At 68.1% G+C, this 56,001-nt stretch carries 54 protein-coding genes (1 of these 54 only partly in view); 16 read left to right on the forward strand and 38 right to left on the reverse strand.

Annotation, left to right across the window (positions count from 1 at the left end; translation table 11 throughout):
• The first annotated feature begins 3 nt into the window (after nt 1-3).
• On the forward strand, nt 4-978 hold the full coding sequence (gene ybiB, locus GQ57_RS26705) for a DNA-binding protein YbiB (RefSeq protein ID WP_034199505.1): 975 nt from the start codon (nt 4-6) through the stop codon (nt 976-978).
• Nucleotides 979-1,348: 370 nt separating this feature from the next.
• On the forward strand, nt 1,349-2,995 hold the full coding sequence (gene leuA, locus GQ57_RS26710) for a 2-isopropylmalate synthase (protein WP_034199481.1): 1,647 nt from the start codon (nt 1,349-1,351) through the stop codon (nt 2,993-2,995).
• Between the two features lie 143 nt (nt 2,996-3,138).
• Here the strand turns inward: leuA and GQ57_RS26715 are convergent, their stop codons facing one another.
• Nucleotides 3,139-3,522 carry a nuclear transport factor 2 family protein gene (locus GQ57_RS26715; RefSeq protein WP_031401286.1) on the reverse strand — a complete coding sequence of 128 codons (384 nt, stop codon included), beginning with the start codon at nt 3,520-3,522 and terminating at the stop codon, nt 3,139-3,141.
• A 45-nt stretch (nt 3,523-3,567) separates the two neighbouring features.
• A complete protein-coding gene (locus tag GQ57_RS26720; RefSeq protein ID WP_034199482.1) occupies nt 3,568-4,137 on the reverse strand; it encodes an acyloxyacyl hydrolase in 570 nt (189 codons plus the stop codon).
• A 359-nt stretch (nt 4,138-4,496) separates the two neighbouring features.
• On the opposite strand from GQ57_RS26720, the gene rpoH reads away from it, so the two are divergent.
• The 6 genes from rpoH (at nt 4,497) to GQ57_RS26750 (ending at nt 12,015) form a co-directional block, all read left to right on the forward strand.
• Nucleotides 4,497-5,432 (forward strand): RNA polymerase sigma factor RpoH, encoded by a 936-nt coding sequence (gene rpoH, locus GQ57_RS26725; RefSeq protein ID WP_031401288.1) that lies wholly within the window; start codon nt 4,497-4,499, stop codon nt 5,430-5,432.
• Nucleotides 5,433-5,779: 347 nt separating this feature from the next.
• Nucleotides 5,780-6,064: a cytochrome oxidase putative small subunit CydP gene (cydP, locus tag GQ57_RS26730; protein WP_031401289.1), complete on the forward strand. Its 285-nt coding sequence runs from the start codon at nt 5,780-5,782 to the stop codon at nt 6,062-6,064.
• The gene (locus GQ57_RS26735) at nt 6,054-7,634 is read left to right on the forward strand and encodes a cytochrome ubiquinol oxidase subunit I (protein WP_031401290.1); all 1,581 of its coding nucleotides are present in this window, start codon (nt 6,054-6,056) and stop codon (nt 7,632-7,634) included. Before cydP ends, GQ57_RS26735 begins: the two co-directional genes overlap by 11 nt.
• Before the next feature lie 31 nt (nt 7,635-7,665).
• Nucleotides 7,666-8,802 (forward strand): cytochrome d ubiquinol oxidase subunit II, encoded by a 1,137-nt coding sequence (gene cydB, locus GQ57_RS26740; protein ID WP_031401291.1) that lies wholly within the window; start codon nt 7,666-7,668, stop codon nt 8,800-8,802.
• A 54-nt stretch (nt 8,803-8,856) separates the two neighbouring features.
• Nucleotides 8,857-8,973: a cytochrome bd-I oxidase subunit CydX gene (gene cydX, locus GQ57_RS38540; protein ID WP_031401292.1), complete on the forward strand. Its 117-nt coding sequence runs from the start codon at nt 8,857-8,859 to the stop codon at nt 8,971-8,973.
• A 549-nt stretch (nt 8,974-9,522) separates the two neighbouring features.
• Entirely contained in the window at nt 9,523-12,015 is a 2,493-nt protein-coding gene (locus GQ57_RS26750) for a family 20 glycosylhydrolase (RefSeq protein ID WP_034199484.1), read from the forward strand.
• Between the two features lie 156 nt (nt 12,016-12,171).
• Here GQ57_RS26750 and nagE read toward each other — a convergent pair whose 3' ends face one another.
• The 11 genes from nagE to GQ57_RS26805 all read right to left on the reverse strand — a co-directional run bounded on the left by nagE (nt 12,172) and on the right by GQ57_RS26805 (nt 28,276).
• On the reverse strand, nt 12,172-13,926 hold the full coding sequence (gene nagE / locus GQ57_RS26755; protein WP_034199485.1) for an N-acetylglucosamine-specific PTS transporter subunit IIBC: 1,755 nt from the start codon (nt 13,924-13,926) through the stop codon (nt 12,172-12,174).
• Between the two features lie 87 nt (nt 13,927-14,013).
• The gene (ptsP, locus tag GQ57_RS26760; RefSeq protein ID WP_034199486.1) at nt 14,014-16,611 is read right to left on the reverse strand and encodes a phosphoenolpyruvate--protein phosphotransferase; all 2,598 of its coding nucleotides are present in this window, start codon (nt 16,609-16,611) and stop codon (nt 14,014-14,016) included.
• A 15-nt stretch (nt 16,612-16,626) separates the two neighbouring features.
• Nucleotides 16,627-17,634 (reverse strand): SIS domain-containing protein, encoded by a 1,008-nt coding sequence (locus GQ57_RS26765; protein WP_031401296.1) that lies wholly within the window; start codon nt 17,632-17,634, stop codon nt 16,627-16,629.
• Nucleotides 17,627-18,730, reverse strand: coding sequence for an N-acetylglucosamine-6-phosphate deacetylase (gene nagA / locus GQ57_RS26770; protein WP_031401297.1), 1,104 nt, complete (start codon nt 18,728-18,730; stop codon nt 17,627-17,629). The genes GQ57_RS26765 and nagA overlap by 8 nt, the downstream gene beginning before the upstream one ends.
• Nucleotides 18,731-18,819: 89 nt before the next feature.
• Complete coding sequence (locus GQ57_RS26775; protein WP_034199487.1) at nt 18,820-19,554, reverse strand: GntR family transcriptional regulator; 735 nt, start codon at nt 19,552-19,554, stop codon at nt 18,820-18,822.
• A 313-nt stretch (nt 19,555-19,867) separates the two neighbouring features.
• Nucleotides 19,868-23,071: an error-prone DNA polymerase gene (locus GQ57_RS26780; RefSeq protein WP_034199488.1), complete on the reverse strand. Its 3,204-nt coding sequence runs from the start codon at nt 23,069-23,071 to the stop codon at nt 19,868-19,870.
• 6 nt (nt 23,072-23,077) lie between these two features.
• Nucleotides 23,078-24,589, reverse strand: coding sequence for a Y-family DNA polymerase (locus GQ57_RS26785; RefSeq protein ID WP_034199489.1), 1,512 nt, complete (start codon nt 24,587-24,589; stop codon nt 23,078-23,080).
• Nucleotides 24,522-25,229, reverse strand: coding sequence for a translesion DNA synthesis-associated protein ImuA (gene imuA / locus GQ57_RS26790; RefSeq protein ID WP_031401301.1), 708 nt, complete (start codon nt 25,227-25,229; stop codon nt 24,522-24,524). Before imuA ends, GQ57_RS26785 begins: the two co-directional genes overlap by 68 nt.
• 248 nt (nt 25,230-25,477) lie before the next feature.
• A complete protein-coding gene (locus GQ57_RS26795; protein WP_031401302.1) occupies nt 25,478-26,272 on the reverse strand; it encodes an ABC transporter ATP-binding protein in 795 nt (264 codons plus the stop codon).
• Between the two features lies 1 nt (nt 26,273).
• Nucleotides 26,274-27,170 (reverse strand): ABC transporter permease, encoded by an 897-nt coding sequence (locus tag GQ57_RS26800; protein WP_034199490.1) that lies wholly within the window; start codon nt 27,168-27,170, stop codon nt 26,274-26,276.
• Between the two features lie 140 nt (nt 27,171-27,310).
• A complete protein-coding gene (locus GQ57_RS26805; RefSeq protein ID WP_031401304.1) occupies nt 27,311-28,276 on the reverse strand; it encodes an ABC transporter substrate-binding protein in 966 nt (321 codons plus the stop codon).
• 333 nt (nt 28,277-28,609) lie between these two features.
• Between GQ57_RS26805 and GQ57_RS26810 the strand changes: the two genes are divergently transcribed.
• Nucleotides 28,610-28,918 (forward strand): VF_A0006 family four-cysteine protein, encoded by a 309-nt coding sequence (locus GQ57_RS26810; protein WP_031401305.1) that lies wholly within the window; start codon nt 28,610-28,612, stop codon nt 28,916-28,918.
• 110 nt (nt 28,919-29,028) lie between these two features.
• On the opposite strand, the gene GQ57_RS26815 is transcribed toward GQ57_RS26810, so the two are convergent.
• The gene (locus GQ57_RS26815) at nt 29,029-29,844 is read right to left on the reverse strand and encodes a MetQ/NlpA family ABC transporter substrate-binding protein (RefSeq protein ID WP_031401306.1); all 816 of its coding nucleotides are present in this window, start codon (nt 29,842-29,844) and stop codon (nt 29,029-29,031) included.
• Nucleotides 29,845-30,046: 202 nt separating this feature from the next.
• A complete protein-coding gene (locus GQ57_RS26820) occupies nt 30,047-31,684 on the reverse strand; it encodes a methyl-accepting chemotaxis protein (protein WP_031401307.1) in 1,638 nt (545 codons plus the stop codon).
• A gap of 261 nt (nt 31,685-31,945) precedes the next feature.
• On the opposite strand from GQ57_RS26820, the gene GQ57_RS26825 reads away from it, so the two are divergent.
• Complete coding sequence (locus tag GQ57_RS26825; RefSeq protein WP_031401308.1) at nt 31,946-32,236, forward strand: YciI family protein; 291 nt, start codon at nt 31,946-31,948, stop codon at nt 32,234-32,236.
• A gap of 140 nt (nt 32,237-32,376) precedes the next feature.
• Here GQ57_RS26825 and GQ57_RS26830 read toward each other — a convergent pair whose 3' ends face one another.
• The 5 genes from GQ57_RS26830 to GQ57_RS26850 are packed head-to-tail and all read right to left on the reverse strand — an operon-like array spanning nt 32,377 to nt 36,457.
• On the reverse strand, nt 32,377-32,994 hold the full coding sequence (locus GQ57_RS26830; protein WP_031401309.1) for an SCO family protein: 618 nt from the start codon (nt 32,992-32,994) through the stop codon (nt 32,377-32,379).
• A gap of 18 nt (nt 32,995-33,012) precedes the next feature.
• Nucleotides 33,013-33,915, reverse strand: a complete 903-nt coding sequence (cyoE, locus tag GQ57_RS26835; RefSeq protein ID WP_031401310.1) for a heme o synthase — start codon at nt 33,913-33,915, stop codon at nt 33,013-33,015.
• Between the two features lie 8 nt (nt 33,916-33,923).
• Complete coding sequence (locus tag GQ57_RS26840; RefSeq protein ID WP_034199491.1) at nt 33,924-35,036, reverse strand: COX15/CtaA family protein; 1,113 nt, start codon at nt 35,034-35,036, stop codon at nt 33,924-33,926.
• A gap of 23 nt (nt 35,037-35,059) precedes the next feature.
• On the reverse strand, nt 35,060-35,686 hold the full coding sequence (locus GQ57_RS26845; RefSeq protein ID WP_031401312.1) for an SCO family protein: 627 nt from the start codon (nt 35,684-35,686) through the stop codon (nt 35,060-35,062).
• 60 nt (nt 35,687-35,746) lie between these two features.
• The gene (locus GQ57_RS26850) at nt 35,747-36,457 is read right to left on the reverse strand and encodes an SURF1 family protein (protein ID WP_031401313.1); all 711 of its coding nucleotides are present in this window, start codon (nt 36,455-36,457) and stop codon (nt 35,747-35,749) included.
• 84 nt (nt 36,458-36,541) lie between these two features.
• Here GQ57_RS26850 and GQ57_RS26855 point away from each other — a divergent pair, with 84 nt between their 5' ends.
• Nucleotides 36,542-36,751, forward strand: a complete 210-nt coding sequence (locus GQ57_RS26855) for a twin transmembrane helix small protein (RefSeq protein ID WP_031401314.1) — start codon at nt 36,542-36,544, stop codon at nt 36,749-36,751.
• 185 nt (nt 36,752-36,936) lie between these two features.
• On the opposite strand, the gene GQ57_RS26860 is transcribed toward GQ57_RS26855, so the two are convergent.
• The 8 genes from GQ57_RS26860 to GQ57_RS26890 all read right to left on the reverse strand — a co-directional run bounded on the left by GQ57_RS26860 (nt 36,937) and on the right by GQ57_RS26890 (nt 43,989).
• Entirely contained in the window at nt 36,937-37,794 is an 858-nt protein-coding gene (locus tag GQ57_RS26860) for a cytochrome c oxidase subunit 3 (RefSeq protein WP_031401315.1), read from the reverse strand.
• A gap of 138 nt (nt 37,795-37,932) precedes the next feature.
• On the reverse strand, nt 37,933-38,133 hold the full coding sequence (locus GQ57_RS26865) for a DUF2970 domain-containing protein (RefSeq protein WP_031401316.1): 201 nt from the start codon (nt 38,131-38,133) through the stop codon (nt 37,933-37,935).
• Between the two features lie 16 nt (nt 38,134-38,149).
• A complete protein-coding gene (locus GQ57_RS26870) occupies nt 38,150-38,758 on the reverse strand; it encodes a cytochrome c oxidase assembly protein (RefSeq protein ID WP_031401317.1) in 609 nt (202 codons plus the stop codon).
• A 35-nt stretch (nt 38,759-38,793) separates the two neighbouring features.
• Nucleotides 38,794-38,934: a cytochrome oxidase small assembly protein gene (locus tag GQ57_RS43440; RefSeq protein WP_027789063.1), complete on the reverse strand. Its 141-nt coding sequence runs from the start codon at nt 38,932-38,934 to the stop codon at nt 38,794-38,796.
• Between the two features lie 72 nt (nt 38,935-39,006).
• Complete coding sequence (gene ctaD, locus GQ57_RS26875; RefSeq protein ID WP_031401318.1) at nt 39,007-40,614, reverse strand: cytochrome c oxidase subunit I; 1,608 nt, start codon at nt 40,612-40,614, stop codon at nt 39,007-39,009.
• Between the two features lie 43 nt (nt 40,615-40,657).
• A complete protein-coding gene (gene coxB, locus GQ57_RS26880; protein ID WP_031401319.1) occupies nt 40,658-42,244 on the reverse strand; it encodes a cytochrome c oxidase subunit II in 1,587 nt (528 codons plus the stop codon).
• A 59-nt stretch (nt 42,245-42,303) separates the two neighbouring features.
• The gene (locus tag GQ57_RS26885; protein ID WP_052001488.1) at nt 42,304-42,828 is read right to left on the reverse strand and encodes a DUF2244 domain-containing protein; all 525 of its coding nucleotides are present in this window, start codon (nt 42,826-42,828) and stop codon (nt 42,304-42,306) included.
• Between the two features lie 195 nt (nt 42,829-43,023).
• Nucleotides 43,024-43,989 (reverse strand): methyltransferase domain-containing protein, encoded by a 966-nt coding sequence (locus GQ57_RS26890; protein ID WP_031401321.1) that lies wholly within the window; start codon nt 43,987-43,989, stop codon nt 43,024-43,026.
• Nucleotides 43,990-44,070: 81 nt separating this feature from the next.
• Here GQ57_RS26890 and GQ57_RS26895 point away from each other — a divergent pair, with 81 nt between their 5' ends.
• Nucleotides 44,071-44,874, forward strand: a complete 804-nt coding sequence (locus GQ57_RS26895; protein ID WP_031401322.1) for a ComF family protein — start codon at nt 44,071-44,073, stop codon at nt 44,872-44,874.
• A 106-nt stretch (nt 44,875-44,980) separates the two neighbouring features.
• On the forward strand, nt 44,981-45,451 hold the full coding sequence (gene trmL / locus GQ57_RS26900) for a tRNA (uridine(34)/cytosine(34)/5-carboxymethylaminomethyluridine(34)-2'-O)-methyltransferase TrmL (protein WP_034199492.1): 471 nt from the start codon (nt 44,981-44,983) through the stop codon (nt 45,449-45,451).
• A 24-nt stretch (nt 45,452-45,475) separates the two neighbouring features.
• On the opposite strand, the gene GQ57_RS26905 is transcribed toward trmL, so the two are convergent.
• From GQ57_RS26905 to GQ57_RS26925, 5 genes are all read right to left on the reverse strand, one after another.
• Nucleotides 45,476-46,000: an O-acetyl-ADP-ribose deacetylase gene (locus GQ57_RS26905; RefSeq protein WP_034199493.1), complete on the reverse strand. Its 525-nt coding sequence runs from the start codon at nt 45,998-46,000 to the stop codon at nt 45,476-45,478.
• A 77-nt stretch (nt 46,001-46,077) separates the two neighbouring features.
• On the reverse strand, nt 46,078-47,076 hold the full coding sequence (locus GQ57_RS26910) for an NAD(P)H-dependent glycerol-3-phosphate dehydrogenase (RefSeq protein WP_034199494.1): 999 nt from the start codon (nt 47,074-47,076) through the stop codon (nt 46,078-46,080).
• 25 nt (nt 47,077-47,101) lie between these two features.
• On the reverse strand, nt 47,102-47,584 hold the full coding sequence (gene secB / locus GQ57_RS26915; protein WP_011353285.1) for a protein-export chaperone SecB: 483 nt from the start codon (nt 47,582-47,584) through the stop codon (nt 47,102-47,104).
• Between the two features lie 107 nt (nt 47,585-47,691).
• On the reverse strand, nt 47,692-47,952 hold the full coding sequence (gene grxC / locus GQ57_RS26920) for a glutaredoxin 3 (RefSeq protein WP_031401326.1): 261 nt from the start codon (nt 47,950-47,952) through the stop codon (nt 47,692-47,694).
• On the reverse strand, nt 47,949-48,371 hold the full coding sequence (locus GQ57_RS26925) for a rhodanese-like domain-containing protein (RefSeq protein ID WP_021164238.1): 423 nt from the start codon (nt 48,369-48,371) through the stop codon (nt 47,949-47,951). The genes grxC and GQ57_RS26925 overlap by 4 nt, the downstream gene beginning before the upstream one ends.
• 134 nt (nt 48,372-48,505) lie before the next feature.
• Between GQ57_RS26925 and gpmA the strand changes: the two genes are divergently transcribed.
• The 3 genes from gpmA (at nt 48,506) to GQ57_RS26940 (ending at nt 51,875) form a co-directional block, all read left to right on the forward strand.
• Entirely contained in the window at nt 48,506-49,252 is a 747-nt protein-coding gene (gene gpmA / locus GQ57_RS26930; protein ID WP_031401327.1) for a 2,3-diphosphoglycerate-dependent phosphoglycerate mutase, read from the forward strand.
• A gap of 217 nt (nt 49,253-49,469) precedes the next feature.
• A complete protein-coding gene (locus GQ57_RS26935) occupies nt 49,470-51,017 on the forward strand; it encodes a S41 family peptidase (RefSeq protein WP_031401328.1) in 1,548 nt (515 codons plus the stop codon).
• 105 nt (nt 51,018-51,122) lie between these two features.
• Nucleotides 51,123-51,875 carry a HesA/MoeB/ThiF family protein gene (locus tag GQ57_RS26940; RefSeq protein WP_034199495.1) on the forward strand — a complete coding sequence of 251 codons (753 nt, stop codon included), beginning with the start codon at nt 51,123-51,125 and terminating at the stop codon, nt 51,873-51,875.
• Nucleotides 51,876-51,934: 59 nt separating this feature from the next.
• Here the strand turns inward: GQ57_RS26940 and ptsP (GQ57_RS26945) are convergent, their stop codons facing one another.
• From ptsP (GQ57_RS26945) to gshA, 5 genes are all read right to left on the reverse strand, one after another.
• A complete protein-coding gene (ptsP, locus tag GQ57_RS26945) occupies nt 51,935-53,707 on the reverse strand; it encodes a phosphoenolpyruvate--protein phosphotransferase (protein ID WP_031401330.1) in 1,773 nt (590 codons plus the stop codon).
• A gap of 201 nt (nt 53,708-53,908) precedes the next feature.
• Entirely contained in the window at nt 53,909-54,178 is a 270-nt protein-coding gene (locus tag GQ57_RS26950) for an HPr family phosphocarrier protein (RefSeq protein ID WP_031401331.1), read from the reverse strand.
• Between the two features lie 73 nt (nt 54,179-54,251).
• A complete protein-coding gene (locus tag GQ57_RS26955; RefSeq protein ID WP_031401332.1) occupies nt 54,252-54,722 on the reverse strand; it encodes a PTS sugar transporter subunit IIA in 471 nt (156 codons plus the stop codon).
• Between the two features lie 231 nt (nt 54,723-54,953).
• Nucleotides 54,954-55,910, reverse strand: coding sequence for a glutathione synthase (gene gshB, locus GQ57_RS26960; protein WP_031401333.1), 957 nt, complete (start codon nt 55,908-55,910; stop codon nt 54,954-54,956).
• Between the two features lie 26 nt (nt 55,911-55,936).
• A protein-coding gene (gshA, locus tag GQ57_RS26965) for a glutamate--cysteine ligase (protein WP_031401334.1) crosses the window boundary here: on the reverse strand, nt 55,937-56,001 show its 3' end. 1,225 nt of this gene lie beyond the right edge of the window; 65 of the gene's 1,290 nt are visible here — the last part of the coding sequence; its start codon lies off the right edge, out of view; its stop codon occupies nt 55,937-55,939.

The following is a 56,001-nucleotide window of genomic DNA, read 5'->3' on the forward strand; positions in this document are numbered from 1 at the left end:
CCGATGACCGCCTCCCCCGCCCCCGCAGCCGTTCCGTTCCCGTGCGCCCGCTTCATCAAGGAAATCGGCCGCGGCCCGCACGGCGCGCGCGCGCTGTCCGCCGAGGATACCTACGCGCTCTATCGCGCGATGCTCGACGGACGCGTGTCGGACGTGGAACTCGGCGCGATCCTGATCGCCTATCGGTTGAAGGGCGAATCCGCCGACGAACTGGCAGCGATGCTGGCCGCCGCGCAAGCGTCGTTCGAGCCGGTGCACGTGCGGGACGCCGCGTTTCGTCCCGTGTCGATCCCGAGCTACAACGGCGCGCGCAAGCAACCCAACCTCGTGCCGCTGCTTGCGCTGCTGCTCGCGCGCGAAGGCGTGCCGGTGCTCGTGCACGGCGTCGAGCGCGATCCGGGCCGCGTGACCAGCGCCGAGATCTTCTCGGCGCTGTCGCTCGCGCCGTCGACGTCGCACGATGCGATCGAGGACACGCTCGCCGAGCGCCGCGTCGCCTTCGCACCGATCGAGGCGCTGGCGCCGCGCATCGCGCGCCTGCTGGCGATGCGCGGCGTGCTCGGCGTGCGCAACTCGACGCACACGCTCGTGAAGATCCTGCAGCCGTTCGCGCCGGCCGGCCTGCGGCTCGTCAACTACACGCATCCGCCGTACCGCGACAGCCTCGCGCAGCTGTTCCGCGATCATCCGGACGCCGCGCAGGGCGGCGCGTTGCTTGCGCGCGGCACCGAGGGCGAAGCCGTCGCCGACACGCGGCGCCAGGTGCAGGTCGACTGGCTGCACGACGGCGTGTGCGACACGCTGATCGAGGCCGAACGCTCGTCGGCCGATGCGCTGCCCGTCGCGCTGCCCGAATCGCGCGATGCGGCGACGACGGCGGCATGGACGGACGCCGTGCTGCGCGCAGAGGTGCCGGTGCCCGACACGGTTGCGCGACAGGTCGAGACGATCGTGCGGATCGCCCGCATCGCGCGTTGACGGCGCGCCGGGCTCGAGCGCCGGGCATTTGACAGGCGCCCGCATCCTGGCATAGAGTTGTCGCCATGCGTTCCTTTCCGAACACCCTCCGAATTACCTCCGGCCGCCTAGCGCGGCCGCTATCGCTACGACTAGCCTAAGGCTTTCGTAGCGCCGTGTGCTGTCCGCACGGTCCCTTCCAGCAGTTCCGCAGTTCCCCTCTCGCCGTTTTTACAACCCGAAGTCGTCAGCATTCGTCCGTCTATCCGTCGGTCGATTCGCGAAGATCATCCGTATCCGCAGCGCGATCGCGCGCCGCGGTGCGAGGCAGCGCCAACCGTCGCCCATGCCGCCCGTCTTCGCTCGCGACTTGAGACCCGAGGTCCAGAAGATGATGCGCAATCCGCAAGACAAGTACCGCCCGTTCGAGCCCGTCCGCCTCAATGGCCGCAAATGGCCGTCGCGCACCATCGAGCGCGCGCCCGTCTGGATGAGCACCGACCTGCGCGACGGCAACCAGTCGCTGATCGAGCCGATGAGCATCGAGCAGAAGCTCGCGTTCTTCGACATGCTGGTCGAGATCGGCTTCAAGGAGATCGAGGTCGGGTTTCCGTCGGCGTCGCAAACCGACTTCGATTTCGTCCGCAAGCTGATCGACGACAAGCGGATTCCCGACGACGTGACGATCGAGGTGCTCGTGCAATCGCGCGAGGACCTGATCGCCCGCACGTTCGACGCCCTCGAAGGCGTGCCGCGCGCGATCGTGCACCTGTACAACGCGGTCTGCCCGTCGTTCCGCCGCATCGTGTTCGGGATGTCGAAGGCCGACGTGAAGGCGCTCGCGGTCGACGGCACGCGCATCATCAAGGCGCACGCCGCCGCGCGCCCCGAGACGCACTGGACCTTCCAGTACTCGCCGGAAACCTTCAGCATGACCGAGCTGACGTTCGCGCGCGAGATCTGCGACGCGGTCGCGCAAACCTGGCGCCCGACCCGCGACCACAAGATGATCGTCAACCTGCCGGCCACCGTCGAAGCCGCCAGCCCGAACGTGTTCGCCGACCAGATCGAATGGATGGACCGCAACCTCGCGTACCGCGACAGCATCGTGCTGTCCGTCCATCCGCACAACGATCGCGGCACCGCGGTCGCCGCGGCCGAACTCGCGCTGCTCGCCGGCGCCGACCGTATCGAAGGCTGCCTGTTCGGCAACGGCGAGCGCACCGGCAACGTCGATCTCGTCACGCTCGCGCTGAATCTCTACACGCAGGGCATCGACCCGGGCCTCGATTTCTCCGACATCGACGCGGTGCGCCGCGTCGTCGAACGCTGCAACCAGATTCCCGTGCATCCGCGCCATCCGTACGCGGGCGACCTCGTCTTCACCGCGTTCTCGGGCTCGCACCAGGACGCGATCCGCAAGGGCTTCGCGCAGCAGCGCCCCGATTCCGCCTGGGAAGTGCCGTACCTGCCGATCGATCCGGCCGACGTCGGCCGCGGCTATGACGCGGTGATCCGCGTCAACAGCCAGTCCGGCAAGGGCGGCGCGACGTTCCTGCTCGAACGCGGGATGGGGTTCACGCCGACGCGCCGGGTGCAGATCGAATTCAGCCACGCGGTACAGACGCTCGCCGACGCGTCCGGCGAGGAAGTGACGGGCGACGCGATCTGCACGCTGTTCGCCCGGGAATTCTTCGAGACCGACGGGCCGGCCGCGCGTCACGGCGGCGGCGCGCGCTGGCGGAACCGCGAAATCGCGGCGGCGCCGGCGGCCGACGGGTCGCCCGAAGACGCCGTGCGACGTTTGGCCGCGGCATTCGCGGCGGCCGCCGGCGTCGCGATCGAGGTCGCCTCGTGCGAACACGCGCGCACGAAGGACGGGCGAAGCGCGGTATCGGTCGGGTGCCGGGTCGGCGATGCGCCGTCGCGGCACGGCGTCGGCCTGCATGCCGATGCATCGAGCGCGGCGCTCGACGCGGTCGTCAGCGCGATCAACCGCTCGGCCTGGCATTGCGCGGATCGCCGCGCGGCGGCCTGAGCGCCAGGCCCCGAATCAGGGTTCGAATATCAGCGAACGGAGCGCGACCGCCCGTGCGCCGCGCGATCCGCGCCGCACGAGGCAGCAAAAAGCGGCCCAGAAGGCCGCTTCGGTCGGGACATGAAAAGGGGCGCCATGCGCGCTCATGTCTCGGTCGCGCAGCGGGTCGCCTGCCAGGCGAGCAAGCACCAGCGGCCCTGCTCGTGAGTGTGGACGGACGTATAGGCAATCGGGAAGACCAGGCCGCCGTTGTTCGTTTCCATCTCGATCAGCGCACGCCCGGTGACGACGCAGGTCTCGCCGCCGACGGGCAGCAGATCCTGCGACTGGACCTCGATCTGGCGATAGCGGCGGCGTCCGGCGACGATGGCATCGATAAACTGCTGCTTGGTTTCGCGTTTGCCGTTGGTGTGCACGAAGAACACCTTGTCCGACAACAGCGCGTCGAGCGCTTCGCCGTCCCCGTCCACCATCGCCCGGAACCGATCGCGCTCGAGCGCGCGGATCGCATCGACCAGCTTCGCCATCGCCTGACTCCTCGGCAACGCGCCCGCCTTGCGCGGGCGGGCCGATCAGAAGTTGTACTGCACGTAGAACTGGTGGAAATTTACCCCAGGATTCGGCTCTTTGATACCCGCGTTAGACACATGTTGAAAACGGTAACCGACCTGATACTGTTGCCGTTCTCCGAACTGTGCGCCGACGCCGGCGGTGGGCGCGAACTGGAACGCGGTCGACAGCGAGAAGTGGTCCGAGATCGTCGGGTGCGTCAGCAGCCGGACGCCGCCGCCGGCCTCGATGAACGGGCGGATCGGCCCGGCGCTCTTGATGAAGCGGAACAACGGCGTCACGCCGAATTCGCCGATGTTGCCGTGGACGTTGCCGCCCGTGTGCCAGTAGCCGGCGTGCCCTTCCACCACGAAGGCGAAGTGCCAGCCGCCGATTTCCCACCAGTTCCAGCCCGGATCCCACACGACGCCGAGATCGGCCTTGTCGATTCCGTGGCGATCCGAAAAGCCGCCGCCCGCCTGAATTCCCCACCGATCCGCGAGTGCCGCACCCGATCCGCCGAGAAGGGACGCTGCCAGCATCGCATGCAGCGCAAGCCGGCTGCAGGGCCGGCGATTCTTCTTATTGTTCATCTGTCACTCCAACTTTGTGGGTTGAATGGAGCCTGCCGCTTCGGCCGGCTCGAGCGAACTGAATGGTATGGTAAAGGACTTTTCGGATCGGCATCACCAAGCGAAATGGCTTCCTTCCAAAACGACAAAAATCGAAATCGTCTACTGATTACCATCAGAAACAACGGCTTACGGAACTTCGGCTCACCCTCTCTGTCGCAAAGTAGACTATCGGCTCGACAATTCCAATAGAAAAACGGGAACTCCGATGTCCACGCCCGCTCTAAGGAATTAGCACTCGGATTGCGGGAGTGCTAAGATGGCCCACGGAATCTCATTCGAGACCGGGGGTTTGTCCCTGATTCCAAAGGAGTTTTTTAGTGAGCAACGCCCTGACCCTCCCGAACACCCTGAGCCCGACGCCGGCCAAGGCCGAATCGGCAGGCTCGCTGGCGCTCGCAGCACAATCGATGTTGCCCGGCCAGCTCGGCAACATCGACGCGTACATCCAGGCCGTCAATCGCATTCCGCTGCTGACGGCCGAAGAGGAACGCCAGTACGCGACCGAATTTCGCGAACACAACAACCTCGACTCGGCGCGCCGCCTCGTGCTGTCGCACCTGCGGCTCGTCGTGTCGATCGCGCGCAACTATCTCGGCTACGGGCTGCCGCACGGCGACCTGATCCAGGAAGGCAACATCGGCCTGATGAAGGCCGTGAAGCGTTTCGATCCGGCCCAGAACGTACGTCTCGTGTCGTACGCGATCCACTGGATCAAGGCCGAGATCCACGAGTACATCCTGCGCAACTGGCGCATGGTGAAGGTCGCGACGACGAAGGCGCAGCGCAAGCTGTTCTTCAACCTGCGCAGCCACAAGAAGGGCATGCAGGCGATGACGCCCGAGGAAATCGACGGCCTCGCGCAGGAGCTCAACGTCAAGCGCGAAGACGTGACCGAAATGGAAACGCGCCTGTCGGGCGGCGACATCGCGCTCGAAGGGCAGGTGGAAGATGGCGAGGAGTCGTACGCGCCGATCGCCTACCTGGCCGATTCGCACAACGAGCCGACTGCCGTGCTCGCCGCGCGTCAGCGCGACACGCTGCAGACCGACGGCATCGCGCAAGCGCTCGATGCGCTCGACGCACGCAGCCGCCGCATCATCGAGGCGCGCTGGCTGCATGTCGACGACGACGGCTCGGGCGGCTCGACGCTGCACGATCTCGCGGCCGAGTTCGGCGTGTCGGCGGAACGCATCCGCCAGATCGAAGCGAGCGCCATGAAGAAAATGCGCACCGCACTCGCCGAATACGCGTAAAGCCCGGCGATTTAGAGCGAATCATCGAAAACCGCTGCCCGACCGGCAGCGGTTTTTTTTCGGCCTTTTTTCGCGCTTTTCATTTCGCTCTCCGTTCATTGTCGGTCGATTAATTGACCTGATTCGTCAGGTAATACGCCATTTGCGGCCCCCTTCCGCATAACCTTGATCTGCCTCAAATCCGGGCCCGTGTTTCGCGACGGTCTGCCGCAGCGCAGCACTCGGCATCGGAAAGCACTCCTTTTAAAATTGGCATGTCAGGCGCAAAAGGATTAAAACAGCTTCACGGCCGTCATAAATCCAACGTAAAGTCGCCCCCCAAAACCGCCTTAAATCGATTCAGGATAATCGCCTTGATCTCGATCAATAAAGAGCCTGCGCCGCCTCCCGCGCGGCCGGCCGGCACGATCGGCTGGCGCGCGCGCATTGCCGCATGGGCACGCGGCCCGACCCTCGCCCGCGACATCACGCTGGTGCTGATCGTCAAGCTGATCCTCTTGATGTCGCTCAAATACGCATTCTTCAATCATCCGCAGGCTGAGCACATGTCGCTGCCGCCTGCCGCCGTCGCCGAGAAGCTGCTCTCGGTACCGGCGCCTGTATCTACCGAGGGAGACCACCATGATAAGTAGCGAAGTCGTCGATCTGTCGCGTCTGCAGTTCGGCATCACGGCGCTCTACCATTTCCTGTTCGTGCCGTTGACGCTCGGCCTGTCCTGGCTGCTCGTCATCATGGAAGCCGTCTACGTGATGACCGGCAAACAGGTGTACAAGGACATGACCCAGTTCTGGGGCAAGCTGTTCGGCATCAACTTTGCGATGGGCGTGACGACCGGCATCACGCTCGAATTCCAGTTCGGCACGAACTGGTCGTACTACTCGCACTATGTCGGCGACATCTTCGGCGTGCCGCTCGCGGTCGAAGGCCTGATGGCGTTCTTCCTCGAGTCGACGTTCGTCGGCCTGTTCTTCTTCGGCTGGAACCGGCTGTCGAAGGTCAAGCACCTGCTCGTCACGTTCCTCGTCGCGCTGGGCTCGAACCTGTCCGCGCTCTGGATCCTCGTCGCGAACGGCTGGATGAACAACCCGGTCGGCGCCGAGTTCAACTACCAGACGATGCGCATGGAGATGACGAGCCTGTTCGACGTGCTGTTCAACCCGGTCGCACAGGTGAAGTTCGTGCACACGGTGTCGGCCGGCTACGTGTCGGCGGCGATGTTCGTGCTCGGCGTGTCGTCGTGGTACCTGCTGAAGAAGCGCGACGTCGACTTCGCGCTGCGCTCGTTCGCGGTCGCGGCCGGCTTCGGCCTCGCGGCGACGCTCTGCGTGATCGTGCTCGGCGACGAGTCGGGCTATACGACCGGCGAAGTGCAGAAGATGAAGCTCGCCGCGATCGAATCCGAATGGGAAACGCAACCGGCGCCCGCCTCGTTCACGCTGATCGGCATTCCGAACCAGAAAGAACAGCGCACCGACTACGCGATCAAGATCCCGTATGCGCTCGGCCTGATCGCGACGCGCTCGATCGACGAACCGGTGATCGGCCTGCGCGATCTCGCGAAGCATAGCGAGGAGCACATCCAGAGCGGGATGATCGCGTACGGCGCGCTGCAGAAGATCAAGGAAGGCGATACCAGCGCGGCAACGCACGAACTGTTCGACCAGCACAAGCAGTATCTCGGCTACGGGCTGATGCTCAAGCAGTTCACGCCGAACGTGGTCGATGCGACGCCGGAGCAGATCAAGGCCGCCGCGAAGAAGACGATCCCGCCGGTCGCGCCCGTGTTCTTCTCGTTCCGGATCATGGTGGCCCTCGGCTTCCTGTTCGTCGCGACGTTCATTGCCGCGTTCTGGTTCTGCGCGCGCCGCGAACTGCTGCAGGACAACCGCCGCTGGTTCCTGCGCTACGCGGTGTGGGCGATCCCGCTGCCGTGGATCGCGATCGAATTCGGCTGGGTCGTCGCCGAGCTCGGCCGCCAGCCGTGGACGATCGCCGGCGTGCTGCCGACGCACCTGTCCGCGTCGAGCCTGACGCCGACCGACCTGTACCTGAGTCTTGCGGGCTTCATCCTGTTCTATACCGCACTGTTCGTCATCGAGATCAAGCTGATGTTCAAGTACGCGCGTCTCGGCCCGTCGTCGCTGCATACCGGCCGTTACCACCACGAACTCGCGGCCGCCAGCGAGCGCGCCCCGGCTTGAGCACGCAACCGAAACGGAACAAGGAATCGCTATGGACTATGCAACTCTCAAGCTGATCTGGTGGCTGCTCGTCGGCGTGCTGCTGATCGGCTTCGCCGTCACCGACGGCTTCGACATGGGGGCGACCGCGCTGCTGCCGTTCCTCGGCAAGACCGACGACGAGCGCCGCATCATCATCAACACCGTCGGCGCGACGTGGGAAGGCAACCAGGTGTGGCTGATCACGGCCGGCGGCGCGATGTTCGCCGCGTGGCCGCTCGTCTACGCCGCGTCGTTCTCCGGCTTCTACTTCGCGATGCTGCTCGTGCTGTTCGCGCTGTTCTTCCGGCCGGTGGGCTTCGACTACCGCAGCAAGCGGCCCGACCCGCGCTGGCGCGCGGGCTGGGACTGGGGCCTGTTCGTCGGCGGCTTCGTGCCGGCGCTCGTGTTCGGCGTCGCATTCGGCAACCTGCTGCAAGGCGTGCCGTTCCAGTACGACAGCGACCTGCGCGTCACCTACCACGGCAGCTTCTGGGCGCTCCTGAACCCGTTCGCGCTGCTGTGCGGGCTCGTCAGCCTGACGATGCTCGTCGCGCACGGCGCCGCGTTCATCCGGATGAAGACCGAAGGCGTGATCGCACGCCGCGCGTCGATCGCCCTGCGCGTGTCGTCGTTCCTCGCGGTCGTGCTGTTCGTGCTGGCAGGCGTGCTGGTCGCGTCGTATATCGGCGGCTTCCACATCACGCACGCCGCGCCGACCGACACCGTCGCGAATCCGCTGCTCAAGGACGTCGCCGCCGGCTCGGGCCTCTGGCTCGCGAACTACGGCGAGTTTCCGTGGATGATCGCGGCGCCCGTCGTCGCGATCGCGGGCGGCCTGCTCGCACTGCTGCTCGCCGGCTCGAAGCAGGAAAAGACGGCGTTCTTCTGCACGGGGCTGATGATCACCGGCGTGATCCTCACCGCGGGCTTCTCGATGTTCCCGTTCATCATGCCGTCGTCGCTCGACCCGCGCAGCAGCCTGACCGTGTGGGATTCGACGTCGAGCCACATGACGCTGCAGGTGATGCTGTTCGCGGTGATCGTGTTCCTGCCGCTCATCCTGCTCTATACGAGCTGGGTGTATCGCGTGATGCGCGGCAAGGTCACGCGCGAGGTGCTCGAAGAGAACAAGCATTCGATGTATTGAACCGGGCCGGGGCGCGCAGGCGCCCCCGTCCACCGTTTCGCAAGGAGTCGGATCATGTGGTATTTCAGCTGGATTCTCGGTATCGGCGTCGCGCTGTCGTTCGGCATCGTCAATGCGATGTGGCTCGAAGCGCGGCAGAAGACGCAGGAAGCACGCGCCGGCCGCGACTGACGCATGCGGCCGGTCACGCCGCGGCCGCCCGCAACGAACCTCGCCTCGCGCGAGGTTTTTTTTCGTCCCGGCCGGCCGGACAGGTCGCGCGAATCGATGCCAATTTAGCGCCAGATTGATACCACTTGAATACCAATAAAAGGTTTCATATGATCTTTTGACACGGCCGCAGACAGGCCGAATCCATCTGGGTGGGGGAGACATGCGCATCCCGTGTGAGGCGCGCGCCTGCGCGCCGTGTCGACGTCCGCGCGCGACGGCGCCCGCCGCCGCGATCGCGCGCGGCCGGCCGAATGCCGCCGCTTGCGACCGCCTCGCCGCCACGGCGCTTGCCGCGCGCAGCCGATGAGCACGCATCCGCCGCCCCGCCGATCCGATCGGCACGCCTGCCCGCCTCCCGTTCCGTAACGCACGCCCCCGCGTGCCGCCTGCGCGCGGTGCGGCCGCATCGCCCCGCACGCAGGCATCTCCCGCAGCTCCGTAGAAAGACCCGACCGCAGCGACGTCGTCCATCGACGCCGCCATGCCCACTTTTTTTAAGGAGTTCGAATGAAACGCACCTTGCCATGCCTTCTTGCCGGCCTGCTGATCGCGGCGGCGCCGCCCGCCTCGATCGGCGCCCAGCCGGCGTCGGCCGCGCCCGGCGCGACCGCTCGTGCCGCGCTGCCCGCCACACCGCCCGCAGCAGCCGCGAGTCTCGCGGCGCTGCTGTCGAACGGCCTCGCGTTGCGCGTCGCCGTCGACAACAACCACGCGGCCGCGGCGGGCGTACCGTGCGCCGACCTCGGCGCCGACGGCGCGGCCTGCGCGACGGGCCGCCTGATCCTGCAGAACCGCGGCCACCAGGCGATTGCCGACGGCGGCTGGAAGCTCTATCTGCACAGCATCCGCCGCCTGCTGCGGATCGACCGTCCGGGCTTCGCACTACGGCGGCTCACCGGCGACCTGTACGAACTGACGCCGCAGCCGGGCTCGGTGCGGCTGGCGCCCGGCGAGCGCATCGAGCTGCCGTTCGTCGCCGAATACTGGCTGCTGCGCTACAGCGACGTGATTCCGCGCCCGTACGTGGTCGTCGACGGCGCGCCGCCCGCCGTGCTCCGCTACAACGACACCGACGACGAGCTGCGCTACGTCGAATCGCTGCCGGCCGACGCGCAGAACAACTCGACCGGCAATGCGCCGCCCGTGGCCGCGCGGCCCGATGCGAGCCGCACGCTGCCGAGCGCGAAGCGCCAGCAGGCGCTGCCCGGCACGCTCGACCTGCGCGGCGTCGAACTCGCGCTGCCGGACCTGCCCGACGCGCAGGTCGCGGCGCTGCGCGAACGCGCGGCGACACTCGGGCTCGACGGCGCGGGCATGCCGGTGCGGGGCGCCGTCGCGCCGCGCCGGCTGCCCGCCGACATCGCGACGCCCGGCGGCTACCGGCTCGCGATCGGGCCGCGCGGCGCATTCATCGAAGCATACGATCGCGCCGGCCTCTACTACGGCGTGCAGACGCTGTTCTCGCTCGCGCCCGCCGGCGGCGGCCCGATTCCGGCGATGCTGGTCGAGGACGCGCCGCGCTTCACGCATCGGGGAATGCACGTCGATCTCGCACGCAACTTCAAGCACCCGGCGACGTTGCGCCGCCTGATCGACCAGATGAGCGCGTACAAGCTCAACCGGCTGCACCTGCATCTGTCCGACGACGAAGGCTGGCGCATCGAGATTCCCGGCCTGCCCGAGCTGACCGAAATCGGCGGGCGCCGCTGCCACGACCCGAGCGAGACGCGCTGCCTGCTGCCGCAACTCGGCTCCGGCCCCGACAACCGTTCGGGCGGCGGCTACCTGACGCGCGACGATTACGTGGCGCTGGTGCGCTACGCGGCCGCGCGTTTCGTCGAGATCATCCCCGAGATCGACATGCCCGCGCACGCGCGTGCCGCCGTCGTGACGATGGAGGCGCGTTACCGGCGGCTCCATGCGGCCGGCCGCGAGCAGGAAGCGAATGCGTACCGGCTGCTCGATCCGCAGGACACGTCGAACCTGACGACGGTGCAGTTCTACGACCGGCGCAGCGACCTGAATCCGTGCGTGCCCGGCGCGCTCAATTTCGCGTCGAAGGTGATCCGCGAGATCGCGGCGATGCATGCGGACGCGCAGGCGCCGCTGCACGTCTGGCATTACGGCGGCGACGAGGCGAAGAACATCTTCCTCGGCGCGGGCTTCCAGCCGCTGAACGGCACCGACCCGGGCAAGGGGCGCATCGATCTCGCCGCGCAGGACAAGCCGTGGGCGCGTTCTCCCGCGTGCGCGGCGCTGCTCCGGCGCGGCGAGATCAAGTCGATCGACGAGTTGCCGACGCGCTTCGCGACACAGGTGAGCGCGGCGGTCAACGCGAACGGGATCGACACGATGGCCGCATGGCAGGACGGTATCAAGCACGCAAGCGGGCCGCAGGACTTCGGCACGCGCCACGTGATGGTGTCGTTGTGGGACACGATCTTCTGGGGCGCATCGGACAGTGCGCGCGACCTGAGCGGCAAGGGCTACCTGACGGTGCTCGCGCTGCCCGACTACCTGTACTTCGACTTTCCGTACACGCTCAACCCGCGCGAGCGCGGCTACTACTGGGGTTCGCATGCAACCGACGAGTACAAGGTGTTCTCGCTCGCGCCCGAGAACCTGCCGCAGAACGCCGAGGTGATGGGCGACCGCGACGGCAATGCGTTCGAGGTGACGGGCACGGGCCCCGCGCCGCGCATCGAAGGGATGCAGGGGCAGGCCTGGGGCGAGGTGATGCGCAACGGCACGTTCCTCGAATACATGGCCTATCCGCGGCTGCTCGCGCTCGCCGAGCGCGCGTGGCATCGCGCCGACTGGGAGCTGCCGTATGCGGCCGGCGTGCGCTACAAGCGCGGCGACACGCATCACGTCGACATGGCCGCATTGCAGCGCGACTGGGCCGGCTTCGCGACGCTGCTCACGCAACGCGAATTGCCGAAGCTCGACCGGGCCGGCGTCGGCTACCGGAAGCCGACCTTCACGCTGACGAACCCGTGAGCGGCTGAGCGGCCGGGCCGACGGGCAACGCGCGATGCGCACGCGTCGCGCCGTCGCCCGCCCCGAAACAAAAACGGCTTGCGACACATCGCAAGCCGTTTTTCGTGTTGCCGGCCGACCCGGATCCGCCGCGCGGATCGGGCCGGCTTCACCGCATCAGGCCGGTTGTACGGCGGCCCCGCTGCCCGACGGCGGCAGGCGCGCGCCGAGCTGTTCGGCGTAACGCGCGGCCGCGTTGCCGCAGACGATGTGGAACGTGTCGAGCGACACCCACGCGACATCGAGCGTGCCGAGACGATCGCGATCGACCGCCGACGGATCGCGGACGACGACGCGCAGGCGCGTGGTCGCGACCGCGTCGAGCGACGCGACGTTGGTCGCACCGCCGAACACCGCGAGCCAGCGGGCCGGTTCCGGATCGAGCGGGCCGGCGGACGCGCCCGTGACGGGCTGCGAGGCGGCGGCCGTGCCCGTCGACGCGGCGCCCGCTGCCGCGCCGATCGCGACACGCATCTCGTCGGCAATGATGTCTGCCTCGGGCCCGATGATCACCTGCACGCTGTTGCCGCCGCGCTTGAGCACGCCGCGCGCGCCGATCGATTTCAGTTCCGGCTCCGACACCTTGTCCGGATCGACGACGGTCAAACGCAGGCGTGTCGTGCAGGCGTCGACGACCGACAGGTTGCCCGCCCCGCCGAGCGCGGCGATGTAGCGTTGCGCGCGCGGCGCGGCAGCCGTCGCGGCCGGCGCGACGAAGCCGCCCGATGCGTCCGGTTCCGCGGCCGCATCGGCCGATGCCGGCTCACGGCCCGGCGTCGCCATGTTGAACTTGCGGATGAAGAAGCGGAACAGCCCGTAGTACGCGACGCCATATGCCACGCCGAGCGGAATCGCGATCCAGCCCTTCGTCGACAGCCCGTAGTTCAGCACGTAGTCGATCGCGCCGGCCGAGAACGTGAAGCCGAGCTTCACGCCGAGGATCTGGCAGATTGCGAGCGACAGCCCCGTCAGCACCGCGTGGATCACGTACAGCACCGGCGCGAGGAACATGAAACTGAATTCGATCGGCTCGGTCACGCCGGTCAGGAACGACGTGAGCGCCATCGAGAACAGCAGGCCGCCGACCATCGCGCGGCGCTCCTTCGGCGCCTCGTGCAGCATCGCCAGACACGCGGCCGGCAGGCCGAACATCATGATCGGGAAGAAACCGGCCATGAAGGTGCCCGCGGTCGGGTCGCCCGCGAAGAAGCGGTGCAGGTCGCCGTGCACGATGTCGCCGCCGGCGGGCGGCGTGAAGTTGCCGAACACGAACCACGCAAGCGAGTTGATGATGTGGTGCAGGCCCGTGACGAGCAGCAGGCGGTTCAGGAAGCCGAACACGAACGCACCGACCGCGCCCGCCGTCGTCAGCCACTGGCCGGCCGCGTCGATCGCATGCTGGACCGGCTGCCACACGTACCCGAACGCGATGCCGAGTATCACGCAGACCAGCCCCGTGATGATCGGCACGAAGCGTTTGCCGCCGAAGAACGCGAGGTAGTCCGGCAGCTTGATGTCCTTGTAGCGGTTGTACAGCAGGCCCGCGACCACACCCGCGATGATCCCGGACAGCACGCCCATGTTCAGCTTGGGATCGATGTCCTTCATGATCGCGGTTTCGATCAGGTAGCCGATCGCACCCGCGAGCGCCGCAACGCCGTTGTTGTCCTTCGCGAAGCCGACCGCCACGCCGATCGCAAACAGCAGCGGCAGGTTGTCGAAGATCGCGCCGCCCGCATCCGCGATCATCTTGATGTTGAACACGTCCGGCTGGCCGAGTCGCAGCAGGATGCCGGCGACCGGCAATACCGCGATCGGCAGCATCAGTGCCCGGCCCAGGCCCTGTATTTTCAGAAACGGATTCCCGTTCATTCAGTCCTCCAATCCTTGTCTCGTCATTAATCGTCGTTGAGCTGATTGCTTTCGTAGTGAAACGGGCCGCGAACCTGCCGTCGACGTTCAGTCGAGCGGCCAGACCTCGCGGCTTGCTGCCCTTACCGCCTGCGCCGAATCGAGCGCGAGCAGATCCTGCGCACGCTGACGGCACAGCTGGTAATCGAGGCGACGCACACGCGCCTTGATGCCCGGCACCGATACCGGGTCGACCGACAGCTCGGTCACGCCGAGGCCCACCAGGACCGGCACCGCGAGCGGATCGCCGCCGAGCGCGCCGCATACGCCGACCCACTTGCCGTGCTTCGCGGCGCCGCGCACCGCGATGTCGATCAGGCGCAGCACGGCCGGATGCAGGCCGTCGGACTGCGCCGCCAGGTCGGCCTGGCAGCGATCCATCGCGAGCGTGTACTGCGTCAGGTCGTTGGTGCCGATCGACAGGAAATCCGCGTGCTGCGCGAGCTGGTCGGCCAGCAGCGCGGCCGACGGCACCTCGATCATCACGCCGACCTCGATCGGCTCGGTACGGCCCTGCGCGCGCGCGAATTCGTCGATGCGCTTGCGCAACCGCACGAGTTCGCCCACGTCGGTCACCATCGGCAGCAGGATGCGCACCGCGCCGTACGGCTTCACCGCGAGCAGGCCCTGCAACTGGTCGTCGAGCAGATCGGGGCGCACCTGCGCGAGGCGGATGCCGCGCAGGCCGAGCGCCGGATTCGGTTCGGGCGGCAGCGTCAGGTAGTCGACCTCCTTGTCGGCGCCGACGTCGAGCGTGCGGATGATCGCCGTGCGGCCTTGCAGCGCGTCGACGATCGACTGGTAGCTCTGCTGGTGCTCGACCACCGTCGGCGCGACCTGGCGATGAATGAACATCAGCTCGGTGCGCAGCAGGCCGATCGCATCCGCGCCGTTGTCGACCGCGGTGTGCGCGTCGTCGAGCGTCGCGATGTTCGCGGCCACCTCGATCGCGCGGCCGTCGACCGTCGCGGCCGCCGAACCGGCCTGTTGCCGGTTCGCCTCGCGCACCCCGTCCAGGCGCTGGCGCTCGTGCCGCGCGCGCTCGACGTCGAGCGCGGTCGGCGCATGTTCGAGCCGGCCCGCGCTCGCGTCGACGACCACCTGCGTGCCGTCCGGAATCGCGTACAGCGCGTCGCCGACCGCGACCAGCGCCGGGATGCCGAGCTGCCGCGCGATGATCGCCGCGTGCGACGTCGCGCCGCCGCGCGCCATCACGAGCGCGGTCACGCGCTGGCGATCGAGCGACGACAGATCCGACGGCGTGAATTCCTCGGCCGCGAGCACCGCCTCGTCGGGCAGCGCACGCGCCGCGCCGTTCGTATGGCCGAGCGCGCGCAGCACGCGCTTCTCGATGTCGCGCAGGTCGGCCGCGCGTTCGGCGAGCAGCGCGTCGTCGAGCTTCGACAGCGTGTCGATCTGCGTGCGGATCGTCGCGCGCCACGCGAACCCCGCGCTCTTGCCGAGGCTGATCAGGTCGCGCGCCGCGTCGATCAGCGTCGGGTCTTCCAGCAGCACGCGATGCACCGCGAAGATGCCCGCTTCGCCCACCGCGCCGCGCGCCGAAGCGTTGCGCACCGTTTCGTCGAGTTCGCCGTCGACGGCCTTCAGCGCCTGATCGAGGCGGCGGCTTTCCGCCGCCGGCGTGCCGGACGCCTGCTCGGGCGGCACGATTTCCGCATCGTCGAGACGCACCAGCGTGCCGACCGCGATGCCGGGCGCCGCGCACACGCCCGCAAGCGTGTGCGGATCGAGCGGCGCGCCGTCGCGCGGGAGCCCGGCGTTGCGCACGACCGCCTGCGGCGCGGGCGACTTCAGTCGCGCCGGCTGTTCGTCGACCTCGCCGTGCGCCGCGCGCAGCAGCTCGTGCTCGACCGCATCGACGGCCTGCTGCGCGTGCGCGCCGCGGCCGACGAGAACGACCGTCGCGCCTTCGCCGGCGCCGAGGCCGAGCAGGCCGACCACGCTCGCGATCGACGCCTGGCGGCCATCGAACAGCACGTCGACGGACGCGTCGAACCCGCGCACGGCTTCGCGTGCCCGCGCGGCCGGCCGCGCATGCAGGCCGCCCGGCTGCGCCAGCACGATTTCGCGGCGCACCTCGTTGATCGCCGCCGCGCCGGCTTGCGCCGCGTGCGCGGCCGCGTCGCCCCGGCCGCGCAGCACGAGCAGCGGCGTCTTGCCGGCGGTCGCGAAACCGTCGGCGCGGTCGACGACCTCGAACGCATCGGAGTTCGCGATCGCGATCACCGACACGAGCGAGTGCGCGCCGCGCGCGACCGCGTCCTGGTCGAATTCGATCAGCAGGTCGCCCGCCTCGACGTGCGCGCCGGCCTCGACGTGCGGGGCAAAGCCCTGCCCGTCCAGCTCGACGGTGTCGATGCCGATGTGCAGCAGCACTTCCGCGCCTTGCGGCGTCGTGATCGTCACCGCATGGCCCGTGCGCGCGAGATGCGACACGACGCCCGCGCACGGTGCGACGAGCTGGCCCGCGAGCGGGTCGATGCCGATGCCGTCGCCGAACATCCCGCCGGAGAACACCGGATCGGGCACGTCGGCCAGCGCGACGATCGGCCCCGTCAGCGGGGCAAGCAGGACGATCTGATCATGGGTGGGGCTCTTCAACTGGGATTCCTCGGCGCGTCTCATCGGCTGTCTCGGCTATCAGTGCGTTTCGGTAACTTTGTTCAGGTGGCGCGGCGTATCGGGATTGCGGCCGCGCGCGACGGCGAGATCCGCCGCCATCACGTAAAACGAAAGAATGGCGGCGATCGGGTCGAGCGCCGGATGGGCCGACTGGGCGAGCGGCAGCGTCGCGCCGGGCGTGCCGGCGGGCGCCGCGAGCAACACGGCCGCGCCGCGGGCGCGCATGTCGTCGGCCAACTGCAGCAGGCCGGCCTGCTCGGGCCCCGGCGGCGCGAACACGAGCAGCGGATAGTCGCGGTCGATCAGCTCCATCGGGCCGTGACGCACTTCGGCGCTCGAGAATGCCTCCGCCTGGATGCCGGAGGTTTCCTTCAGCTTCAGCGCGGCTTCCTGCGCGATCGCGAGGCCGAGACCGCGGCCGATCACGATCATCCGCTCGACGCCCGACAGCGCGGCGACCGCCGGCGACCAGTCGAGCCGGCCGGCCTGCGCGAGCACGTCGGGCAGGCCGCGCAGCGCGGTCATCAGCGCGGCGTCGCGCTGCCAGTAGGCGACGATCTGCGCGGACAGCGACAGCATCGCGATATAGCTCTTCGTCGCGGCGACCGACAGTTCGGGGCCGGCGAGCAGCGGCAGCTGGTGTTCGCACGCATCGGCGAGCGGCGACGGCAGCACGTTCACGGCGGCGACGGTGCGCGCGCCGGCTTCGCGCAGCGCGGCCATCGTATTGACGAGATCGGGGCTCTTGCCCGACTGGGAGAACGCGATCGCGAGCTGGTCCTGCACCTTCAGCGGCGCTTGCTGCAGCGTCGCGACCGACATCGGCAGCGACGCGACCGGCACGCCGAGGCGGCTCATCGTCAGGCTCGCGAAATAGCTCGCGGCGTGATCCGAGCTGCCGCGCGCGACCGTCAGCGCGACGGCCGGCGGGTGATCGAGCAGTTGGCCGGCGAGCGCTTCGACGCGCGTGGTGTCGGCGAGTTGCGCGGCGACGACCTGGGCGGACTCGCGCGCTTCCTTAAGCATATTCGACAATCGATTCTCCTTCGACGTAGGTCGCGGTGAGGTTCAGGTCGCGGTCGAACACCGCGAGGTCGGCCCATGCGCCGCGCTCGAGGCGGCCGCGATCGGTGACGCCGAGGTAGTCGGCCGCATAGCGCGACATCCGGTTCGACACGTCGGCGATCGGCAGGCCGAGCGATACGAGATTGCGCAGCGCCTGGTCCATCGTCAGGGTGCTGCCGGCGAGCGTGCCGTCGGCGAGCCGCACGCCGCCGAGGCACTTCGTCACGTGCTGGCTGCCGAGCCGGTATTCGCCGTCGGGCATGCCCGTTGCGGACGTGCTGTCGGTCACGACGTACAGGCGCGGGATCGCGCGCAGCGCGGCACGAATCGCGCCCGGGTGCACGTGCAGCAGATCCGGGATGATCTCCGCATATTCGGCATGCGCAAGCGCCGCGCCCACCAGGCCCGGGTTGCGGTGATGCAGCGGCGACATCGCGTTGAACAGGTGCGTGAAGCCGCACGCGCCGTGCTTGAGCGCGGCGACGGCGTCGTCGTAGGTCGCGAGCGAGTGGCCGAGCTGCACGCGCACGCCGCGCGCGGCCATCTCGCCGATGATCTCGATGTGGCCGGCGATTTCCGGCGCGAGCGTGACGACGCGGATCGGCGCGATCGACAGGTACTTCAGCACTTCGTCGAGCACGGCCGACACGGCCGCGTCGGGCTGCGCGCCGAGCTTGCCGGGGTTGATGTACGGGCCTTCGAGATGCACGCCGAGCACGCGCGCGCCGCCCGGCGTGCGGGTACGTGCGACCGTGCCGAGGTTCGCGACGACCTGCATCAGTTCGTCGCGCGGCGCGGTCATCGTCGTCGCGAGCAGGCTCGTCGTGCCGTATTGCGCGTGCGTGCGGGCGATCGTCTCGATCGCGTCGCCGCCTTCCATCACGTCGGCGCCGCCGCCGCCATGCACGTGCAGGTCGATGAAGCCGGGCAGGATGTACGGCGCGTCGTTCTTCGCGGGATCGACGGGCTTGCCGTCGAGCGTGGTGATGCGGCCGTTCTCGCTATCGATCGAGCCGTGAATCCAGCCGTCGGGGGTCAGGATGTTTCCAGTCAGCATGACGTTCTCTTGATGATCTGGTGACGCGTACATCCGCGTCGTGATTTGCAAATTCGTGTCGTTGCTTCGCGCGCGGGCAGTCTCGCGCGTCAGCGTTTCAGTTCGGCGACGAAGTCGTAGTAGTCGTCGCGGCAATACGTTTCGGAAAGTTCGATCGCGCGCTGGTCGGCGCCATAGCCGATCCGCGTGATCACGAGCAATGCCGAGCCCGGCTTCACCGCCATCCATTTCGCGATCGCGTGCGTCGCATTCGCCGCGCGAAAGTGCTGCAGCGCGCGCACGACGGTCATCCCGCGCGCCTCGAGGTATTCGTACAGCGACGCGCCGAGCACCTGCGGATCGGGCACCACCGCGGCCGGCAGCGTCGAATGCTCGACGGCCATCACGATGCCGTCCGCGCGACGCAGCCGTTCGAGCCGCGCCACCGTCGCGCCGGGCGCGAGGCCGAGATGCGTGATCTCGTCGCGGTTCGCGGCGCGCAGCGCGCGCGACAGCCACACCGAATCGGGCACGAAGCCGCGCTGCCGCATCTTCGCGGTGAAGCCGACGAGACGCGACAGCGGATCGGCGACGCGCGGCGTGATGAAGCTGCCCGCGCCGCGAGCCCGCTTGATCAGCCCCTGTTCGACCAGCAGCATCAGGGCGCGGCGGGCGGTGATCCGCGACACGCCGACCGACGCCGACAGCAGCCGCTCCGACGGCAACGCCTCGCCGGCCCGCCACGCGCCGGCGTGAATCGCGCTCGCCAGGTTGCGGGCAAGCTGCAGATAGAGCGGCGTGTCGCTGAGGGGATCGGGCGCCAGTTCGGACCAGCCGGTTTCCATGTGCCTCCAGGTGTCGGACGACGACCTCGGGCCGTCGAAAGTGAACGCATTATATAACCACCATAATACCAGTCAACGAACTGGTATTAGCCGTGCGAAAATCGCCGAAAGCCTTGTCGGACAAGCGTTTTAGCCTCGACAAAGCCTTTGTTTACAAAGCAGTACAGGATAGGGATTTACCCGGAGTGGTATGCAAGGGGACAGTTCCTGGGCGCGTCCGTGCCGGGTTTCAACGGCAAATACGAGACCGGAATAGAACCAGTTGAGCCGACTGGTATGCACCTGCGGAAGGGGCGCCGGCACGCTGCGCTCGTCAGTGGAACTCGCGGCTCGACGTGCGCAGACCGCCGAGCAGCGGCGTCAGATCCTCGAAATGCTGCGCGACGAGGTGCCTCACGTCGCTCGCGACCTGCCATACGCCCGACGCCGCGAGCAGCCGCGAATCGAGGGTTTCGCGGCGCTGCCGCGCGAGCAGTTCGGGCCGGACGATCACGTTCACGCAGCCGGTTTCGTCCTCGAGCGTCATGAACATCACGCCTTTCGCGGTGCCCGGCATCTGCCGCGCGGTCACGAGCCCGCACGCGCGTGCGAGCCGGCCGTCGGGGCGATCGTGCAGTTCCGCGGCGGACGACAGCCGCCGCGCGCGCAGCGCGGATCGCAGCAACGCGACCGGGTGGCGGTTCAGCGTGAGGCCGGTGGTGTGATAGTCGGCGAGGATGTCGTCGGCTTCCGACGGCGCGCCGAGCGTGGGCTTCTCCGCCTCGTCGATCGGCGCGGCGGCGAGCAGGTCGCGCTCCGGCGCCGCGGCGACGGCCTGCCACAGCGCGTCGCGGCGATGGCCCGCGAGCGTTGCCAGCGCGTTCGCGGCGGCCAGCGCTTCGAGGTCGCGGCGCTCGAGCCCTGCGCGGCGCGCGAGGGTGTCGACGTTGTCGAACGGGCCGGCCGCGCGCGCGGCTTCGATGCGGCGCGCGGCGGCTTCGCCGAGCCCGCGGACGAGCGACAGGCCGAGCCGCACGGCGGGTTGCCCGTGTGGCGGCGGCTGGCCGGGCAGTGCCTCGAGCGACGCTTCCCGGTTGCTTTGCGTCACGTCGATCGGCAGGACCTGCACGCCGTGACGCTTCGCGTCCTGCACGAGTTGCGACGGCGGGTAGAAGCCCATCGGCTGGCTGTTCAGCAGCGCGGCGAGGAAGATCGCCGGTTCGTGGCATTTGAGCCAGCTGCTCGCGTAGGCGAGTTTCGCGAAGCTTGCCGCATGGCTTTCGGGGAAACCGTAATCGCCGAAGCCCTTGATCTGCTCGAAGATCTGTTCGGCGAAGTCGGAGGGGTAGTCGCGCTCGCGCATCCCGTCGACGATCTTGCGGTGATATTTCTCGAGATTGCCCTTGCGCTTCCATGCGGCCATCGCGCGACGCAGTTCGTCCGCCTCGCCGGGCGTGAAACCTGCCGCGATCATCGCGATCTGCATGACCTGTTCCTGGAAGATCGGCACGCCGTACGTGCGAGCGAGCGCAGGCTTCAGATCCTCCTTCGGATAACTGACCTTCTCGATTCCCTGACGCCGCTTCAGGTACGGATGCACCGCCCCGCCCTGGATCGGCCCCGGCCGCACGATCGCGACCTCGATCACCAGATCGTAGTACGTGCGCGGCCGCAGGCGCGGCAGCATCGACATCTGCGCGCGCGATTCGATCTGGAATACGCCGACCGTGTCGGCGCGGCAAATCATGTCGTAGGTCGCGTCATCGTCCTGCGGAATGTGTTTCAGCGTGAACGGCTCGCCGCCCGGCTCCGGCGGCCCGCGCCACGCGGTGCGCATGTCGAATGCGCGATGCAGCGCGGACAGCATGCCGAGCGCCAGCACGTCGACCTTCATCAGTCCGAGCGCCTCGAGATCGTCCTTGTCCCACTGGATCACGCGCCGCCCGTCCATCGCGGCGTTTTCGACCGGGACGAGCCGCGTGAGCTTGCCGCGGCTGATCACGAAACCGCCCGAATGCTGCGACAGGTGGCGCGGGAAGTTGAGCAGCCGCGCGGCGAGCCGGGCCCACGCCTGGATCAGCGGTGTCTGGGGATCGAGCCCGATCGTCACGAATTGCTGAAGCAGGTCGCGACTGCCGTCGAACCAGCGATGCCCCTTCGCGACGCGATCGATCAGCATCGGATCGACGCCGAGCGCCTTGCCGGTTTCGCGCAGCACGCCGCGCGGGCGATAGGTCGACACGGCGGCCGCGAGTGCCGCGCGGTCGTGCCCGTATTTTTCGTAGATGTGCTGAATCACCTCTTCCCGGCGCTGATGTTCGAAGTCGACGTCGATGTCGGGCGGCTCGCCGCGCTCCGCGCTGATGAAGCGCTCGAACAGCATCGTGCTCTGCTCCGGATTCACCTCGGTGATGCCGAGGCAATAACAGACGACCGAGTTCGCGGCCGAGCCTCGGCCCTGGCACAGGATGTTCCGGCTGCGCGCGTACTTCACGATGTCGTAGACGGTCAGGAAGAACGGTTCGTAGCGCAGTCTTGCGATCAGGTCGAGCTCATACCGGATCTGCTTCGCCACTTTCTCCGGAATGCCGTTCGGATAGCGCCCGGCCGCCCCGGCCCGGGTTTCCTGTTCCAGATAGCTGGTTGGCGTGAGCCCCTTCGGCACGATTTCGTCGGGATACTCGTAACGCAGCGAATCGAGTTCGAAATGACACGCGTCGAGAATCGCGCACGTCTGCGCGATCTCGTCCGGCGCAAACAGCTGCCCGATCCGCCCGCGCGAGCGCAGATGCTGCTCCGCGTTCGGCGCGAGCGCATAGCCGCATTCCGACACCGGCAGCCCGACCCGGATCGCCGTCATCACGTCCTGCAGTTCCTTGCACGAGCGCCGGTGCATCGTCACGTCGCCGAGCGCGACGACACCCACGCCGCGCCGCTCGCCCGCGGCACGAATCTCCTCGCGTTGCGCGCCGTCCAGCGCGCGCTGCAGTTGCACGAGCCCGAGCCGCGCACGCTCGCCAAACGTCGCGCGACACCACGCGACCTGCGCCTCGAGTACGTCGGCGCGCACCGGATACGCGGGCACGAGAATCGCGAAGCAGTCGGACACGCCGCGCAAGTGCGCAAACTTCGCCGGTGGCGCGGACAGCATCCGCGGCGTCAGCGTGTAGGCGCCCTTCGGCGATTCCATCCGCCGCCACGAAATCAGCTCGGACAGGTTGCCGTAGCCCTCGCGGTTCTGCGCGAGCAACACGAGCCCGAACGCGCCGGGCCCCGGATCGTGGCCCGGCGCGACCTCGTCGGGCGTGACGTCGAAATACGAACCGACGACGAGCGGCAGCCCTTTCGCCTTGGCCGCGACATGCATGCGCGCTGCGCCGGCGAGCGAGCATTCGTCGGTGATCGCGATCCCGCGATAGCCGAGTTCGGACGCGCGCTCGACCAGTTCCTCCGCATGCGATGCGCCATGCAGGAACGAGAAATTCGAGCGGCAGAACAACTCCGCGTAATCGGGCAACCAGCTGAATTCCGCCACCATCGCCGCTCACCCGAACAGGCCGTGCAGGAACCAGCGCGGCTCGGCGTCGCTCCCCGCCCGCTCCCGGAACACCCAGTAGCACACGCCGACCTCGTCCTGTGCGACATGGTAATCGCGCGCGACGAGCCGGCCGTCGAACCACCCCGCCTCGATCCGCTCCGTCGACGACATCATCCTGAGCGGCGTATGAAAGACCGGCCGGTTCTCGCGCATCAACAGCGGCAGCGGTTCGGCCAGCAGCCATGCGGGCCTCGGCGGCACCGCCGGCGGCCCGCCGGCCGGCTTGCCGGCCTGCGCATCGAGCGGCAGCCAGCGGTTCCCGGCCTCGGGCCGGTGATCGGCGACGGGCGCCGCGCGCAGCACGTTCTCCGCGCCGAGCCGCGCGATCAGCAGCTCGAACAGCCGCGCCCGCGTCTCGCGCGTACCGCCCGGCTCGGGGAAAAGATCGTCGGCCGGCGGCGCGACCGATTCGACGCGCGTGGCCGTCAGACGCACCGCGATCACCGCGGCCGGCAACTCGACGCGCGCGAGCCGCTCGCCGAGCAGCCGCATGAAATGCGTTTCGTCGCGCACGGGGGCGGCGAACGCGAGCGCGAGCGGCGTCGGCGGCACGGCCTGGCGGCCGCGCTCGTGCTCGAGATCGAACGTCATCGCCGCCAGCGACAGTTGCCGCGCGGCCAGCCAGCCGCAGAGCTGCACGACGAGCCGGCGCGCGGCGAACAGCACGGCTTCCGCGTATTCGACGCGCTCCGGCAATTCGAGCCGCACGTCGAACACAGGCGGCACGGCCATCCACGCAAGCGGCTCGACCGCGTCGCCGTACGCGCGATCGAGCGCGGCCAGCAACGCGGGGCCGCAACGGCGCTGCAGCCCCGCGCGCGGCAGGCGGCGCAGGTCGGCGAGCGTGCGGCAGCCGAGGCCGTCGAACCAGCCCGCATACGGACGCGCATCGGGCAGCAGCACGCAGGGCAGCCGGTCGAGCGAACGGACGAGCGAGGGCCCGCTCGCGATGCGGCGCCGGATGCGCGCACGCGCCGACGTACGCGCGAGCAGCCACGCGCCGCGCCCGGTCGGCGCGGCGGACAGGCGCGCCGCATAGCCGAGCGCCGCGAGCGTCGCGCGCACCTGGCGGCACAGCGACGGCAGGCCGCCAAACAGGCGCAGGCTCGGGCCGACGTCGACGATCAGCGTGGCTTCGTCGTCGAGCGCGACGCACGGCGAGAAGCGCAGCAACGCGAGCGCGACCGCGCGCAGCGCATCGGCCTCGCGCGCGGGATCGCGTTCGACGAGCCGGGTCGCGGGCGCGAGCGTCAGCACGCCGCCGCGCTTCATGCCCGCGCGCACGCCATGCCGGCGCGCGGCCGCGTCGGCGATCAGCACGGCGCCCTGTTCGAGCACCGCGCAGCCCGCGCCGCCGCCGTCCGCATCGTCCGCATCGTCCGCCGCGCCGTCAGACGGCGGCGGGGCGCACACGTCGAGCGGCAGGCGCGGCAGATGGATGCCGAGCAAGACGCGCATAGCGGCTCTCCACGATGGGCGACGGCAAATCGAGCACGAGCGGCTCGCCGCGCGCGGGCCCGCGGCGCTTGACGAGATCGAGCGACACGCCGCCCGGCACCGGATGCAGCGCGACGCGCAGCACGGCCGGCGACGGCTGCCGTGCGGCCGACAGCGGGCGCAGCATCACGAACAGCGTGTCGCCCGTGCGCGCGGCCGCGAGATGCAGGCGCCGCAGCGCATCGGGCCGCGGGTCCTGCCAGAGCAGGAGCGCGCCGCAACAGCCGGTCTTGAGCGCCTGCTCGGCGGCCCACAGCGCATCGGTGCGGCTGCCGGCGCGCAGCCACAGCAGCGCGTCGGCCGGCACACCGAGACTGGCGAGCGCGGTCGCATGCGGCGCTTGCGGCGGCGCGACGAGCGCGAGCGGACGCCGCGCGCTGACGGTGCGCGCAAGCGCGGGTGCAAGCAGCCGCATCTCGCCGCAGCCCGGCTGCGCGGCCAGCAGTTCGACGAGCCCGCCGACCGGCCAGCCGCCGCCCGGCAACTCGGCCGACAGCGATGCGAAGCCGGTCTCGATCGTGCGCGGACCGCCGCGCGCGAGCTGCGAGCCGCGCCAGAGCGACGGATGAAGGGATTCGGGAGAAATGGAGGATGCGAGCATGACGCCACCCACAACTGTATGGATATACAGTATATGGTAATGCGCCTGCGTCGCACAGCGCCGGTGCGAAACCGGTTTTCGTCAGAGGAAAATCTGCGGAGAACCCGGCGCGGCCGTCATGTTACCCCGCGCCGGGGCGTGCATGCCCGAGCGCATCCGGGCGCGCCCCCGCCGGGCCGGCGCGGCCTGCCCGCGGGCGACCCGGCGCGACGCGGCATCGCGCGCCGCGCCGCCCCGCCAGCCGCCCGTCAGCCGAGCAGCAGCGCGTCGTCGTCGAGCTGCTCGTGACGCACCTTCTCGAACATCTGCAGCAGGTCGGGCACGTCGAGCCCCTTGCGCGCGTCGCCCGACACGTCGAGCACGACCTGCCCCTGGTGCAGCATCACCGTGCGGTCGCCGTAGTCGAGCGCCTGCCGCATGCTGTGCGTGACCATCATCGTCGTCAGCCGGCTCTCGGCGACGATGCGCGCGGTCAGCTCCAGCACGAACGCGGCCGTCTTCGGGTCGAGCGCGGCCGTGTGTTCGTCGAGCAGCAGGATCCGCGACGGCCGCAGCGACGCCATCAGCAGGCTCACGGCCTGCCGCTGGCCGCCCGACAGCAGCCCGATCCGGTCGGTCAGCCGGTTCTCGAGACCGAGATTCAGGAGCCGCAGCTTGTCGCGGAACAGTTCGCGCGACGGGCGGTCGAGCGCGGCCCGGAAGCCGCGCCGCACGCCGCGCGCCATCGCGAGCGCCATGTTCTCCTCGATCGTCAGCGCCTCGCAGGTGCCGGCCATCGGATCCTGGAACACGCGCGCGACGAGGTGCGCGCGATCCCACGCGGCCTTGCGCGTCACGTCGGCACCGTCGATCGCGATGCGTCCCGCATCGACCGGCTGGTCGCCGCTGATCGCATTGAGGAAGGTCGACTTGCCGGCGCCGTTCGAGCCGATCACCGCGACGAACTGGCCGTCGGGAATCTCGAGCGACAGTCCGCGCAGCGCGCGCGTCTCGATCGGCGTGCCGGGGTTGAAGGTCAGTGTCAGGTCTTGTGCGGACAGCATGTCAGGCTCCCCTGTTCTTGCGCGCGAACAGCTTCTTGCGCGTCGCCGGCAGCACCAGCGCGATCGTGACGAGCGCGGCCGTCACGAGGTTCAGATCCTGCGCCTTCAGCCCGATGAATTCGCTGTTCAGCGCGAGCGCGATGAAGAAGCGGTAGACGATCGCGCCGAGCACGACCGCGAGCGTGGTCAGCACCAGCCGGCGCGCGGGCAGCAGCGTCTCGCCGATGATCACCGCGGCCAGCCCGATCACGATCGTGCCGATCCCCATCGAGATGTCCGAGCCGCCCTGCGTCTGCGCGAACAGCGCGCCGGCAAGCGCGACGAGCGCGTTCGACAGCGCCATCCCGGCGAGCGTCGCGCGGCCCGTCGCGATGCCTTGCGCGCGCGCCATCCGCGGGTTCGCGCCGGTCGCGCGCATCGCGAGGCCGAGCTGCGACGAGAAGAACCAGTCGAGGCCGAGCTTCGCGACCACGACGACGATCGCGAGCAGCGCCGGACGCAGCACGTAGTCGGGCAGCCAGTCGGGCTGCAGCATGGTGAACAGCGTCGGCTCGGTGATGAGCGGCACGTTCGGCCGGCCCATGATCCGCAGGTTCACCGAATAGAGCGCGATCATCATCAGGATGCTGGCGAGCAGATCCATGATCTTCAGGCGCACGTTGAGCCAGCCCGTGACGAAACCGGCCAGCGCGCCCGCGACGATCGCGAGCGCCGTCGCCGAGAACGGGTCGTAGCCGGCGGAGATCAGCGTCGCGGCGACGGCCCCGCCGAGCGGAAAACTGCCGTCGACGGTGAGGTCGGGGAAGTTGAGGATGCGAAACGAGATCAGCACCCCGAGGGCGACGAGACTGAAGATCAGGCCGATCTCCAGCGCGCCTAGTAACGAGAACAGAGACATGATGGGGAAATCCTGTTGCTTCCCGGCCGGACGTGTACGGCCGGGCGAAGCGAACGGGCGGCCCCGGGTAGGCGCCGCCCGTCCGGCGGTGTCGTTCGGGCCCGGATCGGGCCGGCAAGGCGCGGTGCCCGGGCCGCGGCTTACTTGATGACCGTCCTGGCTTCCTTGACGAGATCCGACGACAGCGTCACGCCCTGCTTCGCGGCGGCGCCCGTATTGACGAACAATTCGAGGTTGCTGCTCGTCTCCGAGGCGATCGCGCCCGGCTTCTCGCCCTTCAGGATGCGCGCGACGACCTTGCCGGTCTGCCGGCCGAGGTCGCCGTAGTTGATGCCGAGCGCCGCGATGCCGCCGCGCTTCACGCTGTCGGTGTCGCCGGCGACGAGCGGGATCTTCGCTTCGTTCGCGACCTTCACGAGCGCTTCATACGCGGACACGACGTTGTTGTCGGTGTTCGTGTAGATCACGTCGACCTTGCCGATCAGGCTCTTCGCGGCCGGGCCGATGTCGACGGTACGCGGCGCGGCCGCCTCCTTCAGCGTCATGCCCTGCTTCGCGAGGATCTCCTGGAGCGCCTTCACGACGACGACCGAGTTCGCCTCGCCCGGGTTGTAGACCATGCCGACCGTCTTCGCATTCGGCACGACGCGCTTGATCAGCGCGACCTGGCGATCGAGCGGCAGCTTGTCGGACACGCCCGTCACGTTGGTGCCCGACGGGCCCCAGCCCTTCACGAGCTGCGCGGCGACCGGATCGGTGACGCCCGAATAGACGACCGGCACGCTCCTGGTCGACGCGACCACGGCCTGCGCGGCCGGCGTCGCGATCGCGACGATCACGTCGGGCTGGTCGCCGATGAACTTGCGCGCGATCTGCGCGGCCGTCCCGGTGTTGCCCTGCGCGCTCTGATATTCCCACTTGAGCTTGTCGTCGCCGTAGCCCTGTGCCTTCAGCTCGGCGCGCACGCCGTCGCGGATCGCGTCGAGCGCCGGATGGTCGACGATCGACAGCACCTTGACGGTCTGTGCGTGCGCGGCGCCCGCCAGCGCGAGTGCGGCCGCGCCGGCCGTGATCGAGCGGATCGCGAAAGTCTTGAATCGCTTCATGGATGAGTCTCCCCCGTATTGTGTCGGTTCTGGATGATGGATTCCCGCCGCCGTCATGCGGGCGCCGCCGCGCATGCGACGCGCTGACGGCCGGCCCGTGCGCGCCCCGGGAAGGCGCGCAGCGGCGAACGCACGAGCATACCATTCCGCAGACCACCACCTGACTCCGTGCTTTCACGAAGGCGCCGGGGCGCGACAGGCCCCGGCGCGCCTCCAGGCGCGTGCGAAGCCCGGCCCGCAACGGTTCCCGCCGGCGTCCGGGCAACGCGTCGGTCGCCCTCGCGGCTTTACGTTATGCTGTCTGCCGACCCAGTCCACTCCATCGGAGCGCCCATGAAACGGGGAGTCCGTACCATCGCATGCGTGGCCGCCATGCTGGCGCCGCCGGGCGCGGCCTACGCGCTGACCGACGGCAATGCGCAATACGACGAGTGCATGCTCGGCGCGCTGCGCGACAGCCGCAACGGGGCGGCAGCCCAGCTGATCCAGCGCTCGTGCGACGCGCTGTACCGCAACAACGCGATGCTGCTGCCGCGCGAGCAGCGCTATCACGCGTGTGTCGTCCAGTCGCTGCCGGGCGTGCGCGACAACTACGCGATCCAGCAGATCATGGCGATCTGCTCGCGCCGCGGCGAAATGTGAGCCGGCGCTGAACGTCACGCGCCGCGCGGACGCCGGACGGTCGCGCCAATGAAAAAGGGCCTGCGCGATGCAGGCCCTCTTCATTCAGCGGTCCGACCGGTGTGCGGCGTTCAGAACGACGCGACCATCGAGCCCTTGAACTGCTTCTTGATGAACTCCTTCACTTCCGGCGACTGGTACGCCTTGACCAGCTTCTTCACCCACGGCTGATCCTTGTCCTTCGCGCGCACGGCGATCAGGTTCGCATACGGGCTCGTCAGCGATTCGAGCGCGATCGCGTCCTTGGTCGGCTGCAGGTTCGCGGCGAGCGCGTAGTTCGTGTTGATCACGGCCGCGTCGACGTCCGACAGCACGCGCGGCAGTTGCGCGGCGTCGAGTTCGGAGATCTTCAGCTTCTTCGGGTTCTCGGCGATGTCGAGCACCGTCGCGTTGTTGCCGCCCGTGCCCGCGCCGGCCTTCAGCTTGATCACGCCTTGCGTCTGCAGCAGCAGCAGCGCACGGTTCTCGTTCGACGGATCGTTCGGCACCGCGAGCTTCGCGCCTTGCGGCAGGTCCTTCAGCGACTTGAACTTCTTCGAGTACACGCCGATCGGCGAGATGTAGGTCAGGCCCGCGCTGACGATCTTGTAGCCGCGCTGCTTCACCTGGCTGTCGAGGTAGGGCTGGTGCTGGAAGCTGTTCGCGTCGAGGTCGCCCGAATCGAGCGCCGCGTTCGGCTGCACGTAGTCGTTGAACTCGATGACCTTCACGTTCAGGCCTTCCTTCTCCTTCGCGACCTTCTGCACGACCTGCCACACTTCCGCATCCGGGCCGGCGACCGTACCGACCTTGATGACCTTGTCTTCTGCGTGTGCGCCTGCCGACAGCGTCAGCGTGGCACCGGCGGCCAGCACGGAAAATACCTTCAGGAGACTGCGACGCTTCATCTGTTTCTCGCTTTCTTGCTTACTGGAAATAGGGCGCGATACGGGTATGCCCCGACTCGCAGGAAGGGGCAAATGGTGTCACAGGATCGGCGGGAAGTGAAATACATCCCGCTCATATGGGTATGCGCCGCAGCCATGCTGGCGGCGGATGCGCGGCTTGGCCGTTAGTTGCGTTTCCGGCTCGCGCATCCACGCGTCCGCGTCACGCCACCGTCGGCTGGCCAGCGCCCTTCGCATCGAATCCCGGTTCGCCGGCCTGTCGGCCAGCCTCGCGCGGCGACTGGCCGTCGGCGCCGCCGACCCGGAACGCGCCGACCGCATCGCGCAGCCGCGCCGCCTGTTCCTGAAGCGACGCGGCAGCCGCGGCGGCCTCCTCGACGAGCGCCGCGTTCTGCTGCGTCACCTGGTCCATCTGCGTGACCGCGCGCCCGACCTGCGTGATGCCGCTCGCCTGTTCCTCGGACGCGGCCGCGATCTCGCCCATGATGTCGGTCACGCGCGCGACGGCCTGCAGGATCTCGCCCATCGTCGTGCCGGCCTGGCCGACCAGCGTCGAGCCGTTGCGCACCCGCTCGACCGAGTCGACGATCAGCTCGCGGATCTCCTTCGAGGCCGTCGCGCTGCGCTGCGCGAGCGAACGCACTTCGCCCGCGACCACCGCGAAGCCGCGGCCCTGCTCGCCTGCCCGCGCGGCCTCGACCGCCGCGTTCAGCGCGAGGATGTTGGTCTGGAACGCGATGCCCTCGATCACGCCGATGATGTCGGCGATCTTGCGCGAGCTGTCGTCGATCTGGCCCATCGTGCCGATCACGCGGTTCACGACGTCGCTTCCCGTGCGCGCGATCTCCGATGCGTTGTTCGCGAGCCCGCTCGCCTGCCGCGCGTTGTCGGCGTTCTGCTTCACCGTCGCGGTGAGCTGCTCCATGCTCGCGGCCGTTTCTTCCAGCGAGGCGGCCTGCTCCTCGGTGCGCTGCGACAGGTCGTCGTTGCCGGCCGAGATCTGACGGCTCGCCGACGCGATCGATCCGGCCGACTGACGAATGCCGCCGATCGTCGCCTGCAACCGCGCCTGCATGTCGTGCATCGCGGCCATCATGCTCGTGCGGTCGCCCGCCCGCACGGGCACCCGCTGCGTCAGGTCGCCCTGCGCGATGCGCATCGCGAGCGCGGCCGCCTCGTCCGGCTCGCCGCCGAGGCTGTTGCGCACGTTGCGGATGATCACCAGCATCGCCGCGCTGATCACGAAGCCGATCACGAACACGACGGCCAGGTGGCCGAGCAGCGTCCGGTAGTAGATGGTGTCGATGTCCTTCAGGAACACGCCGCTCGAGATGTTCCAGTCCCACGGCGCGAAACGCGTGACGTAGCTGATCTTCGGCACGGCGGTCTCGCTGTGCGGCAGCCGCCCGCGATATTCGGCGAAACCGCTGCCGGTGGCCTTCGCCGCATTCAGGATCGTGACGAACAGCGGCTTGCCGTCCGGATCGAGATAATCGCCGACCTGCGTACCGACCAGCTTCGGCAGCGTCGGATGCATCAGCACGACCGGCTTCGAATCCATCACGAACACGTAGCCCGAATCGCCGTAGCGCATCGCGGCCAGGCTCGCGAGCGCATCGCGCTGCGCGTCGGCCTCGGGCAGCGCGCCGCTCTGCGCGAGCGCGTGATACGCCTTCACGATGCCGGCCGCCGAATCGACGAGATTCGCGATGCCCGCCTTGCGTTCGTCCAGCATCGTCGCGCGCGTCTCGTACGCGCTCCATGCGCCGACGCCCAGGAGACCGATCCATACCAGCGCAAGCGCGAGCCACAGCTTGCGGTTCAAACTCATTCTGCTCATCTGCGTGCCTTTGTCGATGTCGATGCGCACGCTGCGCGCAAACGGCCTGCCGCGCGCACACGGTGCCCTTTTATTTACGGCACCGAGGCTTACAACTTGAATACGCGTCGATGCGGCGAACCGCCGAACGGCGGCCCGGCGTTCGACACGCCGCGCCGCCTCGTCGCACTCCGCCAGGCAGCCTGCGACAGCCCGCGCCCGCTGTGCTAAAAAGACCGGCTGGCCGGCGCTCGAAGCGCCGGCCCCATTCCAGGGCCATCCATGTACGTCATCGACATCCACTACACCGCATCGCTCGAGCGCATCGACGATGCGCTCGAACGCCACCGCGCGTATCTGCAGCCGCTGTTCGACAAGGGCATCTTCATTGCGGCGGGGCCGAAGGTGCCGCGCGAAGGCGGCATGATCCTCGCGGCCCGCATCGATCGCGACGAGCTGGACGCGATCCTGAAGACCGATCCGTTCGTCACCGAGGGGCTCGCCACGTATCGCGTGACGGAATTCCGGATCACGCGCGCCGCCTCCGGCTTCAACGTACCCGCGCTGCCGTAACGCAACGCCCGCGCGGCGCGCGCGCAGGCCGACCCGCCGCCCGGCGGGCGGCGCATGCGAACGATGAACGGGGAGGAACGGCGTGACGAAGCGCAGCGGCCGTCACGCGATCGCCGGGCCGGGCGCCCGGCGGCAGGCGCTCAGCCGACCAGCAGCTTAAGGTCGTGGACCCACGGGGCGGGGCCCTGGCCGTCGCGCACGAACAGGCGCAGCTTGCCGTCGCGGTCGAACACGTAGCTCGCGGCGGTGTGATCCATCGTATAGCTGCCGGGGGTCTTGCCGGGCACCTTCGCGTAGTACACGCGAAAATCCTTCGTGATCTTCTTCAGCGCGGCTTCGTCGGCCGGCCGCAGCCCGACGAACGACGGATCGAATGCCGGCACGTACTGGCCGAGCAGCGCCGGCGTGTCGCGTTCCGGGTCGACGGTGACGAACAGCACCTGCACGCGCTTCGCCGCATCGGGCCCGAGCTGCTTCAGCGCCTCGGACAGCTCGGCCATCGTCGTCGGACACACGTCCGGGCAGTGCGTATAGCCGAAGAACATCACGACGGCCTTGCCCTTGAAGTCGGCGAGCGTGCGCACCTTGCCGGTCGTATCGGGCAGCGAGAAATCGTTGCCGAATTGCGTGTTGCCGGTGATGTCGAGATTCTGGAATTTCGGTGCGTTGTCGCATCCGGCGAGCAGCAGCGCTGCCGTGAATGCGCACGCGAGCATCCAGCCTTGGCGCGCGCGGCGCCCGAACCGTGAATGGAGCATTGCGTTCAAACCGTGCGGTTACACGCCGAGCAGCGGGCGTGCGTAGTGATCGACGAGCAGCGCGGCGAACAGCAGCGACAGGTAGACGATCGAGTAACGGAAGGCCTTGCGGGCGAGTTCGTCGGAATAGTCGCGATGGATCTTCCACGCATACGCGAGGAACACCGCGCCGAGCAGCACCGCGCTCGCCAGGTAGACGGCTCCGCTCATCCCGGAGATGAACGGCATCAGCGTGACCGCGAACAGGATCACTGTATACAGCAGGATGTGCAGCCGCGTGAATTTCTCGCCGTGCGTGACGGGCAGCATCGGCAGACCCGCGTTCTCGTAGTCCTTGCGGCGATACAGCGCGAGCACCCAGAAATGCGGCGGCGTCCAGACGAAGATGATCAGAACGAGGATCCACGCGTCGCCCGGCACCGCGCCCGTGACCGCGGCCCACCCGAGCGCCGGCGGCATCGCGCCCGACGCGCCGCCGATCACGATGTTCTGCGGGGTCATCGGCTTGAGCAGCAGCGTGTAGATCACGGCATAGCCGACGAACGTCGCGATCGTCAGCCACATCGTCAGCGGATTCGTGAACGTATAGAGGGTCCATGCGCCCAGGCTGCCGAGCACGGCCGAGAACAGCAGGATCTGCGGCGTCGTGATCTCGCCGCGCGCGGACGGGCGCCACGCGGTGCGGCGCATCATCGCGTCGATCTTCTGTTCGACGAGGCAGTTGATCGCGAACGCGGCGCCGGCCAGCAGCCAGATGCCGACCGTGCCGCCGATCAGCACACGCCACGGCACCATGCCCGGCGTCGCGAGGAACATGCCGATCACCGCGCAGAACACCGCGAGCTGCGTGACACGCGGCTTCGTCAGCGCCATGTACTGGGAAAAGCGGCTACCGGGCGATTGGGAGAGGGTGCTTTGCATGGGGACGGTCACGCCGGGGCGGCGTCGCGCGCGGGCTGCGCGACACGGCCGGGGCGGCTTGAAAGGATGCGAAAGTTTAACATGACGACGAGCAGCAGCAGGATCGCGGCGCCGCCGTTGTGCGCGACGGCGACCGGCAGCGGCCACTGCAGCACGATGTTGGTCAGGCCCGTGACGAACTGCAGCAGGACCACCAGCAGCACGCCGTTCGCGGGCCGCCGCAGCGATTCGAAGCGGCGCATCCGCAGCGCGAACGCCACCAGATACGCGACCACGACGAACGCGAAGGTACGGTGCGTCCAGTGGATCGCGACCAGCGCGTCCTGCGTGATCGCCTCGCCGTCCTTCGTCATCCCGAGCGCGCGCCACAGGTGGAAGCCGTGCTGGAAATCCATCGGCGGGATCCACTGGCCGTTGCAGGTCGGGAAATCGGTGCATGCGAGCACCGCGTAGTTGGTGCTCACCCAGCCGCCGAGCGCGATCTGCACGACCAGCAGCACGAGCGCCGCGAGCGCGGCCGCACGGTACCGCCCGGCCTCCGGATCGTACGACGGCAGCGGCGTCTGCCGCGCCGCGAGCCAGCCGAGCGTGCCGAGCAGCGTGAGGCCGAGCAGCAGGTGGATCGTGACGATCACCGGCTGCAGCTTCATCGTGACCGTCCACGCGCCGAACGCGCCCTGCACGAGGATCAGCAGCAGCAGGCTCGTCGGCCACCACGGCGACACGCGCAGCGGGCGCCGGCGCAGCCGCGCGGACCACGCGATCACGACCTGCGCGATGATCAGCACGCCGATCGCCATCGCGAAATAGCGGTGGATCATCTCGATCCACGCCTTCGTCATGCTGACCGGGCCCGTCGGCATCGCCTGGTGGGCGGCCGTGATCGCGGCGTGCGCGATGAACGGCGACGACGTGCCGTAGCAGCCGGGCCAGTCGGGGCAGCCGAGCCCCGAATCGGTCAGCCGCGTGAAGCCGCCGAACATCACCAGGTCGAGCGTCAGGAAGGTGGTGATCCACACCAGCTTGCGGAACTTGTTGTCGTCGGCCTTCACCCACACGTACGACAACGGCAGCAGTGCGATGCAGAAGCCGATCAGGCCGAGTTGCAGTAGATACGACATCGGTTATTGCCTCTCGTCTTGCCTTAGCCGATGCTCGACCACTTCAGCAGCTTCGTCACGTCGGACTTGATCTTGCTGGGGTTCGGATCCTTCGGGAAGCGCATCATCAGGTTGCCGTTCGGATCGACCATGTAGATGTGGTCGGTGTCCTTCGTGCCGGCGTCGGCCGGCAGCCACGCGGCCACGGCGGCCGGATCGGCGACGAGCCGGCGCGTGTCGGGATAGGCGTCCAGCACCTTCTGCGGCATCGCGCCCGCATCGCTGCGCAGCCACACCATCGTGATCCGGTGCCGCTCGCCCGCCTGCGTGACGCGGATCTGGCGCATGAAATAGAGCTTCTGCGCGCACGCTTCGTCGCATGCGCTGCTGTCGGTCATCACGAACAGCCACACGCCGCGCAGCGACGCGAGCGGCACGGCCTTGCCGGTTTCGTCGGTCACCTGCAGATCCGCCGGGATCGGGCGCTGCGGCTCGATCAGCGTGCCGTAGTTGGTCGACCCGCCCTTCGGCTTGATCACGTAGTAGGTGAAGTACGACGCGATCATCGGCGCGGCGCACACGAGACCCAGCAGCACGAGCATCCAGCGGCCGCGCTTGCGGGCCGCCGGCGAGATCGGCGCTGCGGCCGGACCCTGACGGGAAGATTGCATGGACAAATCAGACCTCTCGAAACGAACCCGCGGCGCCTGCGCCGCGTCCTGGCATGGCGCTCACGCGCCGGCCGACTTCTTCGCCGCGCGCCGCGCGGCATACAGGCCGAAGCCGAGCGCGGCCGCCGCCATCGCCCACCACTGAAACATGTAACCGTAATTGCGCTCGACGCCGGTTGTCGCCGCCGGCCAGTCGCGCACGAGCTTGTCGCCGTCGTCGCTCGTCTGCTGGATCACGAACGGCTGCAGCGGCAGCCCCGTTTCCTGCGCATACGCGGCGACGTCCAGGTTCTGCCGGATCTTCTGGTGCGCCGCCGACCCGCCTTCGCCGAGCTCGAACGCACGCGACGCGTCGGCGCGCGCGATGCCCACGATCTCGACGTCGCCCGCGGGCGTCGCGAACGGCTCGATCGCCGTGCGATCGGAGATATTGCGCGGCAGCCAGCCGCGGTTCACGAGCACGACGCCGCCGCCCGTGAGTTTAAACGGCATCACGACGTAAAAACCCGGCTGGTCGTTATACGGCCGATTGTCGAGAAACACCGCCTGCCCGGGCATGAAACGGCCCGTCGCACGCACGCGATGAAACTCGATCGACGCGAGCGACACCGGCTGCGCGCCGATCTCGACGGGCGCCGCCTGCTCGTAGCGCGCGATGCTCGCCTGCAGCGCCTCCTTCTGGTGCGCGCGGTCGCGTTGCCAGAAACCGAGACGGATCGTAACCGCGACGACGACGAGAATCAGCAGCGCGGGCAGCCAGCGAATCTTCATCATGCGGCCCGCCCGGCACCTGCGCGAAAGCGAAATGCGATAATTATCCCCTTCCTTTCGAATTGCCGTCGTCCGGTTCGTGCCATGCACATACTCGTTCCCATCGCCTTCGTCCTCATCATCGCCAGCATGGGCTCGGCGCTCTACTTCATGATGCACGACCGCGGCCACACGAAACGCATGGTCTGGTCGCTCGCCACCCGCGTCGGGCTGTCGGTCTCGCTGTTCGTGCTCATCCTGCTCGCGAACCGGATGGGCTGGATCCATTCGACCGGCCTGCCGATCGGGCGTTGACGCATTCGACCCGGCAGCCGTTGATGCGGCAGCCGCTGTGACATTTCGCCGCACGATCGCGACGCCATGCAAAAGCGCCGCCTGACTGAGTCGCGGCGGCGCCCGGGGGTGTCGACGGCGGCCGGGCCGCCCGGTCGACACCAATGAAAACGGCCCGCGCATCGCTGCGCGGGCCGTTTTTCCATTTACAGCCAGTAGACGACGACGTACAGGCCGAGCCAGACGACGTCGACGAAGTGCCAGTACCACGCGGCGCCTTCGAACGCGAAGTGGTGATCGGGCTTGAAGTGGCCGCGGATCATCCGCACCAGCACCACCGCGAGCATCGTGCCGCCGAGGAACACGTGGAAGCCGTGGAAGCCGGTCAGCAGGAAGAACGTCGAACCGTACACGCCCGAATTCAGCGTCAGGTTGAGTTCGTTGTACGCGTGGTAGTACTCGAAGCCCTGCAGGAACAGGAAGCAGATACCGAACGCGAGCGTCGCGGCCAGCCATGCGATCGCCTTCTTGCGATGGTCGTCACGCAGTGCGTGGTGCGAGATCGTCAGCGTCACGCCCGACGACAGCAGGAACGCCGTGTTCAGCGTCGGGATCGGCCACGGGCCCATCGTCTTGAAGTGACCGGCGAGCGCGGCGGGGCCTTCGTTCGGCCACACGGCCGAGAAATCCGGCCAGATCAGCTTGTAGTCGAGGCTGCCGAGCTGGTGCAGCGCGATCTCACGCGCGTAGAACAGCGCACCGAAGAATGCGCCGAAGAACATGACTTCCGAGAAGATGAACCAGCTCATGCTCCAGCGGTACGACTTGTCGACGTTCTTGCCGTAATGGCCGCCTTCCGATTCGGCGATCGCGTCGCCGAACCAGTGGTACAGCGTGAAGAGCAACCAGAGCAGGCCGAGCAGTGCCGTGAACGGCGCCCAGTCGTGACCGTTGATCCACAGCGCTGTCGATCCGAGCATGACCAGCAGGCCGGTGGCCGCGCTGATCGGATGCTGCGACGGATGCGGCACGAAATAGTACGGGGTCTGGTTTTGACCGCTCATGCTTGATTCTCCACTTCAGTCCAATTTGTGTACCGGAAACCGCTCCGGCTTTATTTCTTGCGCGGCGCGACCGCCACCGCTCATTCCCGCACGCGGCGCCTCGGCGCCGCGCCCTGCATTCCTTCCTCGCCGCGGGCCTCAGCCCACGACCGCACGCACGATCAGGATCAGCACGCCGATGAACACACCGGCCGCGATCAGCGCGACGATCAGCACGTGCAGCGGATTGAGCTGCGTCGCGTCGGCCTCCAGGTCGCGCCGCTTGCGCACCCCGAAGAACGACCACAGCACCGCTCTCAGCGCCTGGCCGAACGACCCGCCCCGCTTGACCTCCGTCATCGCCCCGCCTCCCTCGTCATGCGTCCGGCTTCGCCGCACCCTGCGCCGCGGTCTTGCTCGGCGCCGGTGCCGGCGTGGCCGGCGTATTCAGCTCGAAGAACGTGTACGACAGCGTGATCGTCTTCACGTCCTTCGGCAGTTTCGGATCGATCACGAACACCACCGGCATCTTGCGCGACTCGTTCGCGGCCAGCGTCTGCTGCGTAAAGCAAAAGCACTCGATCTTCTTGAAGAACTCCGTCGCCTGCTTCGGCGCGTAGCTCGGAATCGCCTGCGCCACGACCGGCCGGCCCTGCCCGTTCGTCACGTCGTACACGATCGTCGTCAGCTCGCCCGGATGCACGTCGAGGCTATTGTGCTCCGGCCTGAACCCGAGCGGCCCGCGCGCGTTCGCATCGAACTCCACCGACACCGTACGGCTGTAGTCGACCTGCGAGTTCTTCACCTCGCGCTCGCTGACGTCGCGCTGCACCAGGTTGTTGATGCCGGTGATCTGGCAGATCGCCCGATACATCGGGATCAGCGCGAAGCCGAAACCGAACATCAGCCCGGCGACGACGAACAGCTTCACCAGCATCGAACGATTGAACGCGCGATCGACGGCGCCTTCTTCCGGCTTCGACATACGACGACTTCCTCGCTACTGCGTCTGTTGCTGCATCAGTGAGTGGACAGCCACCACTGCTTGATCACGACACCCACAAAAAAAACGGCGGCGATGACGAGCAGGATGAGGCCGAGCCGCTTGTTGCCCGCGCGGATCTGCTCGGGCGTTCGTCTTTGTTGTGGATTCCGGTTCATCTGGCGCTTCGGGGTTCGGCACCCGCCGCTGCCCGCCTGCGCGGCAGGCAGCGGTCGGGCGCACTGTGAAACTTACTCGACGTGCGGCGGTTGCTCGAACGTGTGGAAGGGAGCCGGGCTCGGCACCGTCCACTCGAGGCCCGTCGCGCCATCCCACGGCTTGTCCGACGCCTTTTCCAGCTCGCCGCCGCCACGGTAGGCCGGCAGCGCGACCGCGAACAGGAAGTACACCTGCGCGAGGCCGAAGCCGAATGCGCCGATCGTCGCCACCTGGTTGAAGTCCGTGAACTGCGCCGGGTAATCCGCATAGCGGCGCGGCATGCCCGCGAGACCGACGAAGTGCATCGGGAAGAACGTCAGGTTGAAGAAGATCATCGACGCCCAGAAGTGGATCTTGCCGCGCGTCTCGTTGTACATCCAGCCCGTCCACTTCGGCGCCCAGTAGTACCAGCCCGAGAACAGCGCGAACAGCGAGCCCGCCACCAGCACGTAGTGGAAGTGCGCCACCACGAAGTAGGTGCCGTGATACTGGATGTCGAGCGGCGCCATCGCGAGCATCAGGCCCGTCAGGCCGCCGAACGTGAACACGAACAGGAAGCCGATCGCGAACAGCATCGGGGTTTCGAACGTCATCGAGCCGCGCCACATCGTCGCGAGCCAGTTGAACACCTTCACGCCGGTCGGCACCGCGATCAGCATCGTCGCGTACATGAAGAACAGCTGGCCGGTGACCGGCATGCCCGTCGCGAACATGTGGTGCGCCCAGACCATGAACGACAGGATCGCGATCGACGCCGTCGCGTACACCATCGAGCTGTAGCCGAACAGCGTCTTGCGCGCGAACGCCGGGATCACCTGCGACACGATCCCGAACGCCGGCAGAATCATGATGTACACCTCGGGGTGGCCGAAGAACCAGAAGATGTGCTGGTACATCACCGGATCGCCGCCGCCCGCCGCGTTGAAGAACGACGTGCCGAAGTGGCGGTCGAACAGCACCATCGTGATCGCGCCTGCCAGGACCGGCATCACGGCGATCAGCAGGTAGGCGGTGATCAGCCACGTCCACGCGAACATCGGCATCTTCATCAGCGTCATGCCCGGCGCGCGCATGTTCAGGATCGTCACGACGATGTTGATCCCGCCCATGATCGACGACGCGCCCATGATGTGCACCGCGAAGATCGCGAAGTCCATGCCCGGGCCCATCTGCGTCGACAGCGGCGCATACAGCGTCCAGCCGGCGGCCGTCGCGCCGCCCGGCGCGAAGAACGAGCCGACCAGCAGCACGGCCGCGACCGGCAGCAGCCAGAAGCTGAAGTTGTTCATCCGCGCGAACGCCATGTCGGATGCGCCGATCTGCAGCGGGATCATCCAGTTCGCGAAGCCGACGAACGCCGGCATGATCGCGCCGAACACCATGATCAGGCCGTGCATCGTCGTGAGTTCGTTGAAGAACTCCGGACGCATGATCTGCAGGCCCGGCTCGAACAGCTCGGCCCGGATCGCGAGCGCCATCACGCCGCCCGACAGGAACATGATGAACGAGAACAACAGGTACAGCGTACCGATGTCCTTGTGGTTGGTGGCGAACAGCCAGCGCCGCCAGCCATGCGGCATTTCGTGCGCGTGGTCGTCGTGCGCGTGGTCCGCGGCTACGTCGTGCCCGATGCTAGACATGAGAATCTCCTAATGCGAATACGTCGACTAACTCAGCGACACGTCAAGCCGCCGGACCGATCTCGACACGCCGGGCTTCCTTCGCGTCAGCCCCGCCCGTGATCGTTTCCGGTTTTTTGAGAATAATGTGGTCTTCCGCCACGCCTGCTGCCTTCAGCGCATCGCGCACGGCTTGCGCGCGATGCTTGGCCAGTTCGGCATTCGCGCCGGACGAGCCCGTCTGGTCGGTAAAGCCCGACAGCGCGAGCTTCGCGTCCGGATGTGCCTTCGCATAGTCGGCCGCGGCGGCGATCGCCGCCTTCGCGTCGGCCGGCAGCACGCTCTTGCCGGTCTCGAAGTAGATCGTCGACAGCGCGGTCGAAGCCGCCGGCTGCTCGGCTGCGCCCGACGCGGCCTGCTCCGGCGCCGAAGCCGCCTCGGCCGGCGCTGCCGCGCCTGCGGTGTCTTCCGGCATCTTGCCGTTGCGCGCGTCGGCCACTTGCTTCGGCTGCAGCAGGTCGTTCTTGTGGTTGCCCCACGAATTGCGCTCGTACGTGATGACCGAGGCGATGTCGAGATCCGACAGCGACGCCCACGACGGCATCGCGCCCTTGCCGTGCAGCACGCGCTCGACGTGGCCGGCGATCGGGCCGTTCACGATCGCGCTGCCGTCCATGGCCGGGAATGCGCCGAGGCCCTTGCCGTTCACCTGGTGGCAGGCCGCGCAGTTCGCCTTGTAGACGTCCTCGCCGTGCGCGACGAGTTCGGCCATCGTGTAGACCTTGTTCGGATCGACCGCCGCGCTGGCCAGCTTGGCCTTCTGCGCGGTCACCCACTTCGCGTAGTCGTCTTCCGACAGGACTTCGACGACGACCGGCATGTACGCGTGCTCCTTGCCGCACAGCTCGGTACAGAAACCGCGGAAGGTGCCGACCTTGTCGGCCTTGAACCACGTGTCGCGCACGAAGCCCGGGATCGCATCCTGCTTCACGCCGAACGCGGGCACGTACCACGAGTGGACGACGTCGTTCGCCGTCGTGATGATGCGGATCTTCTTGTTGACCGGCACGACGAGCGGGTTGTCGACTTCCTGCAGATAGGTGTCGGTGATCGGCGTCTTGCCCATCACTTCGTCGCGCGGGGTGCTGAGCGTCGACAGGAAGCCGATGCCCTCGCCCGGGCCCTTCACATAGTCGTAGCCCCACTTCCACTGGTAGCCGGTGACCTTGATCGTGAGATCCGCGTTCGTCGTGTCCTTCATCGCGACGACGGCCTTCGTCGCCGGCAGCGCCATCAGCACGACGATGATGAACGGCACGATCGTCCAGATGATTTCGACGGTCGTGCTTTCATGGAAATTGGCGGCCTTGTGGCCTTTGGATTTGCGGTGCGCGAAGATCGAATAGAACATCACGCCGAACACGCCGACGAAGATCACCGTACACAGGATCAGCATCATCGTGTGGAGATCGTAGAGCTCCTCGGCGATCTTCGTGACAGGCGGCTGAAAGTTGATCTCGTTGACGCGGGGGCCGCCCGGGCTATCACCGACCGCCAGGGCGGCACCGGCAAAGAGCAGTCCGCTGCATGCCAGCACACCCGTGAGGGCTCGCTTGATTGTTTTCATAGCATCCTTACCCAAAATTTCCATTCAAACCCTCCCCCCCGTCGCAAGCCGCCGGCCAGTACCGGCCCGGCGCCCGCGCCTCGTCAGCCGCAGCGCCTGAGCGACACGCGCAGTTCGTCGGCGAACTGCGCGCGCTTGTACTGCGCGAGATGCTGCCCGATTACGACGGTCTGCCCGCGCGATACCAGCCGAATCGGATCGCGTGGCGTCGCGCCCGGCTCGACCCGCACCCAGCGCGGGTTGAATTCGATCTGCGTGAGCCGATCCGCATCCATCCGTTCGATCACGAGCCGGTGCGGAAACAGCCTGATGCGCTCGTAATCGACCGCATGGCGAGCATAGATCGCAAATGCGACACCCACCGCCAGCAACTCGATTCCGGTGAAGGGCATGACGAGCCAGGCTCCACGCCACGTCAGCAATGCCGCGATCACCAGCGAAAAGCCCGCGAGCGACGCGTAAAACAGCACGAACTGGCGCGGCGACACCGAACAGTTGCGTTTGATCAGCCAGTCTTCGAGGACCGGCTCGCCGTTCGTCGTCTCCGCCAAAACCGTCGCTGCTTCCATCGCCGCCTCACGCGAATGGCATGCGATGCATGCCTGCATCGGACTCGCCGTCCCGTATTGCGGGGACCCCGGGATGACAAGCTGACGCATTATAGGCGGGTTCAATGGCATCCACAAGCAAGCGCCTATCGCCCCGCAAGCCAAGCGCGACAAGCTTTCCGGCCGTTTTTGGCGCCTATTCGACCCCGCTTTGCGCTGCTAATTTCAGACATAACAAAACCCCTCTTTACCGCTTTACCGATTCTTCGGACGACCTTTTCCGATGTCCTCGATACGCACGATCCCGTGCCCTTCGGCGGTCGTGCGCGGCACGGCCTTCCACGCGTGGCCGTAGATCACTTCGAAGGTCAGGGCAATCGTGCCGTCCGCGCGCCGGCGCGCCTCCAGCGCGTCGCCGAGGGCCGCGCGAAAGCGCCGCGTCGCGCGCTGCGGCGCGGCCCGGTCGAACGGGTAGGCGCCCCAGCGGCGCACGTCGGCCAGCAGGGAGTCGGGGGATTTGTAGGTGACGGTCAGCACTTCCTGATCCATCACGGGAATCTCGAAGCCGCTCTCGACGAGCATGTCGCCGAGGTCGTGCATGTCGACGAAATCGATCACGCGCGCGCCGGGCGGCGCGATGCCGAGCGCCGCCTCGGCGTCCGCGCAGGCCGCGCGCAGTTCGCGCAGCGTGTCGGGGCCGAGCGTGCTGAACATCAGCAGCCCGTTCACGCGCAGCACGCGCTGCCACTCGGGCAGCACCGCATCGGGGCGCGAATGCCAGTGGAGCGCGAGATTCGACCAGATCAGGTCGAACGCGCCGCCCGCGAACGGCAGCGCGGCGAAATCGGCCTGCGCGACGCGCGGGCCGCGCTGACCCAGCGCGCGGCCGAGCGAGGCCGGCAGCCAGCGGCGCCAGCTCGCCTGCTCGACCTCGCGCTGGCCGGCTCGCGCGAGCATCGCGCCGGACAGGTCGACGCCGAACACGGGCGCCTCCGGAAAGCGCGCGCGCAGCGCCGGCAGATCGTCGCCCGGGCCGCAGCCCGCGTCGAGCACCGCCGTGGGGCTCACCTTGATGTATTCGAGGCGCTCGTTCATCCGTTGCGCGATCTCGCGCGGCAGGAATGCGACCGCGTCGAAGGTGGCGGCGCGGCGATCGAAGATCCGCCGCAGGCGCCTTGCGTCATTGGCCGGACGGCCGGTTGAAGTCGAAGCTGGGGACATGTCGGGCACACTGGCGAAGAGCCCGAAGTATACTCGCTCGCCCCGCCTGCTTCATTGAAGCGGGGTGTCAGGAGTGTTGCGATGATCCGCCGTTCCGCTCCGCGCACGATGCGCGTCGTTTTGTCGCAGGTTCGCGTACTGGCCGTGCGCGTCGCCGCGGTCGCGCTGCCCAATCGCTGCGCACTGTGCGGCAATTTGTCACACACCTCGATTTGCGGTGCGTGCGACGCCGCGTACTGGAACGAGGCGCGGCTGCGCTGCGGCGTCTGCGCGTTGCCGCTGGGCGTCGGGCAGCCGCGTTCGCGCGCGCCCCGCGGCGCTCAGGCCGGCGCCGGCCGCGCGGCCGCGTACCGGTGCGACGCGTGCCGCACGGCGGCGCCGCCGTTCGACGCGACGCTCGCGCTGGCGGATTACCGCGCGCCGCTCGACGGGCTCGCGCGCGGCCTGAAGTTTCACGGCCGGCTCGCGCTCGGCGCCGAATTCGCGGCACGGCTCGCCCGGCTGATCGACGATACGCCCGGCGCCGGCGGCTTCGACCTGGTCGCGCCCGTGCCGCTGTCGCACCGGCGGCTGGTCGCGCGCGGCTACAACCAGGCGTGGGCGATCGCGCGTCCGCTCGCGCGGCGACTCGGCGTGCGCGCGGACGCGGCGCTGCTCGCCCGCGTCGCCGACACCGCGCCGCAGTCGCGGCTCGACCGGCTCGCCCGGCGCGACAACGTGATGGCGGCATTCGCGGTGGCGGGCGGCGTCGCCGGCCGCCATGTCGCGCTCGTCGACGACGTGATGACGTCCGGCGCGACGCTCGCGGCCGCCGCGCAGGCGCTGAAGGCGGCGGGCGCCGCGCGCGTGACGAATCTGGTTGCGCTGCGCACCGCCAGGGATTAATTAGATAGGAGGCCGGCCGCCGGAACGCGGCGCCGGCCGTCACGAACCGGCCGGCCGGGAACGCGCGCGCAACGCGCCGCCCCGGCCGGCCCAGCCAAACCGAAACATGTTCAACGTCGTTCTCGTCGCGCCCGAAATTCCGCCGAACACCGGCAACGTTATCCGCCTGTGCGCCAACACGGGCGCGCGCCTGCACCTGATCGAGCCGCTCGGCTTCCCGCTCGACGACGCGCGGATGCGGCGCGCCGGCCTCGACTATCACGAGTATGCGCAGATGCGCGTGCATCGCGACTGGGACGCGTTCGTCACGGCGGAAACGCCCGATCCCGCGCGCATGTTCGCGTTCACGACCCGCGGCTCGGGCCGCTTCCACGATCATGCGTTCCTGCCCAGCGACTGGTTCGTGTTCGGCTCGGAAACGCGCGGCCTGCCCGCCGAGCTGCTCGAGCGCTTTCCGGGCGAACAGCGCGTGCGGCTGCCGATGCGGCCGGACAACCGCAGCCTGAACCTGTCGAACACGGTCGCGGTGGTCGTGTTCGAAGCCTGGCGCCAGGCCGGCTTCGAAGGCGGCGCCTGACGCACGCGCCGCCCGCCGGCCGGCTCAGGCCTGCACGAGCCGCGCGCGATACAGGTCGTAAATGTCGGGGGAAAAGCACGCGAACACCACGCGTGCGAGGTTCGGCGCTTGGGGCAGCATGTCGGCGACGGTGCCGACCGCGATGCCGACGGCCTCTTCAGCCGGATAGCGGTAGATGCCGCAACTGATCGCCGGAAACGCGATCGACGTCGCCGCGACCTCCTCGGCCAGTTCGATCGCCCGCCGGTAGCAGGACGCGAGCAGGTCGGCCTCGCCGCGCCCGCCGCCGTACCACACGGGCCCGACGGCATGGATCACGTAGCGCGCCGGCAGCCCGTGCCCGCGCGTGAGCTTCGCGTCGCCCGTCGCGCAGCCGCCGAGCATGCGGCATTCGGCGAGCAGGCCGGGGCCGGCCGCCCGGTGGATCGCGCCGTCGACGCCGCCGCCGCCCAGCAGTGAACCGTTCGCGGCGTTGACGATCGCGTCGACCTCGAGCGTGGTGATGTCGACGACCTGTGCGTCGAGCGTAGTGGAACCGATCTGCAGCATGACACCCTCCCGGAGCGCCGGAGACCGTTCAAGCGTAGCGCGCTTCGACGCCGCGCGCCCGGCGGCGCTGCCCGGCGCTACTCGGCGCGCGCGTCGCGCCGCAGCAGGCCGCTGACGGCGTCGCGCGGCGCGATGCCGTCGAACAGCACGCCGCACACGGCTTCGGTGATCGGCATTTCGATCGACTGCGCGCGCGCGATCGCCAGCACGGCTTGCGCGCAGCGCACGCCTTCGGCCACGTGACCGAGGGCGGCGAGGATGTCGTCGAGCGTGCGGCCGGCCGCCAGTTGCAGGCCGACCGTGCGGTTGCGCGACAGGTCGCCCGTCGCGGTGAGGATCAGGTCGCCGAGGCCGGTGAGGCCCGTGAAGGTTTCCGCGCGGCCGCCGAGCGCGACGCCCAGCCGCGACATTTCGGCGAGCCCGCGCGTAATCAGCGCGGCCCGCGCGTTCAGCCCGAGGCCGAGGCCGTCGGCAATGCCGGTCGCGATCGCCAGCACGTTCTTCACCGCGCCGCCGACCTCGACGCCGACCACGTCGTCGCCCGTATAGATCCGCATCGCGCCGTGATGGAACGCGGCGAGCGTGCGCTCGCGGCAGGCGGCGGACGGGCTCGCCACCGTCAGCGCGACGGGCAGCGACAGCCCGACCTCCCGCGCGAAGCTTGGCCCCGACAGCACGCCGTTGCTGTGCTGTTCGGGCAACTCGGCCGCGATCACCTGATGCGGCAGCAGATGCGTGTCGGCCTCGAAGCCCTTGCAGACCCAGACGACGTGCGCGGGCACGCAGCCCGCGTCGCGCATCGCGCGACACAGCGTGCGCAGCCCGGCCACGGGCGCGGCGATCACGCACAGCGCATCGTCCGCGGCGCCATGCGCGAGCGCGGCGCCGAGATCGGCGTCGTAGCACAGCGCGTCGGGCAGCGCGATGCCGTCCAGATAGCGGGAATTCTCGTGCCGGGCCTGCAGCCCGGCGATGAGCGCGGCGTCGCGCGCCCACAGAAGCGTATCGTGCCGCGCGGCCAGATGGCCCGCGAGCGCGGTGCCCCAGGCACCGGCGCCGAGAACGGCTACTTTCATACCCAGCACCGGTCCGCGTTCAACGTCAGTTCAGCGTCGTGCCGTTCGGCGCGCCGGCGGCGGCGCCAGCCTGCTGCTGAAGCTGCGCGAGACGCTGCTCGTAGAGCGCCTGGAAGTTGATTTCCGCCAGATGGATCGGCGGGAAGCCCGCGCGCGTGATCGCATCGGCGATGTTCGAACGCAGGTACGGGAACAGGATCGTCGGGCAGGCGATGCCGACCAGCGGGTCGAGCTGTTCGTCCGGAATGTTGCGGATGTCGAAAATGCCGGCCTGCTTCGCTTCGATCAGGAACGCGACCTTGTCCTTCACCTTCGCGGTGACGGTACCCGACACGACGACTTCGAACACGCTTTCCGCGAGGCGGTCGGCCTTGACGTCGACTTCGACTTCAACCGACGGCATGTCCTGCTCGAGGAAGATCGCCGGCGAATTCGGCTGCTCGAGCGACATATCCTTCAGGTAGACGCGCTGGATGTTGAAGAACGGTTGGTTTTCGACGTCGGACATGGTGTTTCCCTAAAAATGGTGACGGAGCGGCCCGGCTTCTCGCCGGCCGCCACGGATGAATCCTGCGCGCTCAAGCCGCGGCGCGGCCGGCGGCCATTCTGCCCTAATCAGGCCGCTTGCAGAAGCGGTACGAGGCCGCCTTCGCGGTCGAGCTTCGACAGATCGTCGTAACCGCCGACGTGCGTGTCGCCGATATAGATCTGCGGCACCGTGCGGCGCCCCGTGCGCGTCATCATTTCCTCGCGGCGGGTCGGATCGCGGTCGATCAGCACCTTTTCGATCTGCTCGACGCCGCGCAGCTTCAGCAGGCGCTCGGCCTGAATGCAATACGGGCACACCTGCGTGCTGTACATGACAACCTTGTTCACTTCGCCACTCCTTGTTTGACGACCGGCATCCCGGCCTGCTGCCATGCGGCCACGCCGCCCTCGAGCACGTGCACCTCGGCGTAGCCCGCCGCCTCGACCTCGCGCGCCGCCTTCTGCGACTGCTGGCCGTTCTGGCACACGAGCAGCACGGGCGTGCTCTTGTTCTTCGCGACCTGCGCGATCTTCGCGCCGATCTCGCCCGCCGCGACCTGACGCGCCGACGGCAGGTGGCCGGCGGCGAAATCGGACGCGGCGCGCACGTCGATCACGACCGCGTTGCGGCGGTTGATGAGTTGCGTGGCCTCCGCGGCCGACAGGCCGCCACGGCCGCGGCGCAGCGCGGGCCAGGCCAGCAGGCCGCCGGATACCACCAGGATCGCGATGAGGGCCAGGTTCGTGTAATCGGTAAAGAACGTCACGGAATTCCGCCGGAAAAAGAGAAATCGGATAAGGACAATCCCGCCATTATAAAATAACCGTCTTGCGCGATGGCGGGCCCGGGTCGGGTCCCGCGCGACGCGCACCGCTTCCTTCACTACCGACCGCAAGATCCATGTACAAACTCGTTCTCATCCGCCACGGCGAATCGACGTGGAACAAGGAAAACCGCTTCACCGGCTGGGTCGACGTCGACCTGACCGAGCAGGGCCGCAACGAGGCCTACCAGGCCGGCGAATTGCTCAAGGAGGCCGGCTACACGTTCGACATCGCGTACACGTCGGTGCTCAAGCGCGCGATCCGCACGCTGTGGCACGTGCAGGACCGGATGGATCTCATGTACCTGCCGGTCGTCCACTCGTGGCGCCTGAACGAGCGTCACTACGGTGCGCTGTCGGGCCTGAACAAGGCGGAAACGGCCGCGAAGTTCGGCGACGACCAGGTGCTCGTCTGGCGCCGCAGCTACGACACGCCGCCGCCCGCGCTCGAGCCGACCGACGAGCGCGCGCCGTTCAACGACCCGCGCTACGCGAAGGTGCCGCGCGAGCAGCTGCCGCTCACCGAGTGCCTGAAGGACACCGTCGCGCGCGTGTTGCCGCTGTGGAACGAGTCGATCGCCCCGGCGGTCCGCGCCGGCAAGCAGGTGCTGATCGCCGCGCACGGCAACTCGCTGCGCGCGCTGATCAAGTACCTCGACGGCATCTCCGACGACGCTATCGTCGGGCTGAACATCCCGAACGGCGTGCCGCTCGTGTATGAGCTCGACGAGAACCTGAAGCCGATCAAGCACTATTACCTCGGCGACCAGGAAGCGATCGCGCAGGCGCAGGCCGCCGTCGCGAAACAGGGCAAGGCGGGCTGACGCCGCCAGGGCCGGGCGGGCCGCGCGAACCTTCGCGGCCCCGCCACTGTCGAATCCGCTTTCGAACCCGCTGCGTGTCCGGCGGTGCCCCGCCCCGCCGGCTCCGGGCCCCGTTCGACGCTTTTCGCGCCGTTCCACTGAGTCATCGGACGAACAGTTATACTTGTCCGCTACATCCCCGCTACCGCCACGCGCTTCCCGACCGCACCAGATCTCTATGCGAATGAAATTGAAGAACATCGGCCTGATTGCCGCGGGCCTCGCCACGGGCGTATTCGCCACGCTGCAGGTTTCCGCGTCGGCCGAGCAGACCGCCACCGCGCCGCTCCCCCTCGACCAGCTCCGCCTGTTCGCGGAAGTGTTCGGCCAGATCAAGCGCGAGTACGTCGAACCGGTCGACGACAAGAAGCTGCTGACGGCCGCGATCAAGGGCATGGTGTCGAGCCTCGACCCGCACTCGTCGTTCCTCGACAAGACCGACTATGACGAGCTGCAGGAACAGACGAAGGGCCGCTTCGCGGGTCTCGGCATCGAGATCTCGCAGGAAGACGGCCTCGTCAAGGTGATCTCGCCGATCGAAGATACCCCCGCGTTCCGCGCCGGCATCCGGCCGGGCGACCTGATCACGCGCATCAACGACAAGCCGGTGCGCGGCATGACGCTCGACAAGGCCGTGAAGCAGATGCGCGGCGAGCCGGGCACCAAGGTCACGCTGACGATCTTCCGCAAGAGCGACGACCGCACGTTCCCGGTCACCGTCACGCGCGCGATCATCAAGGTCCAGAGCGTGAAGATGAAGATCCTCGATCCGGGCTATGCGTACATCCGGATCACGAGCTTCCAGGAGCGCACGACGCCCGATCTCGCGCAGAAGCTGCAGGACATCGCACGCCAGCAGCCGAACCTGAAGGGCCTGGTCCTCGACCTGCGCAACAACGGCGGCGGCCTGCTGCAGAGCGCGGTCGGCGTGGCCGGCGCGTTCCTGCCGCCCGACTCCGTCGTGGTGTCGACCAACGGCCAGATCGCCGATTCGAAGCAGGTCTACCGCGATACGTACGACAATTACCGCCTGCCGTCCTTCGACGGCGATCCGCTGAAGAACCTGCCGCCGGTCTTCAAGACGGTGCCGATGATCGTGCTGACGAACGCCTATTCGGCGTCCGCGTCGGAAATCGTCGCCGGCGCGCTGCAGGATTCGAAGCGCGCGCAGATCATGGGCAAGACGACGTTCGGCAAGGGTTCGGTGCAGACGGTCCGCCCGATGACGGCCGACACCGCGCTGCGCCTGACCACCGCGTACTACTACACGCCGAGCGGCCGTTCGATCCAGAACAAGGGCATCACGCCGGACGTGCCGGTCGATCAGTACGCGGACGGCGATCCGGACGACGTGCTCGTGACGCGCGAGGTCGACTACTCGAACCACCTCGCGAACACGCAGGATCCGAACGAGAAGAAGGAACAGGAAGATCGCGAGCAGCGCCGGATGGATCAGCTGCGCATTCTCGAAGAGCAGAACGACAAGAAGACGCCGGAGCAGCGCCAGAAGGATCGCGATCGCAAGCCGATCGAATTCGGCAGCGCCGACGACTTCATGATGCAGCAGGCGCTCAACAAGCTCGAAGGCAAGCCGGTGCAGGAATCGAAGTCGCTGCTCGCCGAGAGCGCGACGAAGAGCCCGGCCAAGGCTGCCGCGGTGCCGAAGGCGTCGGGCGCCGGCGCGAAGCCGGCGGCCGCACCGAAGCCCGCGTCGGCACCGCAGTAAGCGCCGGCCGGCATCCGACGGGCCATCGCGGGAAGACCGCGATGGCCCGTTTTTCATGCGCGCCTAAAATAACGACACGTCCGCCCGCCTCGCCCACGACTCCCCATGAACGACGATCAACTCCTTCGCTACTCCCGTCACATCCTCGTCGAGGAAATCGGCATCGAGGCGCAGCAACGCTTTCTCGACGCGCATGCGATCGTCGTCGGCGCGGGCGGCCTCGGCTCGCCCGCCGCGATGTACCTCGCGGCATCGGGCGTCGGCGCGATCACGCTCGTCGACGCCGATACGGTCGACCTCACGAACCTGCAGCGGCAGATCCTGCATGCGACCGCATCGGTCGGCCGCAGCAAGGTCGAATCGGGGCGCGACGCGCTCGCGCAGCTGAACCCGGAAGTGAAGGTGGACGCGGTCGCGCAACGCGTCGACGATGCATGGCTCGACGCGCACGTGCCGCGCGCAACCGTCGTGCTCGACTGCACCGACAACTTCGCGACGCGCCACGCGATCAACCGCGCATGCGTCGCGCACGGCGTGCCGCTCGTGTCGGGCGCCGCGCTGCGTTTCGACGGCCAGATCAGTACATTCGATTTCCGCGATCCGGCCGCGCCCTGCTACGCCTGCGTATTCCCGGAGGACCAGCCGTTCGAGGAAGTCGCGTGCGCGACGATGGGCGTGTTCGCGCCGACGGTCGGGATCATCGGCACGATGCAGGCGGCCGAAGCGCTGCGCGTGATCGGCGGGATCGGCAAGACGCTCAGCGGGCGGCTGATGATGCTCGATTCGCTGCGGATGGAATGGACGACGATGAAGATCGCGCGCCAGGCCGACTGCCCCGTGTGCGGGGGCCGGCACTGACGCGCGGGCGGCGGCCCGCGCCGGGCGGCGCAGGCGCGACGGGCCGGCAGTGACGCCGCCTAGGCGGCGGCGTCCGCGCGCGGCTCGGCGACCGACAGGCGCTTCAGCGCCGCCTGCACTTCCTCCGGCTCGAACGCGGCCAGCACGTCGGCCGTCGGCTTCTCGAGCGCCTTCAGGTGTGCGCGCAGGATCTCCTGCTTCACGACGAGCAGCTGGCTCGGGTGCATCGAGAACTCGGTGAGCCCCATCCCGAGCAGCAGGCGCGTGAGCGCTGGATCGCCGGCCATCTCCCCGCACACCGACACGGATACGCCCGCGCGCTTCGCTTCGCGCAGCGTGTAGGCGATCAGGTGCAGCACGGCCGGATGCAGCGGGTCGTACAGGTGCGCGACCGCGTTGTCCGCGCGGTCGATCGCGAGCGTGTACTGGATCAGGTCGTTCGTGCCGATCGACAGGAAGTCGAAGCGCTTCAGGAACAGCGGCAGCGCGATCGCCGCGGCCGGAATCTCGATCATCGCGCCGATGCGCACGTTCGGGTCGTACGCGAGCCCCGCGTCGTCGAGCTGGCGCTTCGCCTCGCGGATCAGGTCGAGCGTCTGGTCGATCTCCTGCGCGTGCGCGAGCATCGGGATCAGGATCTTCACCTGGCCGAACGCGGACGCGCGCAGGATCGCGCGCAACTGCGTGAGGAACATCTGCGGCTCGGACAGGCTCCAGCGAATCGCGCGCAGGCCGAGCGCGGGATTCGGCGCCGTCTCGTAGCCCTCGTCGAGCGCTTCGAGCGGCTTGTCGGCGCCGACGTCGATCGTGCGGATCGTCACCGGCATGCCCTTCATCCACTCGACGGCGCGCTTGTACGCGGCGAACTGCTCCTCTTCCTCCGGCATCGCCTTCTGATGCATGAACAGGAACTCGGAACGGAACAGCCCGACGCCGACCGCGCCGGCCTCGACGGCCGCCTTCGCATCGTCGGGCAGCTCGATGTTCGCGTACAGCTCGATCTTGGTGCCGCACAACGTTTGCGTCGGCGAGAACTTCAAACGCTGCAGCTTGCGTTGCTCCAGCAGCTTCTCGGACTGCCGGTACGAATATTCCTCGAGAACGATCGGCGCCGGATCGACGATCACGATGCCCTGGTCGCCGTCGACGATGATCAGGTCGTCCTGGCGGATCAGCGCGCTTGCGTGCTGGACGCCGACCGCGGCCGGAATGCCGAGGCTGCGCGCGACGATCGCCGTGTGCGACGTGCGGCCGCCGAGATCGGTGACGAACGCCTGGAACGACTGGGTCTTGAACTGCATCATGTCGGCCGGCGCGATGTCGTGCGCGACGACGATCATTTCGTTCGTGCCGTTCGCGGCCGCGCGGTCGAGCGCCTGCGACGCCGACGGCGCGCCGGCGAGCGCCTTCAGCACGCGCTCGACCACCTGCTCGATGTCGGCCTTGCGCTCGCGCAGGTATTCGTCCTCGATGTCGTCGAAGTGACGCGTGAGCAGCTCGAGCTGCTCGGTGAGCGCCCACTCGACGTTGTAGCGGCGCGTACGGATCAGGTCGATGGTTTCCTGCACGAGCATCGCGTCGCTCAGGATCATCGCGTGCACGTCGATGAATGCGCCGACCTCGGTCGGGGTGTCGTCGGTCAGGTCGGCGCGCAGCGCCTCGAGTTCCCGATGCACGACGTCGAGCGCCGTGCGGAACCGCTCGACCTCGGCATCGATCTGGTTGGCCTCGACAAGGTAATGGGCGACGTCGAGCGCCGCCGGCGCGATCAGATACGCTCGACCGATCGCGATACCTCGTGAGACGGGAATGCCAAGCAGCGTGAAGGACACGCGCACCTCCTCTGTACAAGTAAAGCCGCGGCACACTGCTGCGATGCGCTTATGACCCCGGTTAGCGATTATAAATTCCGCGACTCCCTGCTGACTGCATGCACCGCAGCATTGCGCATTCCGCATCAATGCTGCCGGCGAAAAAAATGCCGCGAAATTCGCGGCATTCCGACTGGAATCGGCAACGATCCCACCCGGGGATCACTGGCCTTCGCCGAACTTGTCCGCGATCAGTTTCAGCAGCGCGTCCATCGCTTCCCGCTCGTCGGACCCTTCGGTCTCGATCGTCACGGTACTGCCGATGCCCGCCGCCAGCATCATGACCCCCATGATGCTCTTCGCATTGATCTTGCGCCCGTTGCGCGTCATCCAGACTTCCGACTGGAAGTTGCCGGCCAGTTGCGTAAGCTTGGCCGATGCGCGCGCATGGAGCCCCAGTTTATTGACGATGGTGGTTTCTTGTTGAAGCATGATTCTCGGTCGGGTCGGTCGGGACCGCCGGCGGCGCGCGTCGGCGGGTCGGTCTAAAACGAAACAACGGGTATCAGTGCGATTCGGTGCGCGCTTGCGGTTCGGGCGGAATCGGCGCGCACTGGCCGCAGCCGGTTTCGGTCGGTGGCGGCGGCGTGCCGGCCGCGACTTCGTGCACGCCCTTCGCCCCGCCGGACAGCGCCTTGTCGACCAGCTTGTCGAGCGGCACGGTGCGATAGCAGACGGCCCGCACGAGCATCGGCAGGTTGACGCCGGCCAGCACGCGCACGTTGTCGATCTTCGCCAGCTGGCCCGCGATGTTCGCGGGCGTCGCGCCGTACATGTCGGTCAGCACGACCACGCCGTTCTCTTCCTTGAGCCGCGCGAGTTCCGCGTGCGCGAACGCCATGACCTGGGTCGGGTCGCTGTCGGCCATTACGTCGATGCAGCCGATGCGGGCGGGCACGCCGCCATAGATGTGCGCGATGCAGTCCCGCAGCGCGGTGGCGAGCGGAGCGTGCGCGATGATCAGGATCCCGGCCATGTCAGATCGCTCCCGTCCGCCCCTGGCGGACCGACACCCCGCGGCGGGGCAACGAGCGTAGCGAGTGTGGGAGACGTTTCATGTTCAGCCTTGCGACAGTTTCGGGCCCGACCGCCGGGCCTTCGGTGCGCCGATCACGGCACCTGGCAGCGGGCATTGTAGCAGGCCGGTCGAGCTGCTCCGGCGACGGGGGACCTGCGCGGCCGCCGCCGGGGTTGCGCGGGAAACGGCCTAGGCGGCCGCACGCTCCAGCGCGTCGATGAACATCGCGGCGACGTCGAAGCCCGTCTGCTCCATGATCTCGCGGAAACACGTCGGGCTCGTCACGTTCACCTCGGTCAGCCAGTCGCCGATCGCATCGAGGCCGACCAGCAGCAGCCCGCGCGCCGCGAGCACGGGGCCGAGCGTCCGGGCGATCTCGCGATCGCGCTCGGTCAGCGGCTGCGCGACGCCGAGGCCGCCCGCCGCGAGATTGCCGCGCACCTCGCTGCCCTGCGGAATCCGCGCGAGCGAATACGGCACCGGCTCACCGGCAATCAACAGGATGCGCTTGTCGCCCGACTTGATCTCCGGAATGAACTTCTGGATCATCAGCGAACGCGTGCCGTCGTGGCCGAGCATCTCGATGATCGCGCCGAGGTTCATCCCGTCGGCCTTCACGCGGAACACGCCCATCCCGCCCATGCCGTCGAGCGGCTTCACGATCACGTCGCCGTGCTCGGCGTGGAACGCGCGCAGGCGCGTCGCATCGCGCGTGACGAGGGTCGGCGCGACGAATTGCGGGAATTCCCCGATCGCCAGCTTTTCCGAATGATCGCGGATCGACTGCGGCTTGTTGAACACGCGCGCGCCCGCACGCTCGGCCAGCTCGAGCATCCACGTGGCCGTCACGTATTCCATGTCGAACGGCGGATCCTTGCGCATCAGCACCGCGCCGAACGACGTCAGCGCACGGGATTCGTGCGCGGCCGCCTCGTACCACGGATGGCGGTGCAGGTCGGCCGTGTCGCCCACGATCGTCACGCGTTGCACGTCGGCCTCGACGCCCGAACCCGTCCACGCGAGCTGGTGCGGCTGGCACGCATAGACCGCGTGGCCGCGCCGCGCGGCCTCGGCCATCATCGCGTAGGTCGAATCCTTGTAGATCTTGAAGCGCTCGAGCGGGTCGGCGATAAAGAGAATGTCCATGAGGTCCTGTACGTAGCGAAGGTGCGTTACACCTGGATGGCTTCGGGATCGGTCTTTTCCAGTTCGATCGACGACGCGATCAGCGACAGCC

Source organism: Burkholderia sp. MSh2, from assembly GCF_000731655.1.
In the GTDB taxonomy this organism is placed as follows: Bacteria; Pseudomonadota; Gammaproteobacteria; order Burkholderiales; family Burkholderiaceae; genus Burkholderia; species Burkholderia paludis.

What these genes read in the sequence shown, in the direction of transcription:
- GQ57_RS26765 (WP_031401296.1), bottom strand. Translation starts at nt 17,634, where the DNA reads ATGCTTAAGGAAGCGCGCGAGTCCGCCCAGGTCGTCGCCGCGCAACTC.
- ptsP (WP_034199486.1), bottom strand. Translation starts at nt 16,611, where the DNA reads ATGAGACGCGCCGAGGAATCCCAGTTGAAGAGCCCCACCCATGATCAG.
- GQ57_RS26830 (WP_031401309.1), bottom strand. Translation starts at nt 32,994, where the DNA reads ATGCTCCATTCACGGTTCGGGCGCCGCGCGCGCCAAGGCTGGATGCTC.
- GQ57_RS26885 (WP_052001488.1), bottom strand. Translation starts at nt 42,828, where the DNA reads ATGCAGGCATGCATCGCATGCCATTCGCGTGAGGCGGCGATGGAAGCA.
- GQ57_RS26815 (WP_031401306.1), bottom strand. Translation starts at nt 29,844, where the DNA reads ATGAAGCGTCGCAGTCTCCTGAAGGTATTTTCCGTGCTGGCCGCCGGT.
- GQ57_RS26775 (WP_034199487.1), bottom strand. Translation starts at nt 19,554, where the DNA reads ATGGAAACCGGCTGGTCCGAACTGGCGCCCGATCCCCTCAGCGACACG.
- GQ57_RS26785 (WP_034199489.1), bottom strand. Translation starts at nt 24,589, where the DNA reads ATGCGCGTCTTGCTCGGCATCCATCTGCCGCGCCTGCCGCTCGACGTG.
- GQ57_RS26890 (WP_031401321.1), bottom strand. Translation starts at nt 43,989, where the DNA reads ATGTCCCCAGCTTCGACTTCAACCGGCCGTCCGGCCAATGACGCAAGG.
- GQ57_RS26850 (WP_031401313.1), bottom strand. Translation starts at nt 36,457, where the DNA reads ATGAAGATTCGCTGGCTGCCCGCGCTGCTGATTCTCGTCGTCGTCGCG.
- nagE (WP_034199485.1), bottom strand. Translation starts at nt 13,926, where the DNA reads ATGAACGGGAATCCGTTTCTGAAAATACAGGGCCTGGGCCGGGCACTG.
- GQ57_RS26795 (WP_031401302.1), bottom strand. Translation starts at nt 26,272, where the DNA reads ATGCTGTCCGCACAAGACCTGACACTGACCTTCAACCCCGGCACGCCG.
- ctaD (WP_031401318.1), bottom strand. Translation starts at nt 40,614, where the DNA reads ATGTCTAGCATCGGGCACGACGTAGCCGCGGACCACGCGCACGACGAC.
- GQ57_RS26840 (WP_034199491.1), bottom strand. Translation starts at nt 35,036, where the DNA reads ATGTCGTATCTACTGCAACTCGGCCTGATCGGCTTCTGCATCGCACTG.
- cydX (WP_031401292.1), top strand. Translation starts at nt 8,857, where the DNA reads ATGTGGTATTTCAGCTGGATTCTCGGTATCGGCGTCGCGCTGTCGTTC.
- trmL (WP_034199492.1), top strand. Translation starts at nt 44,981, where the DNA reads ATGTTCAACGTCGTTCTCGTCGCGCCCGAAATTCCGCCGAACACCGGC.
- nagA (WP_031401297.1), bottom strand. Translation starts at nt 18,730, where the DNA reads ATGCTGACTGGAAACATCCTGACCCCCGACGGCTGGATTCACGGCTCG.
- cyoE (WP_031401310.1), bottom strand. Translation starts at nt 33,915, where the DNA reads ATGCAAAGCACCCTCTCCCAATCGCCCGGTAGCCGCTTTTCCCAGTAC.
- GQ57_RS26825 (WP_031401308.1), top strand. Translation starts at nt 31,946, where the DNA reads ATGTACGTCATCGACATCCACTACACCGCATCGCTCGAGCGCATCGAC.
- GQ57_RS26845 (WP_031401312.1), bottom strand. Translation starts at nt 35,686, where the DNA reads ATGCAATCTTCCCGTCAGGGTCCGGCCGCAGCGCCGATCTCGCCGGCG.
- GQ57_RS26940 (WP_034199495.1), top strand. Translation starts at nt 51,123, where the DNA reads ATGAACGACGATCAACTCCTTCGCTACTCCCGTCACATCCTCGTCGAG.
- leuA (WP_034199481.1), top strand. Translation starts at nt 1,349, where the DNA reads ATGATGCGCAATCCGCAAGACAAGTACCGCCCGTTCGAGCCCGTCCGC.
- GQ57_RS26955 (WP_031401332.1), bottom strand. Translation starts at nt 54,722, where the DNA reads ATGGCCGGGATCCTGATCATCGCGCACGCTCCGCTCGCCACCGCGCTG.
- GQ57_RS26950 (WP_031401331.1), bottom strand. Translation starts at nt 54,178, where the DNA reads ATGCTTCAACAAGAAACCACCATCGTCAATAAACTGGGGCTCCATGCG.
- GQ57_RS43440 (WP_027789063.1), bottom strand. Translation starts at nt 38,934, where the DNA reads ATGAACCGGAATCCACAACAAAGACGAACGCCCGAGCAGATCCGCGCG.
- GQ57_RS26735 (WP_031401290.1), top strand. Translation starts at nt 6,054, where the DNA reads ATGATAAGTAGCGAAGTCGTCGATCTGTCGCGTCTGCAGTTCGGCATC.
- GQ57_RS26870 (WP_031401317.1), bottom strand. Translation starts at nt 38,758, where the DNA reads ATGTCGAAGCCGGAAGAAGGCGCCGTCGATCGCGCGTTCAATCGTTCG.
- GQ57_RS26750 (WP_034199484.1), top strand. Translation starts at nt 9,523, where the DNA reads ATGAAACGCACCTTGCCATGCCTTCTTGCCGGCCTGCTGATCGCGGCG.
- GQ57_RS26895 (WP_031401322.1), top strand. Translation starts at nt 44,071, where the DNA reads ATGATCCGCCGTTCCGCTCCGCGCACGATGCGCGTCGTTTTGTCGCAG.
- GQ57_RS26910 (WP_034199494.1), bottom strand. Translation starts at nt 47,076, where the DNA reads ATGAAAGTAGCCGTTCTCGGCGCCGGTGCCTGGGGCACCGCGCTCGCG.
- GQ57_RS26855 (WP_031401314.1), top strand. Translation starts at nt 36,542, where the DNA reads ATGCACATACTCGTTCCCATCGCCTTCGTCCTCATCATCGCCAGCATG.
- GQ57_RS26800 (WP_034199490.1), bottom strand. Translation starts at nt 27,170, where the DNA reads ATGTCTCTGTTCTCGTTACTAGGCGCGCTGGAGATCGGCCTGATCTTC.
- GQ57_RS26865 (WP_031401316.1), bottom strand. Translation starts at nt 38,133, where the DNA reads ATGACGGAGGTCAAGCGGGGCGGGTCGTTCGGCCAGGCGCTGAGAGCG.
- GQ57_RS26720 (WP_034199482.1), bottom strand. Translation starts at nt 4,137, where the DNA reads ATGAACAATAAGAAGAATCGCCGGCCCTGCAGCCGGCTTGCGCTGCAT.
- coxB (WP_031401319.1), bottom strand. Translation starts at nt 42,244, where the DNA reads ATGGAAATTTTGGGTAAGGATGCTATGAAAACAATCAAGCGAGCCCTC.
- GQ57_RS26805 (WP_031401304.1), bottom strand. Translation starts at nt 28,276, where the DNA reads ATGAAGCGATTCAAGACTTTCGCGATCCGCTCGATCACGGCCGGCGCG.
- GQ57_RS26905 (WP_034199493.1), bottom strand. Translation starts at nt 46,000, where the DNA reads ATGCTGCAGATCGGTTCCACTACGCTCGACGCACAGGTCGTCGACATC.
- gshB (WP_031401333.1), bottom strand. Translation starts at nt 55,910, where the DNA reads ATGGACATTCTCTTTATCGCCGACCCGCTCGAGCGCTTCAAGATCTAC.
- gpmA (WP_031401327.1), top strand. Translation starts at nt 48,506, where the DNA reads ATGTACAAACTCGTTCTCATCCGCCACGGCGAATCGACGTGGAACAAG.
- GQ57_RS26780 (WP_034199488.1), bottom strand. Translation starts at nt 23,071, where the DNA reads ATGGTGGCGGAATTCAGCTGGTTGCCCGATTACGCGGAGTTGTTCTGC.
- GQ57_RS26935 (WP_031401328.1), top strand. Translation starts at nt 49,470, where the DNA reads ATGCGAATGAAATTGAAGAACATCGGCCTGATTGCCGCGGGCCTCGCC.
- GQ57_RS26820 (WP_031401307.1), bottom strand. Translation starts at nt 31,684, where the DNA reads ATGAGCAGAATGAGTTTGAACCGCAAGCTGTGGCTCGCGCTTGCGCTG.
- GQ57_RS26860 (WP_031401315.1), bottom strand. Translation starts at nt 37,794, where the DNA reads ATGAGCGGTCAAAACCAGACCCCGTACTATTTCGTGCCGCATCCGTCG.
- GQ57_RS26715 (WP_031401286.1), bottom strand. Translation starts at nt 3,522, where the DNA reads ATGGCGAAGCTGGTCGATGCGATCCGCGCGCTCGAGCGCGATCGGTTC.
- cydB (WP_031401291.1), top strand. Translation starts at nt 7,666, where the DNA reads ATGGACTATGCAACTCTCAAGCTGATCTGGTGGCTGCTCGTCGGCGTG.
- GQ57_RS26810 (WP_031401305.1), top strand. Translation starts at nt 28,610, where the DNA reads ATGAAACGGGGAGTCCGTACCATCGCATGCGTGGCCGCCATGCTGGCG.
- ybiB (WP_034199505.1), top strand. Translation starts at nt 4, where the DNA reads ATGACCGCCTCCCCCGCCCCCGCAGCCGTTCCGTTCCCGTGCGCCCGC.
- secB (WP_011353285.1), bottom strand. Translation starts at nt 47,584, where the DNA reads ATGTCCGACGTCGAAAACCAACCGTTCTTCAACATCCAGCGCGTCTAC.
- imuA (WP_031401301.1), bottom strand. Translation starts at nt 25,229, where the DNA reads ATGCTCGCATCCTCCATTTCTCCCGAATCCCTTCATCCGTCGCTCTGG.